A 55,266-nucleotide genomic window follows, 5' to 3' on the forward strand; every position below is an offset into this window, starting at 1 on the left:
CGCCGCCGCCCCGTCTGGCGCCCCAACCGCGCCTCAGCGCCGCCGGTGAAGCGCTATCTACGGATACCTCTCCAAACCCGCAAGAAGAAAATTCGGATTTTGTCAGATTTTTTTCATACAGCCTGCCAAGTGGCTGTTTTTTCGGCTAAATCGATAGTGCCCAAAAGCCTGCTCACCTGCTTGCTCGCACCGAGACCGGCCAAGCCTCGCTCCGACAGGTCGGCTGAATCGCCTGACAAGCGCGGGAAACACTCCAAGGCGCGGATTCTGTCGTCGATATGGGAGAAGGGATGGCAGCCCGTAGGGGAATCGAACCCCTCTTTCCAGGTTGAAAACCTGGCGTCCTAACCGATAGACGAACGGGCCATCCTGTATCGGGCCTAGAGCAAGGCCCGCGCCGAGGCAAGTGCCCTTCTTCCCGCCGCATCGTCGCTCGATCCTGAGAGGGTCGATCCATCCGCTGCGTATGGGAGAAAAGGTGGCAGCCCGTAGGGGAATCGAACCCCTCTTTCCAGGTTGAAAACCTGGCGTCCTAACCGATAGACGAACGGGCCATGCCGTGGCGTGGGCGGTGTTTAGAAAAAGCCGCGCGGCGCTGCAAGAGGGATTTTCAGGAAATTTCACGCCCCAGGGAGCGCGGCGTCCTCGAGCCGGAGCTGCACGCTGCGCCGACCACGATATTCGTTGATCTCAAGCCGGCCGGCCAGATGTACGCGCTGGCCGCGATGCTCCGACAGGGCCTTGCCCATAGGACCGTCGAACGCACCGAAGGCGATGGCGTCGATGCGCGCGCCAAGCCCATCTCCGAAGGTCAGCTTCAGATGGCCCTCGCCCACCTGCTTGGCATGGAGAATCTGCACATCGGGGAAGGCATAACGCGGCGCGGGCGCCCCAGCGCCGAAAGGCCCGGCGCGATCAACGGCCTCGATGAGGTCCACATTGGCCGCACCGCACATCAGAACCCCGTCGAGCGTGAGGTCCGCAGCCCCGCCCTGCCCCGCGCCTTGCTTTGCCAGCAATTCGGACAGGCGCGCCATCGCTTCTTCGAGCCGATCCTGGGCAACCGTCAGCCCGGCGGCCATCTTGTGACCGCCGCCTTTTATCAAGAGACCTTCGCTCGCAAGCCGCTGGATCGACGCGCCGAGATCAACGCCGGCGACCGACCGGCCCGATCCCTTGCCTTCGCCGCCGTCGAATCCGATGACGATGGCGGGGCGATTGGTCATCTCCTTGAGGCGCGAGGCCACGATGCCGACCACCCCCGGATGCCAGCCCTCCCCGGCCGCCCAGACAAGCGGCGCATCGAGCCCGCGTGCCTCGGCCTGGGAAAGGGCCTGCGCGCGGACCACCGCCTCCACCTCCCGGCGCTCCGTGTTCAGCCGGTCGAGTTCCTCGGCCATCGCCGCGGCCTCGTGAGGATTGTCGGTCGCAAGAAGCCGCGCGCCGAGATCGGCCTTGCCGATGCGCCCGCCCGCATTCACCCGAGGGCCGAGAACATAGCCGAGGTGATAGGAACTTGGCGCCGTCTCGAGCCGGGCGACATCCGACAATGCGACAAGGCCGGGACGCGCGCGACGGGCCATCACCGCGAGCCCCTGCCGGACAAGCGCGCGATTGACGCCGCGCAACGGCGCGACATCGGCCACTGTCGCCAAAGCGACGAGGTCGAGCATCGCCATGAGATCCGGCCCCGTCTGACCTGCCTCGCGCATCTGCCGGCCGCATTCGACGAGCATCAGAAAGACGACCGCCGCAGCACCGAGATGCGCGAGCGCGCCGTCCTCGTCCTGCCGGTTCGGGTTCACGACCGCATGGGCCTCCGGCAGGGTCTCGCCCGCGAGGTGGTGATCGAGCACGACCACATCCGCGTCCGCCGCCGCCGCAATCGGGCCGTGGCTGAGGGTGCCGCAATCGACGCAGATGATAAGGTCGTGCCTGGCGGCCAGATCCGCCATAGCCGTATCGTTCGGACCATAGCCCTCATCGATCCGGTCGGGGATATAGAGCGTTGCAGCGCGTCCTTGCTGGCGGAGCCAATCGATCAGCAACGCGGCGGACGCGCCACCATCCACATCGTAATCGGCGAAGATCGCAATCCGCTCCTTCCCGGAGACGGCCTTGAGAACGCGGCTCGCGGCGCGCTCCATATCGCGCAGGCTGCGCGGATCGGGGAGGAGGTCGCGAAGACGCGGCTCGAGAAAGCCTTCCACCATTTCCGGTGTGACACCAAGGCGCGCGAGCGTTCCGCACAGCGCCGGAGCAAGGCCGGTTTCCTGCTGCGTCGCCTCAGCGAGCCGCTGCACCTCGGCGCTCGGGCCGACCCAGCGCCGGCCGGTCAGGGATTGCGACACACCGAGATACGCGGGCGATTCCTGACCCGCCGCTCTCACTGCCGTTATTGCGTTGCCGTCACCCGCCAAGACCAGCGCCAGGGCTCAGCGCGTCGGGTTGCGGTAAACCATGCGGCGCACCGACCCGGTCTTGGACCGCATGAGAATCGTCTCGGTCGTCAGGTAGCCGACCTCGCGCTTGATGCCCGGCAATAGCGAGCCACTTGTCACGCCGGTCGCGGCGAAGATCACGTGGTCGGTGACCATGTCGTCGCGCGCATAGATCTTGTCGAGATCGGTGATACCGGCCTTTTCGGCCCGGCCGCGTTCGTCGTCATTGCGGAAAAGCAGACGACCGTAGATTTGACCGCCCATGCATTTGAGCGCCGACGCGGCAAGAACGCCTTCGGGTGCGCCGCCCTGCCCCATATACATGTCGATCCCGGTCATTGCCGGTTCGGCGGTGTGCATGACGCCGGCCACGTCGCCGTCGGTGATCAGCCGGATCGCAGCGCCGGTGGAGCGGACCTCGCCGATCATCTCTTCGTGGCGGGGACGCTCGAGGATGCAGACAGTGATCTCGTCGAGCTGGCAGCCTTTCGCTTTCGCCAGGGCCTCGACACGCTCGCGCGGGCTCATGTCGAGGGTGACGACACCCTCGGGATAGCCGGGTCCGATCGCGAGCTTGTCCATGTAGACGTCCGGCGCGTGCAGCATCGTGCCGCGCGGGCCCATCGCGATCACCGTCAGCGCGTTCGGCATATCCTTGGCGGTAAGCGTCGTGCCTTCGAGCGGATCGAGCGCGATGTCGACACCCGGCCCCGTGCCGTTGCCCACTTCCTCCCCGATGTAAAGCATCGGTGCTTCGTCCCGTTCGCCCTCACCAATGACGACGACGCCCTTGATGTCGAGCCGGTTGAGTTGGTCGCGCATCGCGTTGACGGCAGCTTGATCGGCGGCCTTCTCGTCGCCGCGCCCGATGAAATCGGCAGAGGCGATGGCGGCCTGTTCAGCGACACGGGCAAGCCCGAGAGACAGCATACGGTCGTTGAAATCCTGGGGCGCGCTCATCAATACTCTCCGATATGAATGCAATATGTCGAGCTCACTCCTAGCGCGGGCCGTCACGGGGGCGCAAGGCAGTGTGCGCTAACGGCCAGCCATGGTCAGGTGGTAGACCGCGCGAAGGGTCAGTCGGTCGACATCCCGGCTCATCAGCAGCTTGCCCGCGACGACGCCCTGAACGTCGAACCAGCGCGCCTCTTCCGCATCATCGGCGGCCTGAGCGTCGCCCTTTGCATCGATGCAAAGCCACGCATCGAGTTCATAGAGCAGACCTGCACGGGACAGGGTGAGCGTGCCGAGAGGCGTTCCTGCCGTCGCCTGAAGACCGGTTTCCTCGAAGAGCTCGCGGATCGCGCAATCGAGCGCAGTCTCTCCGGGCTCGCGTTTGCCGCCCGGAAACCCCCAGAGGCCCGCATCGGGACGGTGCGAGCGGCGCACCAGGAGCGCCGCCCCCTCCCGGATCACCACCGCGAGGGAGGCGCGGATCACCTCAGACCTGCTCGATCCTGAGCGCGACAGGATCGCTCGCCAGAACGCCCGTGCGGCTCATCGCGCCGAGCGCGCGGTCGAGCGCATCGCGCGTGGTCTTGTGTGTCACGATCAGAACCGGCGCGCTGTCAGAGGAATGATCGTATTGCCGCATCCGGTTGATCGAGATGCCCGCCTCGCCAAGCGCGGTCGCGACTTTCGCCAGCGCGCCGGGTTTGTCGAGAAGGCGCATCCGCAGGTAATAGGGCGCGGGCGTTGCGACCGTGGCGGGCTGGGCTTTCGTCAGGGCGCTGGCGGGCTTGCCGAAGGTCGGGATCCTGAGGCCCCGCGCGATATCCATCACGTCGCCCATCACGGCAGACGCGGTCGGCCCCTCGCCCGCACCCGCGCCGCGCAGCACGATCTGCCCGACCATGTCGCCTTCGATCACCACCATGTTGGTGCCGCCGTCGAGCTGGCCGAGCGGCGAGGTCTGCGGCACGAGACACGGAGCCATTCGCTGCTCGAGCCCCCGGCCCGTCATGCGCGCAACGCCCAGAAGCTTGATCTTGTAGCCCATATCGGCGGCCTGCCGGATATCGTCGATCGAGACCTTGCCGATTCCCTCGAGATCGACGCCGCTGAAGGCGACCTCGGTGCCGAAGGCGATGGAGGCGAGAAGCGCGAGCTTGTGCCCGGCATCGATGCCGCCCACGTCCAGCTCCGGATCGGCTTCGAGGTAGCCCAGATCGTCCGCCTCCTCGAAGGCCTCGCGATAGCTGAGCCCGGCGCTTTCCATACGGGTCAGGATGTAATTGCAGGTACCGTTCATCACGCCCATCACGCGCGTGACCTCGTTGCCGGCAAGCCCTTCGGTGAGCGCCTTGATAACCGGAATTCCGCCTGCGACCGCCGCTTCGAACCGGAGCGCCGCGCCGTTCTCCTCGGCGAGCGTTGCAAGCTTCTGGCCATGATGGGCCAGCATCGCCTTGTTCGCGGTCACGACATCCTTGCCAGAGGCAAGCGCGGCTTCGGTCGCGGCCTTGGCCGGTCCGTCCGAGCCGCCCATCAGCTCGACGAGCACGTCGATATCGTCGCGCCGCGCCAGCGCTACCGGATCGTCGACCCATTCGTAGGCCGAAAGGCTGACGCCGCGATCCTTGTCGCGATTGCGGGCGGAGACGGCGACGATCTCGACGGGGCGTCCGGTCCGTGTCGCCAGGAGATTGGCTTTCTGCCGAACGATCTTCACGACGCCCGCACCTACGGTGCCGAGACCTGCAATCCCCAGTCGCAGCGGGTCAGACATGAAGGAAGCTCCCTGGTTCTTTGTGCTCGTCGCCCCTCTAGCCGGTCGGCGGGCAGGCTGCAACGTGGGTTAGCGCGTCGCAACGCCCCCGGCCATCCGGCGACGCGTGGCGGCATCTATGACCGGCCCCTGAAGAGCCGCCGCGCGCCCGCGCAGCGCCGCCGCACGCGCTTCGACACCGGCGCGAACCTCGGGCGTCGCGCGCGCTGCGGAGCCGCGAAGAAGCTGGTCGATGGGCAGAAGATCGGGATAAGGCGCATCCGCGACACCGGGCGTTGCGGTGGCGTCGAGCTCGGGGAACTGCGTGCAGGCCGTGGCAAGCCCGGTCATCAGCAGGAAGAGAGCAAGGCGCATCCGGTCTCCAACAAGCGTATCCCCATGCCAAGACGTCTTGCCCGACACCCCGTCGCTTGGCAAGGATGAAGCCGCTTGATCTGAACGGGTGTTCATATCATCCTTTCGCGCATGGCGCGTACCCGAGGCTCACATTCCGATATCACCGGCCCCCGCGTCGAACGCGCGGCGCTGCGGTTGTTCGCAAAACACGGCTACGCCGCCGTCTCCATGCGCCAGATCGCGACAGAAGTCGGCGTGCAGGCGGGCGCGCTCTATAACTACACGCCCGACAAGCAGATGCTGCTCGTCTCGCTGATGAAGACTCACATGCAGGATCTGTTGGCCGCCTACGAGGCGTGGCCTAAGCCGGTCGATCCGCTCGGGCGTCTCGAGGCGTTCACGCGGTTTCACCTCAGCTTCAACTCAGAGCGTCCGGAAGCGGTCTTTATTTCATACATGGAGCTGCGGAATCTGACGCCCGAGCATTTCAACGAAATCGCCGCCTTGCGTAGCCGCTACGAAAGAGCCCTCGTCGAGATCCTCGAGGATGGCGTGCAAGACGGCATCTTCCAGCTCGAGGACGCCCGTGTGACCGCGTTCGCGATCATCGGCATGCTGACGCAGGTCAACACCTGGTTCCGCGAGGACGGACGTCTCTCGCGCGCCGATGTCGAAGCGCTCTACTGGACGATGGTACAGCGGCTCGTATCCGCCTGACGCTACCGCGCCGCCTGGATCGAGCGCAGATATTCCGTGATCGCCACAAGCTTGCGCGGTGTCGGGGTCAGGACGCCATCGCCGCTGTCGTAAGGAACCAGCTCACCCGACAGCAGCTCACCGAATTCCGGCATGGCCGGCCCGTCAATATCCGATCTCGCGTAGCCGTCGATCGTCGAGAGGACCCGTGCCGTCGGGAAGGTGTCGCCCGAGCGCACGCTGAGTAGCGTGAGATTCTTCGGCGGCACGCGCATCGCGCGCGCCATGCGTCCGTCGCCTTTCGCGTCCGCTCCATGACAGGCCGCGCAATACTCCATGAAGAGTTGCTCGCCCTCGGCAGCGCTCGGCATGCCGGCGCTCGCCGCCGTGGTCGTCTGCATTCCGGTCTCGTCGCACGCCGCAAGCGTTGCGACTGCCAGCCCCAAAGCCATCAAACCTGTCGTTTTCATCTGTCCTGCCCTTTTGTCTCGTGCCCTTTCATTTTCTCGCGCCTCGGGGCCGGTGGCGCAAGCCCCGGATGACGGAGCGACATCTTTCGGCGTGACTTGACCGCCAAGGCGCGCCAGGGTCCACGCGGCTCAGCGGAGAGGAATTGGAATGCTGCACTATGCCTCGATCATGCTTCTCGCCGGGATTGGCATTCCGTTGCTCGCGGCTTTGAATGCCGCGCTTGGCGTCAGGATCGGATCGCCCGCAGGCGCAGCGGCGATCCTGTTCACGGTCGCGTTCATCGCGGCGGGGCTCGTGGCGCTGCTGACGGGCCCGCAGGCGATCCTGAGAGCTGCCGATGCGCCAAGGCATCTGTTCCTCGCAGGGCTGCTCGTTGCCTTCTACGTGCTGTCGATCACCTATGTCGCGCCGCATTTCGGCATCGGGAACGCGGTGTTCTTCGTGCTTTTGGGGCAGCTTATCTCAGCGGCGATCATCGACCAGTTCGGCCTTTTCGGAGCGCGCCCGTCCCCGCTGACGATGACGCGGGCGACGGGGATCGCGGTGATGGCGCTCGGTGTCTGGATCACGCAGAAAGCGTGATCACTCGACAACAAAGTTGCTGACGCTCGCGTCGATCGAGGTCTCCGTATCGTCACTGTCGCCCGAGATTGCGACGCCGACCAGCGCGCCCGGCTGAGTGCCGAACGCTGCCTCGTGATCCGCCGCGAGATCGACGCTCTCCTCATGCGCGCCGGTGCCCGACGGGCGCAGAACAACGGTCTTGCCGCGCTCTCCAAGATAGGGGCTGTCGAGCATCTCCCCGCGTTCGTGATCGCCGCCCCAGACGTAGACGAGTGCGCGAATGTCGTCCTCGTTCAGAAGGCTGGTGATCGCGACGCCCTGCATCTCCTCCGCGCGGTCTTCGGGCAGGAAAACGAAATAGACGGCGAGATTGCGGTCATCTCCGCCCTTTTGCGAAAGGTCGGTCGGCGGCACGCCTTCATCGACGCCCCAGGACCAGCTGGCCGACCTCGCGCTCCAGTTTTCTTCGGCCAAGGGACGATAGGCGATCGACACAGTCCCGTCCGATCCGACCGCGAGCGTGTCGCCGTTGAAATCATAGTCGTTGCCCGAGAAGAGCGAGAAGCGCTGGACTTTCCACGCGTCGTCGAAGGGCACGCTGGCGGCGAACGCGGCGCCAGCGGCGGCAAGGGTCAAGGCTCCGGCGGCGAGGGTCGATATGATACGCATAAGGGACGTCCTTTCGTTTCGCACACACACGAGGCTAGCCCGCATGGCTGTTTCAACGAAAAACGTCTGCGTGACGGATGTCAGAGCGTCGAAGGGCCGATGAAGGCAATCCGATCCTCGGGAATGGCTTCGGTCAGCCCATCCAGCGAGATCACCGTGCCATCCGACAGAGTGACGATCACGCCCGTCGCTGTGACGGTCTGGCTCTCGATTTCCGGGGCAGGCTCGGCATCGTAGCGCACGATGATCTGGTCGTCCTCGGCGTTGAAATCGGTGATCGCCGCAGTCCCGCCAACCGAGAAGACATCCGCGCCCGCCCCGCCGGTCCCCTGGTCACCGGCACCGAGCTCGAGAAAGTCGTCGCCGTCGCCGCCGTCGAGCTCATCGGCCTCGTCGTCATCGCTCGTCTCGTCAGCGCCATAGAGGATGTCATCACCCGCCCCGCCTGCCAGCGTGTCGGCACCGGCACCGCCGAAGAGCGCGTCATCACCGTCCTCGCCGAAGAGCCCATCATCGCCGTCCTCGCCGAGCAGCGTGTCGTTGTCGTCGCCGCCGAAGATGTCGTCATCTCCCTCGCGGCCAAAGACGACATCGTCCCCATCTCCGGTCTCGACCGTATCGTCACCGCTAAGCGCATCGACGACATCGTCCTCGTCCGTTCCAAGCAGCGCATCGGCGAGCGGGCCGCCTTCGACGCTAATCTCGAGCTCCTCGATATCCGGTGCGTCGGTTTCGTCTGGCTCATCGTCGCCATCGCCGAGACCCAGAAGGCCCGCGCCAACGGCCAGAGGCGTGAGTGCAACTAGCGCGAACAACAATTCCAAAGACATAAAATGCATCCATCAACGAAACCCGGAGCAAAGATGCCGCGCGATACAGGCTGAATTAGGACCCGTTTGAGACAATTTGCGACAATAGTCCGGCGCCCGTCAAAGCGCCCGCAGCTGCCCCTGGTCGAGCTGCACCTGCCGATCCATCCGCGAGGCAAGCTCGTGATTGTGCGTTGCGATTACGGCCGAAAGGCCCGTTTCGCGCACCAGCGCCATGAGCGCGGCAAATACCCTGTCCGATGTTTCGGGGTCGAGATTGCCCGTGGGCTCGTCTGCGAGAAGCAGCCGCGGCTTGTTCGCCATCGCGCGGCAGAAAGCAACGCGCTGCTGCTCGCCGCCCGACAGGGCAGCAGGCCGATGCCGCGCGCGGTCCGCGATGCCGACGCTGTCGAGCAGCGTCATTGCCCGCGCCTCCGCCTCGCGAGAGCCCGCCCCATTCGCGAGCTGCGGCAGGACCACGTTCTCGAGCGCGGTGAACTCGGGAAGAAGGTGGTGGAACTGGTAGACGAAGCCCACGCTGTCGCGGCGTACCGCGGTGCGTTTGCGATCGTTCTCGCCGCTCATCTCCTCGCCGCCGATCACGACGCGGCCGTCGTCGGGCGTATCGAGAAGGCCCGCAATGTGAAGAAGCGTTGACTTGCCCGCGCCCGATGGCGCGACGAGGGCCACCACCTCGCCCTCGCCGACGCTGAGATCGACCTCGCGCAGAACGCGAATTTCGTTCCGCAAGCCCTTGTTATATATCTTGGTAATGCGTTCGAGGCGGAGCACCGTGTCATTCATAGCGCAGCGCCTCCACCGGGTTCATCCGCGCCGCGCGGCGGGCGGGAAAGATCGTGACGAGGAAGGACAGACCCAGCGACAGGCCCACCGCCGACATCACATCGCCGAACTCGAGCTTGGCGGGCAGCTGGTAGAGGCCGCGCACCGAAGGATCCCAGACCCCGCCTCCCGCGACGAAGTTCACCGCCGAGAAGATCGGGTCGATATAGATCGCGAAAAGGCACCCCAGGATGACGCCCGCCACGGTGCCGATGATCCCGGTGAAGGCCCCGCAGATGAAGAAGACCCGAAGCACCGCGCCTTCCGTCAGTCCCATCGTCCGAAGGATTCCGATATCCCGTCCCTTGTTCTTCACAAGCATGATGAGCCCCGAGGTGATGTTCATCGCCGCGATCAGAACGAGGATCGACAGGATGACGAACATCACGTTGTCTTCGACCTCGAGGGCGGAAAGAAAGCCGCCAGAGGCGTCCTGCCATGTCCAGAGATAGGCGCCCTCGCCCGCCGCAGCCGCGATCGCCGCTCGGTACTGACCGATATTTTCGGGATTCTCGACCATGACCTCGATCTCGTCGGCCTGCCCTTCGCGATTGAAGTAGAGCTGCGCCTCTTCGAACGGCATGTAGATGCGCGTGCGGTCGATGTCGTAGCGCCCGGCCGAGAAGACGTAGATCACGTCATAGGACTTCACGCGCGGGCTCTGGCCGAAGGCGGTCTTCACCCCGTCAGGCGAGATCAGCTTGACCTGATCGCCAAGCCCCACGCCCAGCTCGCGCGCAACGCCGGAGCCGATCGCGATGCCGCTGTCGTACTCGTCGATATTTCCGATGCCGGTCTCGGGATCAACGATGCGCGGCAGGGTCTGGAGATCCTCGGCGCGCGTGCCGAACACCTCGACGCCGGAATTGCGCCCATTGGCATTGGCCATGACCTGGCCACGCACGATGGCTGCGGCATGGGTCACGCCCTCGACCTCGGCGATGCTCGCCGCGCGTTCCTCGAAATCCTGGAAGGTGCGGATGGAATTGCCCGCCGCGTCCTGCGTGCCGCCCGAATAGACCGAAGCATGGGCGTTCGCGCCGAGGATCGTGTCGACGAATTCCGCCCGAAAACCCGAGCGGACCGCCAGCGTCGCAATCAGGGCGAAAACCGCGAGGGTGATGCCGACAAGGCTGATCCAGGTCATCACGCTGACGCCCCCCTCGGCGCGTTTCGCGCGAAGGTATCGCCAGGCGATCATCCATTCGAACCCCGCGAAGGGGGCGGTGCGTCGGGCCATGAGGCTGCCTTTCTGTAGCTCGCGCCTAGGTGATCGCTTGCCGCGTGCGGGTCAAGCGTGGGGCGTCTTTTCTTCGGCGCGCGCACGCTTAGGTGATAGCCAAAGGAGAACCACCATGACCCGTATCCTCGTAATCGGCGCGTCCAAGGGCATCGGCCTTGAGGTCGTCAAACAGGCATTGAGCCGCAACCACGAGGTCCGCGCCTTCGCCCGGAGCGCGGACAAGATCGAACTCGACGCGGCTGGACTCGAACGCTGGCCCGGCGACGCCACCTCGGCGGGCGATCTTGCCCCGGCCCTCGACGGCGTGGACGCGGTCGTCTCCTGCCTCGGCATCGAGGAAAGCGTCTCGATGATCTGGAAGCCGGTCTCACTGTTCTCGAAATCGACCGAAGCGCTTTTGCCGCTGATGGAAGAGAAAGGCCCCAAACGCCTCCTGATCGTTACCGGGATCGGTGCGGGCGAGTCGATCGAGGCGCTCAGCTGGATCGAGCGGCAGGGCCATTCCTTCCTTCTGGGCGAGCCTTACAAGGACAAGACCCGGCAGGAAGAGATGGTCAAGGCAAGCTCGCTCGACTGGACCATCGCGCGCCCGACGATCCTTCGAAACCGCAAGGGAACGGGACGTTACAAGGTGCTGACAGACCCAAAGAGCTGGCGGATGGGCCTTATCCCGCGCGGCGATGTCGCGCATTTCCTGGTCCAGGCGATCGAGGACGGCGCACATATCCGCGAGGCACCGGTCCTCACCTCTTGAGCAATTCAGCGCACGCGGCATAGACTTTTGTCATGTCGCTCTTTGCCCAGATCGCCGAACAGAAGATGCAGGAAGCGCTCAAGGACGGCGTCTTCGACAATCTGCCGGGTGCGGGCAAGCCGCTAAGCGATCTCAGCACCTCTGACGGGCTCGATCCGATCACACGGGCAGGCTACCGGATCATGTCCGAAGCGGGCGCCATTCCGCAGGAGCTGGAGCTGCGGAACCTGCTGCGCGAGGCGCAGGCGGAACTCGCGCAGGAGGCAGATCCCGAACGGCGCGCGATGCTGATGCGCCGCGTCACCGATCTTGGCCTGCGCCATGCGCTCGCCAAGGAAGCGCGGCTCCGCGGACGCTGACCCCTTGCCGCCGGGGCCGCGGATTGCATACTCGCGCCCATGACCGGACCCAGATTGACCCGACTCGCCCAGACGCTTCCCTCCGACGTGCCGTTCATCGGCCCCGAAGAGCAGGAGCGGACGATGGGCCGCCCCTTCCGCGCCCGGATCGGCGCGAACGAATCCGTCTTCGGCCCCTCTCCGCGCGCCGTCGAAGCGCTGAGCGCCGCTGCGCCGGAGGCCTGGATGTATTCCGATGCCTCGAACCACGAGCTCATCGCCGCGCTTGCTGAACATATGGACGCGCGGCCCGAGAACATCGTCGTCGGCGCAGGCATCGACGGGCTTCTGGGCGTGCTCGTCCGCGTTCTGGTGGAACCAGGCGACGCGGTCGTGACCACGAACGGCGCGTATCCGACCTTCAACTACCATGTGACCGGCTTCGGCGGCGTGCTCCACAAGGTGCCGTTCCGCGAGGACCGCGAAGATCTGCCGGCGCTCTTCGCCAAGGCGGCCGAGGTCGACGCGAAGATCGTCTACATGTCGAACCCGGACAACCCGATGGGCTCCTGGTGGACTGGCCGCGAGATCGAAGAGGCGCTGGATCTCATTCCCGACGGCACGCTCTTCCTTCTCGACGAGGCGTATATCGAGTTCGCCCCCGAGGGCACCGCGCCGAGAATCGATCCCGAAGATCCGCGCGTCATCCGCACCCGGACCTTCTCCAAAGCGCATGGGCTCGCCGCGATGCGCGTCGGTTACGCCTGTGCCGCCGCGCCGCTCATCAAGGCGTTCGACAAGGTGCGAGACCATTTCGGCATGACGCGACCTGGCCAGGAAGCTGCACTCGCCTCCCTGAACGACAAGGTCTGGCTGGAGGAAGTGCGCGCCGAAGCGGCGAAATCCAAGGCGCGGATCGCCAAGATCGCCGAAGCGAACGGTCTGACACCCCTGCCCTCGGCGACAAACTTCGTAGCCATCGATTGCGGGCGCGACGGGGCCTTTGCAAAGGCGATTCTCGATGCGCTGGTGGCGCGGGGCGTTTTCGTACGGATGCCGTTCGCCGAGCCGCAGAACCGCTGTATCCGGGTCAGTTGCGGCAGCCCGCAAGACCTCGATGTCTTCGCCGAGGTTCTTCCCCACGCGATAGAGGACGCGAAAGCCGCGCAAGCAGGCTAGGGCTTTCCTTAACGTCAATCTGTATTATCGTCTCCGCTATCGACGGAGGCGAAGCCATGCGCGATCACACCCCAAGCCGGGCCCCGGATTTCACCAATGCCGCGCTGATCATGGGCGGGGTGAATCTCGTCTGGATATTCGGCGTGGTCTGGGCGCTCTACGGGCTCCTGCCCGTCCTGCTGATCGGCTGGGGGCTCAATCGCTGGATCGACCGGCTCGCGGCACGGCGCGGCTAACCTTCTGCAATCACCCGTGCCGCCGCCGAGACGCCGCCGGCCCCATGAGGCACCGCAAGCGCCGCGAGTCCGGCTTCGACGGTCCCGAGAAGCCCTAGGATCATGTGCGCGTTCACATGGCCCATATGGCCGAACCGGAAGAACCCCTCGCCCTTGGGATCGCCCTCTTCGGACATGCCGAGCCCGATTCCGAGCGTTACGCCCGCCTGCTCCGCCGTCCAGGCACGCAGACGCGCCCCGTGTGGCGCGCCGAGGCGGAGCGCGGTGACTGCGTGGCTGCGATGCGCCGGATCGGCGACGTTGAGGCGCAACGGCCCGTCCTCTCCCCAGGTCTCGGCCGCGGCCCAGATCGCGCGAGCAAGAACGGCGTGCCGCGCCCAGACCGCCTCCATCCCCTCGGCATGGATAAGATCGAGCGCTGCGCGCAACCCGTAGAGGTGGTGCGTGGGAGCTGTGCCTCCGAAATACTGGTAGAACATCTCGGGCGCGGCCCGCTCGCTCCAGTCCCAGTAGCGCGAAACGCGGGGCATCTTCGCCCTGACCGCCGCCGCGCGATCGTTGAAGAACACAAAGCCCAGCCCCGGCGGCACCATCAGGCCCTTCTGCGACGCGGTGATCATCAGATCGGCGCCCCAGAGATCCATCTCGAACCGGTCACAGCCAAGCGAGGCGATGCAATCGACCGCGAGCAGCGCGGGATGCCCCGCTTCCTCGAGCGCGCGGCGGCATTCGGCGATATCGGAGCGAATCGAGCTCGATGTATCGACATGCACCGTCAGCACGGCCTTGATCTTCTGGCCCTTGTCCTCGAGGAGCCGCGCCTTCAGAGCCTCTGGATCGACCGGCGCTTGCTTGCCGAACTCCAGGAGATCGACCTCGATCCCCATCGCGCGCGCCATCTCCGCCCAGCCATGCCCGAACCGGCCGGTCGCGCAGACAAGCACACTCTCGCCCGGCATGACGATGTTGGAGAGAGCCGCTTCCCACGTCCCGTGCCCGTTGGCGATGTAGATCGCCACATGCCCGTCCGTCCGCGCGACGCGCTTCAGATCCGGGATCAGCCCGTCCACCATCGTCGGCAGTTCGCCCTCGTAGATGTTCGGCGAGGCGCGGTGCATCGCCTGGAGGACAGCGTCGGGCATGACCGATGGGCCCGGAATGGCAAGATACGGACGGCCATGAGCAAGGGACATTGAGCAGCCTTTCGATGGATGACGGCGCATCTTGCAGATGCAGCCGCGCGACCCTACCTCGACGCGGCGCGAGGTCAATGTAGGGCGACAATCCGGCCGGCACCGTGGCTAAGGCCTTTTCCCATCGCGCCCGAGACGATAGACCCGCCTCGCAAGGTAATGTCGGACGTTATGAGCAAGACTTTCTGGACCCGGATCGGTGACGCCGAAAGGCAGATCATGCGCTCTTTTGGCAAGGACATCACCTCGCCGAAGCAGAGATTCCTGAGTCATCTGCATTTTTCGTTCTTCGATCACGCGATCCTGCGCGGCTTCTGGACGAACTTCTTCGAGATCGCGCCTGGCGTGTACCGCTCGAACCATCCAACGCATCGCCGCTTCCGCCGCTACAAGAAGATGGGCATCAAGTCCGTCATCAATCTGCGCGGCGAGGACAAGTTTTCCTTCTATCTCTTCGAGAAGGAGATCTGCGAGGAGCTCGGCCTGACGCTGATCGACACCAAGATGTGGGCGCGCAACGCCACCAAGAGCACGCGGCTCCTCGCCGTGGTCGACGCGATGCGGACCGCCGAGAAGCCCTTGGTCTTTCACTGCAAATCCGGCGCGGATCGCACCGGCATCGCCGCCGCGATGTATCTTCTGATCTTCGAGGGAGCGAGCATCGCCGAGGCCCGCAAGCAGCTCGGCCTAAGATACGTCCATCTCAAATTCACCAAGACCGGTGTGCAGGATTACATCCTCGACGTCTACGAGGCCCGGCAGGAGAGCGGAGAGATCGGCTTTGAGGACTGGCTGCGCGACGAATATGACGCAAGCCGCATTCAGGCGGCCTTCGATGCGAACCGCCCGGCCAAAGACGTGGCCCTTCCGGCATGAGCGCGAGGGGCCCCTTAAAGACCACCGAGGATTACGAGGCCGGTGAGGACAACACCTTCGGCGAGCGTATGGGCCTGATCGCCTGGATCAGCCGCGATTATCTCGCCAAGCACTGGATCTGGTTCATCGCCGCCTTCATCTTCATGTCCATCGAGGGCGCGATGTTCGGCGCACTCTCGTACATGATGAAGCCGATGTTCGACCGGGTCTTCGTTGGCGGCGAAGCCGACATGATCGGACTTGTTGGCCTCATCTTCTTCGGGATCTTCTTTATCCGCGCGGTCGCGGGAATCGCGCAGAAGACGATCCTCGGACGTGTCAGCCAGATCAGCATCAACGAGCTGCGCGAGGATCTCTTGCGCCACGTGATGCGGCTCGACGGCTCGTTCCACCAAAGCTACGGGCCGGGCTACCTGATGCAGCGTCTCAACGGCGATGTTGCCACGATCAATTCGGTCTGGAAGGCGCTCATCACCGGCGCGGGGCGCGATGTGGTGGCGCTGTTCTCGCTCTTCGGGGTGGCCTTCTTCATCGATTGGCGCTGGACGCTGGTCGCGCTCGTGGGGGCGCCGCTGCTCATCATGCCCGCCTTCGCGATCCAGCGCTTTCTGCGCGGCACGTCTCGGCGCGCGAGGGACATGCAGGCCGGGCTCTCCACTCGCCTCAACGAAATTTTCACCGGTATCGTCCCGATCAAGCTCAATACGCTTGAGACTTACCAGGCCGGGCGGTTCGCGTCGCTGGCAGACCGGCTCCTGGCGGTGCGTATCCGCGCGGCCGCAGCGTCCGCCGCCGTGCCGGGGCTGATCGATATCATGTCGGGCATGGGCTTCGCTGCCGTTCTCTATTTCGGTGGCTCCGAGATCATGTCGGGCGAAAAGACCGTCGGCGATTTCGTCGCCTTCTTCACCGCGATCGGCCTCGCCTTCGAGCCTCTGCGGCGCCTCGGCAGCCTGTCGGGCACGTTGCAACCCGCGATCGCGGGGCTCGAGCGGTTGCGCGAGCTTTTCGATCTCGAACCCGACGTGCGCGATCCGGCCGATCCCAAGCCCGCCCCGAGCGGCGTGCCCGAGATCCGGCTCGACAATGTCCATGCCAGCTATGGCGACCAGGCAGTCTTGCGCGGCGCGCATTTCACCGCCGAGGCAGGCCAGGTCACCGCTCTGGTCGGCCCGTCCGGCGCGGGCAAGTCCACGATCTTCAACCTGCTCACTCGGATGATCGACCCCAGCTCGGGCGCGGTGATGCTGGACGGGGTGCCGACGACAGAGATGCGCCTCGAGGAGCTGCGCGCGCTGTTCTCGGTCGTCAGCCAGGACGCGCTTCTTTTCGACGAGTCGCTCCGCGACAACATCCTGCTAGGCCGCGACGACATTCCCGAAGAGAAGTTGCAGGCGGCGCTTGATGCGGCCCATGTCACCGCCTTCCTGCCAGATATCGACGGCGGGCTCGACGCCTCTGTCGGCCCGCGCGGCTCCAAGCTCTCGGGCGGCCAGCGACAGCGCGTCGCCATCGCCCGCGCGATCCTGCGCGACACGCCGGTCCTGCTTCTCGACGAGGCGACATCGGCGCTCGACGCCAAGGTCGAGGCGCATGTGCAGGAGGCGCTGGAGACGCTGTCGAAGGGCCGCACGACGCTCGTGATCGCGCACCGGCTGTCGACGATCCGCAACGCCGACAAGATCGTCGTGATGCAGGATGGCGCGGTCGTGCAGCAAGGCGTGCATGAAAGCCTCATCGAAAAGGGCGGCCTTTATGCCGATCTCCACAGGCTTCAATTCGACGGCAGCGAATAGCCGCTCCGGTTGCAGCCCGCCCTGCCAAGGCATAGGGTCTGGTCCAAAGATATGAGGCGACCATGAGCGAGACCGACCGCACGGTTCTGCGCGTCTCTGGGCCCGAGGCTCACCGATTCCTGCAGAACCTCGTTACCAACGACCTCGACCGTCTGGACAAGGGCCCGGTCTACACCGCCCTTCTGACACCGCAGGGCAAGTATCGCGCGGATTTCTTCGCGATTGCCGACGACGACGCGATCCTGCTCGATGTGGCGTCACACCAATCCGGCGATCTTCTGAAGGCGCTCACGCTCTACAAGCTGCGCTCCAAGGTCGAGATCGAAGAAACCGATATCGTCGTCGCGCGGGGCCTCGGGGCGGCTCCGGACGACGCGCTCACCGATCCGCGCGATCCGCGCATGGGCTGGCGCGCCTATGACGGACGCGCGTCCGAGGAAGGTGTCGATTGGGATGCGGCGCGCGTTGCCGCCGGCGTGCCGCTTGCCGGTGTCGAACTCGATCCGGACAGCTATATCCTCGAAATGGGATTCGAGCGATTGAACGGCGTCGATTTCCGTAAAGGCTGCTTCATCGGCCAAGAGGTCACCGCGCGCATGAAACACAAGACCGAGTTGAAGAAGGGTCTCGCTGTCGTGGAAGTGGAGGGCTCCGCCCCCATCGGCACCGAGATCACCGCAGACGGCAAACCCGCCGGCACGCTCTTCACACAATCGGGCGGCGCGGGCCTTGCCTATTTGCGCTTCGCGCGCGCCGTTGGCGAGATGCAGGCGGGCGACGCATCCGTGAAGGTGCAGGGATGAGCCTGCCGCAAGCCCTTCTCGACACCTATGACAGCCACGTGGTCTCGCACGAGCCGCTACATGGCGGAGATCTGTCCGAAGTCGCGCTCGTGACGCTTGGCAACGGGGATCGGCTTGTCGCCAAGCGCGGCCCCCTTGTCGACGCCGAGGGCCGGATGCTGTCGGCCATGCGGATGCTCTATGCGCCGGTGCCCGAGGTCATTCACGTCGAGCACGGTCTTCTCTGCATGGAATATCTCGAAGAGGCGACGCCAGGTCCGCGTCGTTGGCGAGAATTCGGCACAGCGCTTGCGCGGATGCATTCCTGGGCCGGTCAGGGCTATGGCTGGAACGAGGATTACGCTTTCGGCTCTTTGCGTATCGAGAACGAGACGCTGCCGACCTGGCCGGAATTCTGGGCGGAGCGCCGGCTCCTCCCCTTCCTGCCGAACCTGCCGGCCGAACTTGGTCAACGAATCGAAGCGCTCGCGGCCCGCGTCGGAGAGCGGCTTCCGCGCGATCCGAACCCTGCGCTCCTTCACGGCGATCTCTGGACCGGCAACCTTCTTTTCACGAAGGATCAGGCGGTGATGATCGACCCGGCCTGTTATTACGGGCATTCGGAAGTTGACCTGGCGATGCTGACGCTCTTCGGAGAGCCCGATACGGCGTTCTGGCGCGGCTACGGCAAACTGGAGCCCGGCTATTCCGAACGTGAAGCGATCTACAAGCTCTGGCCGGCCCTCGTCCACTTGACGCTCTTCGGGGACAGCTATCGTCCGATGGTCGAGCGCTTCCTGGCGGATGCGGAGATGTGATCCCGGTTCTTGGGTTGGCGGAAATACCTCGGGGGTGAATTGGCGGCTCCGCCGCCAAGAGGGGGCAGCGCCCCTTCCCCTCAAACGAAAATGCCCCGCGCCATTGGCCGGGGCATTTGGACTCAAACCCGAAACGCCGAATTCAGGCGCGTTCGGAGTATTCCATGGTCTCGGTATTGACGACGATCTCCTCGTCCGGCCCGACGAAGGGCGGCACCGTGATCTTCACGCCATTGTCGAGCACCGCCGGCTTGAACGAGTTGGCGGCGGTCTGACCCTTCACCACCGGCTCGGTCTCCGCGACACGACAGGTCACTTTCTGCGGCAGCGTCGCGTTGAGCGCCTCGCTGTCGTAGAACTCCACGACGATGGTCATGCCGTCCTGAAGGAAGGGCCGGCGCTCGCCGAGAATCTCGGCATCGAGCGTAACCTGGTCGAAGGTCTCGGTATCCATGAAGGTCAGCTGTCCCTCGCTCTCGAAGAGGAACTGCATGTCCCGCTGCTCAAGGCGGACGCGCTCCACCTTGTCGGCAGAGCGGAAGCGTTCGTTCAGCTTCGAGCCGTTGCGAAGGTTGCGCATCTCTACCTGCGCGAAGGCGCCGCCCTTGCCGGGTTTGACGTGGTCGACCTTCACGGCGGCCCAGAGCCCTCCGTTATGCTCGAGCACGTTTCCCGGGCGGATTTCGTTACCGTTGATCTTGGCCATGGCAAAACCTTGTCGGAAGGTTGATCGGAATTCGGCTGACCCTATATCTGCCCCTACGTGCCCCTGCAACCTTACCATATCTCGTGGGGAAAACAGGCGCCGCTATGACCATGACGCAAGGGAGCCATGCAATTTCGCTGTATCCGAATCGCAGCAAATAGGCCATAAGGCCCCTTACGCCCGGAACACAAGACCAATAATCCAAAGGACGATCCATGCGAGATTTCGTAGACGCAACGGCTTTCAACGCTGAGCAGGGAAACCGCGCTCGCAAGCTTTTTGCGGCCGTTGTGCTCGCTGCGCTCGACGATGCTATCGCCGATGACAAGAAATACGGCAACGGCCCCGAGCAGATCGCTCGTTGGGCACGTTCGCGCGACGGCCGCGAGGTTCTGACCTGCGCGGGTATCGACCCGAACGAACGTGTCGTGGAAGGCCTGATGGAGTTCGTCGGCAAAGGCGTGCGCACCTCCGTGGCCCTGTCGCGCGAGGAAAGCGAGCGTCGCAACGCAGCGCTTCAGGCGGAAGCCGCCTGATTCCATCTATCCAAGACCGGATCTGAATTTGGGCGCGTTCTTTGGAACGCGCCCTTTTTTATTTGCCGCTCACGTTAAAGACCGGGCTACTCGAAATCCTGGCTCGCAAGCGCGCGCTGGATCTCGCGGCGGACGAGCTTGCGTACGTTCCGCGTGATCCGCTCCCCGAGCGTGCCCTGCAGTTCCTGGCGCACGATGCCTGCGACGAGGCTACGAAGCGCCTCCTCGTCGAGCGCGGGAACCGAACCGGTCCGATCGTCCCTGTCCTCGAGGTCATCGGCCATGCTGGCGAGATGTCCGGCGCGGCGGGATTGGAAAAGCGCGCCGGACATCGGCGTGTCCTCCCAATCGAGAGACGCTTCCGGCCCATGCGCGAAGGCTGCATTCTCGCCATCCCCGGGCATGTCGCTATCCCATTCCTCGGACGCGCCACCGATCATGGATTCGAGCTCCGCGATCTTCTCTTCGAGGCTCATTCCGCTGCGGACCGAGCGGGGCTCCGCTATCGCCTCCACGGGCTCGGGCGTTTGCACCGCCTCTTCCGGCAGCTCATCCGGCTCGGCGTTGTCCGCCGAGTCCAACGCCTGGCTGGCGTCCTCCTCCGAAGCGGACATATCCTCTGTGCCGCCGCCCGCTTGATATTCTGCGGCGTCGCTTTCCGCCTCGTCCTCTTTCGCGCTTTCGCTGGCAAAGAGCGCGGCGAGTTCATCCTGCACGACCTTCGCGAGAACGTCTGCGTCGGCCCCGTTCACCGGCGCGGCCCTGTCCGGGGCGGCCGCATCTGCCATCTGCGCGCTCTCGGTCTCGGGCTGCGCTGGCACGTTCTTCGGATCGGTGAGGAGGATGGGTGCCTCCCCTGCCCCTTCGGACGGGCGTCCCTGCGGCTCGGGATCGCTGACCGCGACTCGCTGCGCGGGGGTCAGGACAAGCCGTTCAACGGATTGAGGCGCCGACGCGCGGACGGCGGACTCAGCCTGTTTCGCAGGCTCCGCAGCGCCCGACCGCCCGTCATCAGAGACGAGACGCCGGATCGACGCTAGGACATCCTCGATTTCTACGTTCGAGACTGGTTTCGACATTCACTTCACCGCTCTGCCTCAAGCGAGAAGTCTAGCCTCGCCTCCGATTCCGCACAACAGATCGGAACAACCTTAGTTTTTTCCGATCGCACGAAGGACACGGTCGAGGTCTTCGCCCTGCTGAGACAGGGCCGGTGCGTCCTTGACAAGATTGTAATAGGCTGACGGATCATATTGCTGCACCGGCAGGCTCAGTTCCTCGACGGTCAGGCGGCCCATCGAATTGATGACATTGTATGCAGCGACATAGCGGTCGACGCGTGCCGAGATCACCAGCGTCCGGGCGTCGAGCAGATCCTGCTCGGCGTTGAGGACGTCGAGCGTTGTGCGTGCACCGAGTTGGGCTTCCTCGCGGATGCCGTTGAAGGCAACCTGTGCGGCCTCGACCTGCCGCTGGCTCGCTTGGATCGCCGCGCTTGCGACTTCCACGTTTACATAGGCATTCGCGACATTCTGGCGGATCTGCTCGGAGACCACATGCAAATTCGCGCGGCGCTGATCCCGGTTCGCCTTGGCCTGACGCAAGGCGGACGTCAGCGCGCCGCCTCGATAGATCGGCCCTGAGGCACCGAGAGAGATCGAGCCGCTGCGTGTGAAGTTGTCCGTGTTCTCCAGATCCTTGGTATAGCCGTAACGTCCGCTCAGGTTGACGCTGGGCTTCAGCGTCGCTTCGGCGATCGCGATGTTCAGCTCGGAGAGCGTGACCTGGCGTTGTGCGGCGATGAGGTCGGGATGCGTCCGCAATGCGATCGCGGTCGCGGTTTCCAGCGAGCCGGGAATCGGCGGGATCGAGGCCGGCACATCGGTCGTGCCGGGCTGGCGTCCCGTCGCACGCAGGTATTCCTGCTGTGCGCGGGCGACATCACCCTGGGCGACCGCAAGCTGGCTGCGCGCTTCGGCGAGCCGCGCTTCGGCGAGCGCCACGTCCGTGCGCGTCACCTCACCCACTTCGAACCGGTCCCGCGCGGCACGCAGCTCGCGGTTGATGACGTTGAGGTTGCTCTGGCGCAGGCGCAGGGTCTGCTGCGCGCGCTCGAGCTCGAAGAAGGCCTGGGTCGCGCGGAAGAGAACCTGCTGCTCGATCGAGACGAGCTGGGCGCGGGTCGCTAGCACAGCCTCCTTCGCCGCGTCGATGCCGAGGCGCGTGCGCCCGAAATCATAGACGAGGAGCGATGCGTTGAGGCCGATCGAGGCCTCCTCGCTGATGAATCCGCCCGTGCTTCGCTGACCTGCCGGACCGAGGCTCGATTGCGTGCCGAAATTGCGCGTGACCTCGGCGGACCAGTCAAGCACCGGCCGGAGCTGGGCAACGGCCTGCGCGACGTCTTCATCGGCGGCCCGGAGCACAGCGCGGTTCTGTTCCAGAAGACCGCTCGAATTATAGGCACCCACAAGTGCATCGGCGAGTGTATCGGCTTTGGCAACGCCTGCCGAAAGCACGGATGCCATCACGCACGCCGCCTTGAGAAAGTTCGATGTCTTCATCTGTCCCTGCCCTGCTTCCCTGCTGCGCGTGCCCCGTTCTACAAAGCGAATGCGCGTTTTTCCTCAAATCCCGGAAGAACCGGTGCGCTCGCATTGAACGCGTAGCGCCAGTTCAGGTGGCCGTCGATCTTGTAGCCGACCCGCACCGTGCCGAGGCGTCCCTCGACGAACAGGCAGACGATCCGTCCGCCTTCCTTCAGTTGATCATCCAGCGTATCCGGCAATGTCTCCACGCCGCCTTCCACGATGATCGCATCGTAAGGTCCGTGCTCGGCCGCGCCCTCGCTCAGGGGCCCGGTATGAAGGACGACGTTATCGGCACCGGTCTCCGACAGAAGGCCCGGCACTTCATCCACAATGTCCTCAAGATCCTCGACCGCGACGACCGCCTCGGCCACATGCGCCAGAACCGCGGCGGAATACCCGTAACCGCAACCGATATCGAGAACGAGCATGTCCGGCGTCACATCGAGCGCGTCGAGCATCTTGGCAAAGGTACGCGGCGCAAGCACGGTCCGGTTCTCAGCGAGCGTCACGCTTTCGGAGGCATAGGCCACCTCCGCCTTGTCGTTCGGCAGAAATCGTTCACGCGGAACCGTCAGCATCGCCTGAATGATGGGAAATTTCGTGACGTCAGAGGGACGCACCTGCGTGTCCACCATCACCCGGCGCAGGGTCGCGAAGTCTGGCATAAGCTAAACTCATCCGTTCAGAAGCTATCTCTTCACTAGTGACACAGCTTACCTGAAGCGGCAACAAACAGAAGGTGTGAAACCCAGATTGTCGCGGCCTTGCGATCACAGGCGCGTCATGCCGATCACAGTGACCTCATGCCCCGGTGTCCCGAGTGCCTCCCGCGTCCGAGCGTTCGTTCTTGCGCGCATGCTGTCCGAGCACACGCTCGTCCACCATCGCGATACCGATGACGAGGCAGGGGATCGCGACGACACCGCCAATCGGTCCCCAGAACCACAGGCCGAAGACAAGGGAGACGAAGACCAGAAGCGGATTGAGACGAACATGTCGGCCGACCATCGCAGGGGTCACGAACTGCGCCTCGATCATGTTCAGCGTCAGGAAAGCCGCGGCCGGCGCGGCAGACATAAGTCCCTCGAAGTTCACCAGCCCGCCGATCAGGAACAGGAACGCCATCAGGGCCGGCCCGAGATAGAGCACGTAGTTGAGGATCGCGACGGCAAAGCCCCAGACATAAGGCAGCGGCATCCCGAGCGCGGTCATCACGGCTGTCGTCGCGAAACCGAGAGTGAAGTTCACGATGGTGATCGCGATGAAATATCGAGAGACGAGGAATTCGGCGACCCGGAACCTTTCGCGCAAAGCCTGCCCTTCCCCGGCGCGGCTGAGACGCGCAGCGAGGAAGGAATAGACGCTGAGACGATGCACCAGGAAAAAATAGAATGTGCCGGCGAAGATCAGAAACTGGGCGAGGAACGCGGGCGCCGCGAAGATCGCATCGGTCATCGAAGGCACCGCCGCCGCCTCGCCGTCTCCGCCATCATCGCCGGCGCCGCCAAACGCTTCCTTCATCTCTTCGTTGACATTGCCGAGGCTGTTCAACGTGTCCCGGAACTGCCAAACGATCTCCTGCATCTCCATGCGGATCGATGGAATCGCATCCACGAACCGCCAGAAAACCGGCTCAAGACCGACGGCGGCGGTGCTGAGAAGCGCGACGGTGAGTAGAAGAATCAACGCTCCACCAAGACCGGGCGGCAAACCGATCCGACAGAGAAACTCCATGATCGGCGCGACGATGATGCCGAACACGATCGCCAGCGCGATGGGCGCAGCGACATCCTGCGCGACGTAAAGCGCCCCGGCGACCAGAAGCGACGCGATGATGATCAGCGCGGCGCTGGCGCCATCAGTTTTCTGTCTCACCTTTTTCTCCCCTGAGCGGCGATGGCGGTCCGTGCAAAACCGTTATCGCCGTTTGGACTTCCGTCCCGCGTCAAGTCCGATCAGAAAGCCCTCGATGAGCTGAACCATCGGCAAGGTCGTGGTCTGTGGTGCAGCACTGTGGCCGGCGACGACGACTGGTCGCCGGGATATGAACTTGCCGATCCCGAGAATGATGAACCCGATCGCGAAAAGCCCGAACCCGATCACCTGAGCCGCGAAGAGAGCGCCTCGAAGTTCCACCAGAACGATCCAGAGGGCCGCGCAGAGAAACCCGACACCGAGGAGAATGAACACCGTGCCGACAACGGAATAGGCGGCCCCACGGACTTTGCGCCGTGCGACCGCCTCTGCATGGGCGAGAAGTGCCATGTTACTTCCGGCTTGTAATCAAGCCAGCAAGGAACCCGGCCGCGACCGCGATGCCGATGGCGGTCGCCGGTTGGCGGCGGATCGCTTCAAGCGCCTGGTCCTGCGCGTCGTTCGCGCGGTGGCGCGCATCCTCGTAGAGACGCTCCCCGTCACGCTTGGCGGATTCATACCGGGCACGGGCCGCGTCGACGGTTTCGTCCTTGCGGCGCGCGCCAATCTCGCCGAGCAGGTCGGTGATCGATGCGAGATCTGCCTTCAGCGTCTCGATCTGCGCCTTCAACGCAGCGTTGTCATTGCCCGCGGCCTGCTGCGCCTGCGATTCCACGTCCTTGATATGTGCTGTTGTCTGGCTCTGGGCCATGGTCCAACTCCTTGCTTCCCATTCCCGGATCAACGCCCCGTGACTGGAACGGTTCCATCAGGCCAGCCGCTCTTATCCGCTTGACGCTGCCGCGACAGCCACCTAGAGACAAGCCCACTCTGGCGAGTTGGCGGAGTGGTTACGCAGCGGATTGCAAATCCGTGTACACCGGTTCGATTCCGGTACTCGCCTCCATTTATTTTCAATGACTTAAGCGAAAAGCGGCCCGAGTAGGTTGGTCCGGTTTACACATCGGTTTACAATTCTTGCGCGTAGCATTGCCCGTATGAGTTGGCTTCGGCTTATTTACCCCTAGCCGCAATCGTCCGAACGAGCGCGAGAACGATCAGCGCGCCGACGGCTCCGACGGCAAGCAGGAACAGGATACCACCGACGGCCAGAACGCTGATCCCGACAGCTGCCAGAATGAACGGCGTCGCGATCGCAGCAATGACCCCGACCGCGAGGTAGAGCGCCATGTTTCGGCCGGCGATTCGACCGGCGAGATAGCCGGCCAGAAGGCCAACGCCTGCGAGCAGGATGAGCGAGATCAATCCCAGGGCTTCGAAAAAGGTTTCCATGTCTCTGCTCCGATTGTGTGACGCTTTGAGAGAACTCTAGGCCGATGCCAAAGGGCGGTCGAGCCGTTCCCATATTGAACGAAGCCTACGCCTGTCTGTGTTTGGTCACCGACCCGCTCCATCGAGACGCGCTTCCATGAAGCGCAGAAAGCGCTCTGCGGGGCGCGACATGGTAGCGCCTGCGAGGCGTAGAACGCTGATCTGCACCGCACCTATGTCGATGGCGATCCGCTGCAGAACCTCAGCTTCAACACCCGCAAATACAGTCTCCGGAAAGATGCAAACGCACCCTGCCCCGCGCATAAGCTGCGCGAGATATGGTGCGGCGACGCTCGTGACCGGGCCTTCCGCAAGCGCGTGGCGGCGGATCGCGTGGGCAATCGCGGCGCGGGCGCCAGTGCCTTCGGGCGGCAAGACGAGCCGGTCATCGAGAAGATCCCATAGGCCCGGGCGCGCCCCTCGGGCCGTCCAATCCGCCGAGGCGCAAACGACCAACGGCACCTGTCCTGCGGCCAGCACCTCGACCGAGCGGTCGGTTTCAGGGTTCGTCACGACAGCCAGGTCAATGTCCCGATTACGCAAGCGGCGCATCTCGCGACCTGAGCTCACCTCGACCGAAATCCCAGGCATGTCCGCTTCGAGATCGGCAAGCGCCTGAAGCGGCAGACCTGCGGCGATATCTGCGCCGAGACCCACCCGAAGCGCGCCAATCTCTCCATCGCGCAGGTGTCCGAATTGGCGCTGCAGCTCCGAAAACTCGACAAGGTGACGGTCGACCACGTCGAGTAGCAGCTCGCCGGCGGAGGTCAGGCGTACACCGCTCGGGATTCGCTCGAAGATCTCGGCACCGATCGATTCCTCGAAGTTCTGGATCGACCTGTTGAGGGCGGAGGGTGAGACAGCGAGCATGTCCGCCGCCTTCCGGATCGAGCCCTGACGCTGGATCAGCCGGATCGCCGTGTAGATCCTGAGGTGTTTCACATAACGCTCCGCCGCGTGGTGCAATTATTGCACCACCCCGACGCAAATTTACCGGCAGACAACACCGGGTCAATGCGGAATGGATGATGCTGCACATGCAAAATGATTGATGTCGACAGGGGGACATATTCATGAAGAAATTGCTGCTTGCCAGTGCCGTAGCCGCGCTCACCGCCCAGGCTGCCCATGCAGAAATCAAGGTTGGAATTCTGCATTCGACCACCGGGACCATGGCGATTTCCGAAACGACGCTGCGCGATGTCATGATGATGATGATCGAACAGCAAAACGCCGCCGGCGGCCTTCTGGGCGAAGAGCTGGTGCCCGTCGTGGTCGATGGCGCGTCGGATTGGCCGACCTATGCCGAGCGGATGCGCGAACTTCTTACGGTCGATGAAGTCGACGTCGTCTTCTGCTGCTGGACCTCGGCGAGCCGCAAGGCGATCCTTCCGGTCGTGGAAGAACTGAACGGGCTCGTGTTCTACCCGGTGCAGTACGAGGGCGAGGAAAGTTCCTACAACGTCTTCTATACCGGCGCCGCGCCGAACCAGCAGGCGATCCCGGCGGTCGACTATTTCCTCGAGGAGCTCGGCCTCGAGACATTTGCACTGCTCGGCACCGATTACGTCTATCCGCGCACGACGAACAGGATCCTCGAGCAATACTTGCTCGATGCGGGCATCCCGGAAGAGAATATCTTCGTCAATTACACGCCTTTCGGCCACTCGGACTGGTCCTCGATCGTCAGCGACGTCGTGGCACTCGGTGAAGGCGGCCAGCAGGTCGGCGTGATCTCCACTATCAACGGCGATGCCAATGTCGGCTTCTATACAGAGCTTGCCGCTCAGGGCGTTACTGCCGACGACATCCCCGTCGTCGCCTTCTCGGTCGGTGAGGAAGAGCTGGCCGGTCTCGATACCGAGCCACTGGTCGGGCATCTCGCGGCGTGGAACTACTTCATGTCCGCCGATACAGAGGCCAATGAGGAATTCATCGCGAACTGGCACGAGTTCACCGGCGACGATAGCCGCGTGACGAATGATCCGATGGAAGCGCACTACATCGGCTTCAACATGTGGGTGCAGGCCGTCGAGCAAGCCGGCACGACCGATCCCGACCCGGTGATCGAGGCGATGGTCGGTCAGACCTTCCCGAACCTCACGGGCGGCACCGCCGAAATGCTGCCGAACCATCACCTCACCAAGCCGGTGCTGATCGGTGAGATCACCGCCGACGGTCAGTTCGACATCATCAGCCAGACCGAGCCAGTGCCGGGCGATGCCTGGACGGACTTCCTGCCGGACTCCGCGGTCCTGACCTCAGATTGGCCGGGCCTCCAATGCGGGATGTACAACACCGAGACGGAAAGCTGCGTCCAACTCCAGTCGAATTACTGATCTCGAACCTTGAGGCGGCGGGCGGATCTGATCCGCCCGTCACCCGATCCGGGCAGTCACAACCATGATCCGATCCTTCGTTGCCGCGATTGCCGGTGCGCTCTTCCTCGCCGTTGCGGCTCACAAGTCCGAGGCGCAGGGACCTGAGACCGGCGCGCTGCAAACCATCCTACAGGAGAACGCCGATCTCGTCGCGAATGCCTCGCGCCAAACTGTGCAAGAGGTGCTCGACGTCCTCGTCGCGAGCGATCTGCCGGAAGTGCCGGACTTCCTCGCGACCTGGAACACGCGCGAACTTTACCAACGGCAGAGCGACGGGCTGTTCGTCTATGTGGAAGATCCCGATGCGGACCCTTTGACGCTTCTCGACATCTCCACCGGTGAGGTAGTCGGCACTGCCACCAGCCGGGAAGTCGACCAGTTGCGCCCGAACCGAGGCGTGCAGGGCGTTATCGCCGCAACACTCGTGCAGTTTCGGCTGACATCGGATGATCCCGAAGACAGGCTTGCTGCGCTCGCATCCATCGAAAGCGACCCCGAAGAAAGCCATCTCGCGCTTCTGCGCGATCTCGTCGAGACGGAGGAAGATGGCCGTGTGCGCCGCCGCGCCGAGGCGCTGCTCCCTGCCCTTGTCATTGCGTTCGCCGACGCGGACGAGCCTCGCGTTGAGGCGATCCGCAGCCTTGCGGGCAATGTGAGTCTGTCGGCCCGCGCCACGCTGAACCCGCTTCTGTCGACGCAGGTGCGGATTTCAGAGGCTCTGCCTGAGGGCGAGAACATCGCCCGCGAGCTGCGCCCCGGCACCGACGCGCTGAGCCGCGAAGACGCTTACGCGATGCTGGTGGAAGACGGTCTCGCAACGCCGCTGATCCCGCGTCGAACACGCGCTGATACGCTCGCAGCAAATATAGTCGACGGCGCAGCCGGTGGCGTGCCGGTCGAGACGCTGAACACCGAAGAAGCGCGCGACCGGGCTTATGCCACGCTCGTTGAGGCTGGTCAGGCCGATCCCGCCCCAACCGAAGCGGAGATCGACGCGGCGCTCGATGCCCATGTCTTCTACGAGGTGTATCGCGAAGACAGCGCCGCCGTGACCGATGCGGCCCGCGCAACGCTCGACGGGATCGAGACGCGCGTCGCCTTCTACCGTTTTCTCGATCTCTCGCTCGACGGATTGTCCCTGGCCTCGATCTATTTTCTCGCGGCCATCGGCCTTGCCATCACCTTCGGCGTGATGGGCGTCATCAACATGGCGCATGGCGAGTTCATCATGCTCGGCGCATACACTGGGTACGTTGTGCAATCGGTCGTGGCGAACGAGACCCTATCCATCGCCATCGCGATCCCCCTCGCCTTCGCGGTAACCTTCGCCGCGGGCGTCGCGATGGAGCGGCTCGTGATCCGCTGGCTCTATCATCGACCGCTCGAAACGCTGCTCGCAACCTTCGGCATTTCCATCGCGCTGCAGCAGATCATCCGCCTCATCTTCGGCGCACTGACGCAGCCGCTCTCCCCGCCCGATTGGCTGGCAGGTTCGGTCTCGCTCAACGATGTCGTATCGATCAGCTCGATCCGCATCGCGATCTTCCTGCTGGGTGCGGTGTTCTTCGTCCTCCTATGGCTGATCCTGAACCGCACGCGCCTCGGGCTCGAGGTCCGTGCCGTCACGCAGAACCCAAAGATGGCCGCGTCGATGGGCATCAATCCGGACAGGATCAACATGCTGACCTTTGGCCTCGGCTCCGGCATCGCCGGGATCGCGGGCGTTGCCATCGGGCTTTTCGCGCAGGTCGTTCCTGATCTCGGACAGAACTACATCGTGCAGAGCTTTATGACCGTGGTCGTCGGAGGCGTCGGCAACATCTTCGGCACGCTGGTCGGCGCCTTCATGATCGGCTCGCTCCAGAAGGCGATCGAGTTTATGAACCCGTCCAACACGCTGGCGGCGCAGACCTACATGATCCTGTTCGTGATCCTCTTCATCCAGTTCCGTCCCCGCGGCATCATCGCGCTGCGCGGGCGCGCGGCGGGCGATTGAGCGATGGGCGAGACAATCTTCACTCGCAACCGCTCCGTTCCGATTTTCATCGGAGCGCTGGCTCTACTGGCCATCGGCGTCACGATCCTGTCGGAAGCCTACGGCACCGGCGCGCTGTCGGTCTCGTTCACCAAGGTTCTGGGCATGACGCTCTGCCTTTGCCTCGCGGCCCTGGCGATGGATCTGGTCTGGGGCTATTGCGGAATCCTGTCGCTCGGACATTTCGCCTTCTTCGGCCTCGGCGGATACGTGATCGGCATGTGGCTGATGACGGCGCGAACCGAAGCAGTGATCCGCGCCAACCTCGAAGGTCGCCCCCTGCCCCCGACCGAAGTCGAGGTCAGCGAGGCAACCGCGCTGCAGATCTTCTCGGTCGTGGGCGCGGAGGATTGGCCTTGGATGTGGGCGGCTTCGGACAACCTCGCCTTGAGCCTTGTCCTCATCCTCCTCGTGCCCGGCGCGCTTGCTTTGGTCTTCGGCTGGCTCGCCTTCCGCAGTCGCGTCACGGGCGTGTATCTCTCGATCCTCACGCAAGCGATGACCCTCGCCCTGTCGCTCTACCTCTTTCAGAACGACACGGGGCTGCGCGGAAATAACGGTCTCTCGGGCCTGCAGAACATCCCCGGCGCCGAAGGCATCGGGCAGGACCGCATCTCGATCTGGTTCTTCTGGGCCTCTGCCCTCGCGCTCGGCCTCGCCTATCTCGGTGCGGCCTGGCTCGTCTCCGGGAAGTTCGGCAACATCGTCAGAGGCGTGCGCGACGACGAACTTCGCGTGCGGTTCCTCGGCTACCCGGTCGAGGTCTACAAACTCGTGATCTTCACGCTCTCGGCCATGATCTGCGGCGTCGCGGGCGCGCTATATTACCCGCAGGCCGGTATCATCAATCCCGACGAGATCGCGCCTATCGCCTCGATTTATCTCGCCGTCTGGGTCGCCATAGGCGGACGCGGTCGGCTATACGGAGCTGTCCTCGGCGCCGCACTTGTGTCGCTTCTATCGACCTATTTCACCAGCGGCCGCGCCCCTGACGTGGAGCTCGGATTCTACCGCATAGAATGGGTCGATTGGTGGCCGGTTCTCCTGGGCCTCGGCTTCGTGCTCGTCACGCTCTTCGCGCCTAAAGGTCTCGCGGGGCTCGTCGATTTCGTCGTGCGAAAGGACCGGACATGAGCACGCTTCTCGAGGTCAACGGCGTTTCCGTCTCCTTCGACGGGTTCCGCGCGATCAACAATCTCAGCTTTGCTATCGGCCTGCCTGAACTTCGCGCCGTGATCGGCCCGAATGGCGCGGGCAAGACCACCTTTATGGACATCGTGACCGGCAAAACGAAGCCCGACGAAGGCATCGTCCGATGGGCCGAAAGCGCGCAATCGCTCCTTTCCATGACCGAGGCGAAGATCGCCCGCGCCGGGATAGGCCGCAAGTTCCAGCGCCCCACGGTCTTCGAAGATCAGACGGTCTGGGACAACCTCCGCGTCGCTTTGAGCAAACCGCGCGGGCCTTTCGCTGCCATGTTTGACCGGGTCACGCCAGAGGACCGCAAGCGGATCGACGAGATCGCAGGCGAGATCGGTTTGTCTGGTCATCTCAGCCGCATGGCCGGCATCCTGAGCCATGGGCAGAAGCAATGGCTCGAGATCGGGATGCTTCTGGCGCAGGATCCGAAGCTCCTTCTCGTAGACGAGCCTGCCGCTGGCATGACCACCGAGGAGCGCAACCATACCGCTGACCTTCTCAAGCGCCTCGCGAAAAGCCACGCGGTCGTGGTGGTCGAACACGACATGGACTTTGTCCGCCGCCTCGATTGCCGCGTGACGGTGCTGCACGAAGGCTCCGTCCTGTCCGAAGGCTCGCTCGACCACGTGATGGCGGATGAGCGCGTGATCGAAGTCTATCTGGGGCGCTGAGATGCTGGAGACGAAAGACCTCACCCTGCACTACGGCGGCAGCCAGATCCTGAACGGCGTCGATCTTGAGGCCCCGAAAGGCGAAGTCACCTGCGTGATGGGCACGAACGGGGTCGGGAAAACTTCGCTGATGAAGGCGATCTCCGGCACGCATTCGCGATCCGGCGGCAACGTTGTGTTCGACGGTGAGCCCCTGCCCGTCCTGCCCGCGCACCGGCTCGCGCAGATGGGAATCGCCTACGTGCCTCAAGGACGGATGATTTTTCCCCTTTTGACCGTGCGCGAGAACCTTGAGACCGGTTTCGCCTGCCTGCCGAAATCCGAACGTGCCGTCCCCGACCGCATCTACCAGCTCTTCCCGGTCCTGAAAGAGATGGAGAACCGCCGTGGCGGAGATCTGTCCGGCGGCCAGCAACAACAACTCGCCATCGGTCGCGCTCTTATTAGCCGCCCGCGCGTACTGCTTATGGACGAGCCCACGGAGGGCATTCAACCGAACATCATCCAGCTCATCGGCAAGGTGATCCGGCAACTCCGGGAAGAAGGCGAAATGGCGATCGTTCTGGTCGAGCAGTATTTCGACTTCGCGTTTGACCTTGCAGACCGGTTCTACGTGCTGAGTCGGGGATCGGTGGTTCTGGCGAAGGAGAAGCGGAACACAGGTCGGGACGAGGTGCAGAAGGCGTTCGATCTGAACAACTAGACAGCCCCAGACCGCGCCGCGACGAGCTTCCGCAAAACCTCGTCTGACACTTCGGGCACGAGCGCCGCGTAGCTCTCGATCACATTTCCCGCGTGGCGAAGCCCCCACCCCATCGTCACCGCGATCTCATTGAGGCTGCACCCGGCACGGAGCAGCGCGGTGGCTGCGGTCCCGCGCAAATCGTAAGGATGCAGCTCATTGCGAATGGGCATGAGCGAAGGGTCGTCCTCGGCCTTAGCGTTGTGGCGCTCTTTCACAACACGAATGATCTGGCTCGCCCGAAGCGCTGTTAGCGGACGCCCGGTAAGAGAGGTGACGATATGCGCCTGACCTTCCGGAACCGTATCAATCAACTCACCCAAAGCCTCCGTGACCGGAATGCTTACCGGGTTCTTAGTCTTGCCACGCTGCAAGAACAGTCGTCGACCGCGCGGTGTGGTCTGGACATGCGTCAAGCGGAGCGCCCCGATATCCTGCGGCGCGAGACCTCCCTCAGAGGCAGCAACAATGACACGCGCTTCTGCGGGGCGCGCGGCCGCGAGGAGCGCCCGCACTTCTTCCGGCTTCCAGATCAGCGACGTTCGCTCCGATTTATAAAGCTTTTTCTGACCGGTGTGATGATGCGTGCGAAGACTGGTGTCGCTCGCGGAGGCCCAGTTAAGGAAGCGTGTCACAACAGTTCCCGCATAGTCATAGCGTTTCGGCGAGTGCGCCCATTTCGTCCGCCACTGCCGAATTTCGCCGACAGATTCGACTTCCTCAAACATCGCGATGGGATCAGGTCCGAATTCGGACTCGAAGTCGTTCAGAAAAGAAATGTAGTCCGTTTGCGTACGCGGCTTCAGCTTCACGAATTCTGCGGAACTACGGTAGCGTTCAAGAACTGCGCGCACAGATTTCGGATCAACCGTGCGGCGCAGTCGAGTCCCTTTCTCTGCCTGCTGATATGCAGACACGTAGCGGGGATCGCCCTCTCCGAACTCCATATCATTTGACCAGAATTTCGGCCCACCCCGGTAGACGTAGTGGTATTCACGACGCGTCCCATCACTAAGGCGTTTCGTAACGCGGTGTACCCCGCGGATATATGTCTTGTTACGTGCGTGCATTTCGGCGAATCCTGCTTTGCTCTGTGAAACTCAGTTCGTGGTCGTTCTTCGGCTCGTTCCGGGAGGTGGGCGAATGATCAATTCCATGCGCGGCGTCGATCCGCGCGCGGACATGTACTGGATCGTAAACGTTCTTTCGGCCGGGTACGGTTTTGATGCCAAGTTGCCGGCACCAAGCGCGAAATCCGCTGGTGACTCCGTCATAACACATCAACTTTGCCAGCTCTTCGCCGGTCAAAAGGCGGAGCTGAACGCCGTTGACATGCGGGAGCCCGGAACGATCGCTGCGCACGTCCTCATACTGTCCGGAGAGGCGCGATGTGCGCTCCGGGAAGTTAGAAAGTGAGGTTTTTGCGTGCGTTTCGTTCATGGTTCCGGCTTGTTTGTTCCGCCCTTTCGGACGGTTCGTCTTCTCGATTTTTGCGAAGACTATGCGCCGGTTTTTGCCCCGCAAGGGCAGCCGGGGGAAATCGCCCCCGGGCCGGCTCTCTCAAGAGCCTGTTATGAAATATTTTTTCCTAAGAACTTCCTGCCGGAACAGGCAGATAGGTCCGATCCTGGCGGTCGCGATGATGCGAATAAATTTTCTCAAAATCATCTCCGAAAGCAGGCATCTGGGTGGGTAGAACTGCGTGAATGGGGCCGGAGAGGCCCGCGATTGGCTGGCCGATCGCGGCGCCCCTTCTATCCATTCAGGTACAGTGTTGATGCGCCATCCGCGTTTCAAGAGCATTCACGATTCCCACTCCCCCACCCTTTGGCTCGTATGTGAGATCTGACTGAATCCGGATTATCTAATTCTGAAAATTTTATTCCCCCGGCGTTGAAACGCCGCGCCCGCGCTGCCAGTTTACATCGCATGAAGATTTTTGCGCCGACCCTGCAGATACTCTGAGACCTCCGCGTCGGCGGAGCGGTCGGGCTGCCGGCAGATGATAATCGCCGCGCCCGATCATGACAGACGCCTTTTCCAGTCTCTGCAGGTCGGATCTCATGCATCGCTATCGCCAACTTACGACGCTGAAGCAGCGTCTCCGCACTCTTTCTTCCGCCTACGGCGTTTATGAAGCCCTGAGCTGGCTCGCCGCCCTGATCTCGAGCACGGCCGCAGCGCTTGCGGAGCTCTTCGCATGAGTGCCCGCGACATGAAGCGCTACGGCACCTACTGGCTGCTTGGATGGCCCGATGATGTGCATCGCTCCTCCGATCTCGCGCAAGTTGACATCGCGCGCCGCGTCCGCCGTGGCTTGGAGCTGACACCGCAAATGCTGCGTCTCGCCTGGCGGCATCGTCGGGACGTGCATCTGCGCGCAAAGCACGAGGCAGCGCAGCGGCTTGCGCTCTATTTTTGCGGAGGCAACTGCGAGACGTATGCGTCGTACCTGTTGACCGCGACACAGCGCTGGTCGTTAGAGAAATGCGTGCTGGCGATGCGCCAAGCGCGTCGGCAAGCGACGAATGCTCATTATGACGGACAACGCTTCGCGCCGACGATCGCGCGCCACCGCGCGATGATCCTCGAGCCCCAAGAAGAAGATGAGTCCCGGACAGCCGAGCTCCTGGCTCGCTGTATCGATACGAGCGTAGACCGCGTGCGCATTCACACCTATCGCTCGCTCGATCGATCTTCCCGCAGCGATGCGAAAGCACGGGACCGTGACGCGCTGCGCACCGCGCTCTGCGAGCCTATAACGCTTGCGGGCCCGAAGGATCGACACAAATGCGATGAGGTCTTTGCACAGCTATATCTTGAAAGCCCGTGGCTTGCCGAAGCACTCACCTACCTCTGGCGTGCCGCGCGCGTTAATGTCGAGAAGTCCGGCACGTTTGTTCTCCCGCCGCTCGTCCTCGCGGGCCCGCCCGGATGTGGCAAGACACACCTTGCAGAGCGCCTCGGCGAAGTCTCAGGCTGCGCACCGCTGCGGCTCGACATGAGCAGCATCACGGCGAGTTTTATTGTGACGGGCGCGGAATACACGTGGGCGAGCGCGAGCGCGGGACGACCGATCGAGCATATCGCGGAGACACAGATCGCGAACCCGATCGTGATCCTCGACGAGATCGACAAGCGCGCGCATGGTGCGAATGGCGGCGATGCAGCCACCGCGCTGTTACCGCTGCTCGAGCGCTCGACCGCGGCCGCGTATCAATCGCCGTACCTCGAAGCGCCCGTGGATCTCAGCCACGTGTCTTGGATCCTCTGCGTCAACGATGTCGCGTGCCTGCCTCGCCCTCTGCGAGACCGGGTCCGTGTCGTGCAGTGCCCGATGCCGGAAGGCGCACATTTGCGCGACCTCGTCGCGCGCATCCTCGGCGAGGATGTCGATCCGGCGATCCTCGAGACAGCAACCGACGCGGTCGCAGGCGGTCGTTCGCTGCGCTGGCTGTCCCGCCTTGCCGATCAGCTCCGCGCGATCGCTGACGCGCCCGTCCTGCACTGACCAGGGCTGCCGCGAATGCGGGGCTTGTGAGGGATCTAGTCCCGCCGTTCCCGGTGTTCCCGGCGCTCCAGCGCAGCAGCCCCCAAAGACACCACCTCTCACAGTTTGTGAAAAAGATTAGGAAAAGCAGCCGCATGGACTGCTTTCTTGAAATTTTGGAGCGGGAACGTGGGAACAGATATTTGGGGTTTGGGGCCGTTTTTAAGGTTATCCACACAAAGCCGGCCTGAACCGAAGGCCGACCCCTTGGCGCTTTCAGATTTTGCGATTCTATTGAGAGGACACGCAGCTGAAAGAGCGGCCGGGTCGCTGACGCCACATCAAACCGACCCGGCCACATGCCTTCTTTTAGCAAACTCTCACAGCCAATCGCCGCAGGCAAGCCTGTCGGCGCACCAAGGAGATTTGCCATGACGCAGTCTTGCGCGTCCACCCTCACCCGGTCCCTTTTGGGGCCTGACATCTTTGGGGCGGTCAATGCTGCCGCCCTGCCCCGCCTCGAGACCCTTTGCCGGACCTGGGCGCCCGGCGGCGTGACGCGCGGTGCGGAATACCTCGCGCTCAACCCTACTCGCAACGACCGCTCGATCGGCTCGTTCTGCGTTAATCTGCGGACGGGACGCTGGGCGGATTTTGCGACCGGTGATGCCGGCGGCGACCCGATCGCGCTTTATGCCTACCTGCATGGGCTCAAGCAGATCGACGCGGCGCGTCGGCTTGCCCTCGAGCTGGGGGTGGCGACATGATCGATACGACCGTCCGTGCCCCGATCCCTCTCATTCATGAGCTCTCGCCTGACGCAACCCGTGTTGTGCCGATGCCGACCGACACCGCGCTGCCCGATCTCTCGCGCGACGCGTCTTGCGTGGCAACCTACACTTACCGTGATGCAACCGGCGGCATTGTCGGGCTTGTGGCGCGCTATGAGCGGAGCGACCCCAAGACGACCAAGGGCATGAGCAAGTTTTATCGTCAGGTCACGCTCTGGCGTGATCCCGAGCGCGGGCTTGTGTTCGCGTGGCGCGGCATGGGCCCCAACCGGCCGCTCTATCGCCTGACCGACCTCCTCGCGCGGCCGGAAGCGTCTGTGATCATCAGCGAGGGCGAGGCCTGCGCTGACGCAGTCGCTGCAGCGTTCTCGCAGAATGTGAGCGTCTCCTGGTCCGGTGGGAGCAACGCTGTCTCCAAGACGGATTGGTCGCCGCTTGCGGGCCGCGATGTCATCCTTGTGCCCGATCATGATGACGCTGGCAAAAAGGCCATCGATGCGATCGAAGATATCCTCCGCAATGCGCGCGGCACTCGGATCCGGAGGCTCGACATCGCACGGATCGGCTCGGCCGTGTCCGGCGATACGCCGCCCGGCTATGATATCGCGGACGCCATCGCGGACGGGCTCGATGGGAGGGCGCTGCGCGCGATGATCGAAGAACAGCGCGACCTCCTGACCGAGGTGGATCTTCCCGCCGAAACGCCGGCCGGCCCGGACGCAGCTGCGGACGAGGCGGCCGCCGACGGGACCAACCCGATCGAGACGTATTTGCAGGATACCTGGCAGACGGGCCTCACCCTGCCCGACGGCTTCTCCATCGACAAGACCGGAATCTACAAGCTCATCATCTCCGCGAAAGGAGAGCTCCAAAAGGAGTTTGCGGGATCGCCGATGCTCGTCGTCGGCCGCACGCGGACCGGCCGGGCCGGCGCGGGCTGGGGCTATCTCGTCGTCGTGATGACGCCGCTTGGCGACTGGGAGATTCTCGTCGTACCTGGACGTCTCCTTGCGGGGGACGGCCGCGAATTCCGCGAGCTTTTGGCCGAACTGGGCTGCGTCTGTCCTCAGAGTCGCGCCGGCCGGCAGGCACTGGCGGAATATGTCGGCCATGCGCAGACCTCGGAGATTGTCGAGGTGGTTACGCAGCCCGGCTGGCACGGCGACAGCTATTGCTTCCCGGACAGGGTCATCCAGCCGTCGGGCTCGACGCGGCGCTTGATCCTCGATCTCGGCGAGATGGATCACAAGATGAGCTGCCACGGCGATCCCGAGGCCTGGCAGCGCCTCGCGGCCCTGGCGGTCGGCAATTCGCGGCTCGCCTTCGCGCTCTCCGTCGCCTTCTCCGGCTATCTGCTCGAGCTGCTCGGCGAAGAAAACGCCGTCATCCACATCTACGGCCTCTCGTCGCGGGGCAAGACGACCATCATTTACGTCGCCGGTAGCGTGGCAGGCGGCGGCGGCCAGAGTGGCAACACGCATACGTGGCACGCTACCACGAATGGCCTCGAAGGGATCGCGGCGCTCCACAACGACAACGTGCTCGTCCTCGACGAGATCAAGCAGGTCGCGCCGGACGAGCTGGGCGACGTGATCTACATGCTCGGCAACGGCAGCGGAAAGGCTCGCGCGGACAAGACTGGCAAAGCGAGGCCCGCGCACGGGTGGCGCGTCCTCGCCCTCTCCTCGGGAGAGGTCAAGATCGGGCAGCACATGGCCTCCGGCAAGCTCGGAGCGCGCGGACGGCTGCTCGGCGGCGTCACCGCCCGCGCGCTCGACGTGCCGATCGAGACGATGCCCGGATCGGGCCGCACCTACGAAAATCTCCATGGGTTCGAGAGCGAAGCCGCTCTTTCGGATCATCTCGCTCGTGAGGCGGCGCGCAGCTACGGTCATGCCGGGCCGGCATTTGTGGAGCACCTGGTGGAAGACCGCGATGCGGCCGTCGCGATCGCAAGGCAAATGGTCGACCGGTTTGTCGCGCAGGTCCGCCGCGAAGATGACGATGCGCAGGTCAGCCGTGTCGCCCGCCGGTTCGGGACGGTTGCTGCGGCCGGGAGCCTCGCGACGAGCTATGGCGTCGTGCCCTGGCAGAGGGACACGGCCTACGAAGCCGCGCTCGCATGTTACGAGGCGTGGCGGCGCGAACGGGGCACGAATGCATCTGAGGACGAGACCGATGCGATTCGCCTCCTGCAGCGGTACTTCGAGAGCCATGGCGGGAGCCGGTTCGAGACGATCAGCTCTCCTCGTGGCAGCACGAAGGCAAGCGAGGACGAGATTCCCACTCGGCTCGAGGATCGCCCGGTCCATGCGCGCTGCGGTTACCGCGCGTTCCTCCCCGGCCCGGACGGCAATGCGCACACCACGTATTACGTCACGCCCGAGGCCTGGCGGACGGAGATCTGTGATGGCCGGGATGCGGAATTCGTCGCACGGGTCGCCCGCAAGTATGGCGCGCTCATCCCTGGCGAGTCAGGCCGGCTGCAGAAGAAGCAGCGTTTGCCGGACTACCCGGGCGGCACCCGCGTCTACGCGATCCAGCCCGACAAGCTGCCCTGAACACCCAAACCGGCGGGCCGGATCATCCGGCCCGCCGGTACACCTGCCGCATTCGCGGCGTTATCATCTGAAAGGAAACACGATGTACTGCATCATTGCCGCGCGGCACGCGCTCCCGAACCTCGCCACCAACCCTGCCGACGAGTATGACCGCGCCGTCGTCATCCCGGTGACGGAAGGCCCGACCGAGAACACCCCGTCTATTGGCGAATGCCTGTACACCCTGGATGGCTACGAGTTCGTTCTGCTCGGGTGCTTCCCTGACGTTGATGAGGCTTGTTTGGAGATGGACGCCGCATTCTCCGCTTGCTCGACGCGCATCGCGCCGGATGATTGGTTCATGCCGGTTTTGCCTGCCACCCGGATCCTTGCGGCACGCCGCGCACTGCCCCTGACCGAGCTGAGCCACCGGGACACCGCCGTTTACACGCGGAGCGCCGCTGAAAACCTTCACCTTGCTCCCCTGTCCGATGCCGAGCTCGAACAGGTCGCCAGCCACGTCCACGCCGTGGCAGAGCATGATGGCTTGAGCCTCCACCTCGGGGCCACGATGGAGACGCTGGAGGACTTGCGGCGGCTGTAGTTTGAGGCACCGCGATCACGAATGTGCCGGCCCGGCGCTCTACGGGCCGGCAATTGCGCTGTTCTTCGGCTTTAATCTAGCTGCACCTAGGGCCTCGCGGTGAGATCGACCCTGATGGTGACGGCCGCGACGCTTTGAGGGCATGGCTCACCGCTTTGTCTAGGGACCGAACCGGACAATCAGCGATCCGCGCTGCCTCAACGCCTAGTCATATGCCCGCAAGTCGGTGGTCTGGCAGGTCGGCTTCGGCGTTCCGCTCATTCTGCTTAGCCCGCCTTTTGGGTTCGCGAGATGCATTTTTTCTGGAAAGAGCAACAACAACGATGCATGCGGAAAAACTGGCCTCCCGGCCGGCAGATAGATAAGGCTGGCCGCGCAACCATCAGCAGAACAATCAACGCGAGTTTCCATGGCCCCACAGTCGAGCGCCGAAGCACAGCCTCTTCACGTCATGCTGACCGTGAATGCTGCCTGGAACATCTGGAACTTCCGACAGCCGATTCTCAAGGCGCTGCTCTCTAAGGGCCATCGCGTCACCGTGCTGGCGCCGGCGGATGACAGTGTGCCAAAGCTCCAGGAGATGGGCTGCAGGGTCCTGCCGCTGGAGATGTCGGCTAAGGGGCTGAACCCGCTCGAAGGGCTGCGCTTGCGCCGCACCTGTGTTCGCGCCTTCCGGCAGGAGCGTCCCGACATCGTGTTCAGCTACACGATCAAGAACAACCTGTTCGGTGCCATGGCGGCGCGGACATGCAGTTTGCCCTTCCTGCCTAATGTCACCGGGCTGGGCACAGCGTTCCTCTCTGGAGGGGCGCTCCAGCGGGTGGCGGAGGGCCTCTATCGCCATGCCTTCCGGTCGCTGCCGACGGTCTTCTTTCAGAACGAGGATGACAGGGCGCTGTTCCTTTCCCGCCGGCTGGTGCGCGAAGAGCAGACAGAGGTGCTGCCTGGCTCCGGCATCGACCTTGAGCGTTTCGCCGCCGCGCCTTTCCCCGAGGGGCCGGAGACGCGCTTCTTGATGGTCGCCCGGCTGCTGCGCGACAAAGGCGTGCGCGAATACGTTGAGGCGGCGCGGATGCTCAAGGCCGAGGGCGCGCAGGCGCGCTTTCAGATCCTCGGCGCGACCGATTCCGAGAACCGCACCGCCATCTCCCGCGAGGAGCTGGCGGAGTGGGAAGCAGAGGGCGTGATCGAACACCTCGGCACCGCGCCGGACGTGCGCCCCCACATCGCCTCGGCTCATTGCATCGTGCTACCGTCCTACCGCGAGGGCGCGCCGCGCACGCTGATCGAGGCGGCGGCCATGGCGCGCCCCCTGATCGCGACGGATGTGCCCGGTTGCAAGTCGGTGGTCGACCATGCAGCGAACGGCCTTCTTTGCAAGGTGCGCAGCGGAGCGAGCCTGGCCGACGCATTCCGTCGCTTTCTGGCGATGGACACAGGCGAACGGCGCGAGATGGGCCAAACGGGCCGGGCCAAGATGGCCGCCGAATACGACGAGGGGCTGATCGTGGCCGCCTACGAGCGCGCTATGGTGCAGATGATCGGCCGCGGAGTCTGATAGACACGGGCTTCTTTATCCTGTCGAAGCTGGCCGGCGCGCTGCTGCGGCCCGACACCTGGATCGTGATCGCCTTCGCGGTCATCCTACTGTCCCTCGCCACGAACAGGCGCCAGCTCGGCCTGTGGGTCTCGGGGCTGGCCTTCACCGGGGTGTTGCTGCTGGCTGTACTGCCCCTTGGCGATCTCTTGCTGCGCCCGATCGAGACACGCCACGCAGCAGAGCCGCGGCTGGATGACGTGCAGGGCATCATCCTACTCGGTGGCGGCGAGGATGCGCGGGCCAGTGCCTTCTGGGGCCAGTTGCAGCGCAACGAGGGCGGCGAGCGCTATACGGCAGCATTGGCCCTTGCACGGTTGTATCCAGAGGCCCGGCTGCTCTTCACCGGTGGCAGCGGCGCGCTGCGCGATGCTGGCGGCACCGATGTAACCGAGGCTGCGATGGCCGAATGGTTCTTCCTGCGCCAGGGCCTCGCGGCGGAGCGCATGCTGTTCGAGAGCCGCTCGCGCAACACAGCCGAGAACGCCCGCCTCGGCCTAGCCCTCGCGGAACCTGCCCCCGGCGAAAGCTGGGTGCTCGTCACCAGGGCCTTTCACATGCCGCGCGCCATGCGCAGCTTCGAGCAGGCAGGCTGGGCCGGGCTTGTCGCCTGGCCGGTCGATTATCGCACCGGCAACTTCAGAGATCGCATCGGCTGGAACCTGACACGCAACCTCGATGTGCTCGCCATCGCCGTGCGGGAGCGCGTCGGGCAGATCGCCTACGGGATGACAGGCCGATAGGTTGACCAAGCCCTTCGCGGATCGTCTCGCGCACGAGCTGCAGAAAACAGGCTGACAATGGGTCAAATTTCTTGCAATGCGGCAACGCAGCATTTACCGTTCAAAATTGAACGATATGTCTCTGACCTGTCATAACTTGAAATCGCGCTCTGCAGGAGATGGCCCGGCCAGCTCTTGTGCGGTAGCCGTTCCCTGCCCTGCCTCGGTGACGCTCGCATGACAGATCGACGTGAATTCATGAAGGAAGACATGCGGTTCCGCATCCTCAAAATACTCGATAACAGCCCCGAGATGAGCCAGCGCGACCTTGCCCGCGCGGTCGGCATCAGCCTCGGAAGCGTAAATTTTCAGCTTAAGGCGTTGGTCGACAAGGGTTTGGTCAAATTAGGCAATTTCTCGGCTAATCCCGACAAACGCCGGTACTCATACATTCTGACCCCGCGCGGAATTGCCACCAAGACCTCCCTCACCCGCCGGTTTCTTGCGAGGAAGCGGGCGGAATACGAGGCGCTGCGGGCGGAGATCGAGGCGCTTCAAAGCGAAGTCGACGGCGAGCCCACCCCATCAGAATGAGCACCCAGACCGACATGCGAAAAGTCCTCATCACCGGCACCGCCGGCTTCATCGGCTTCCACCTGGCGAAGCTTCTTCTGGCCGAGGGCTTTCGCGTTAAGGGCTACGACGGGATGACCGATTACTACGATGTCACCCTCAAGCAGCGCCGGCATTCCATGCTGCTGCAGAACCCGAATTTCTCGGCCAAGGAGGGTATGCTGGAAGATCAGGCAAGCTTCGATGCGTTGGCAGACGAGTTCCAGCCCGATGTGATCGTCCACCTCGCCGCCCAGGCCGGGGTGCGCTACAGCCTAGAAAATCCGCGCGCCTATATCGACGCCAATGTCATTGGCACCTTCAACGTGATGGAAGCCGCCCGCCGGCTTGATGTGAAGCACTTGCTGATGGCTTCTACCTCCTCAGTCTATGGCGCCAACGAGGAGATGCCCTTCACCGAGACCGAGAAGGCCGACACGCAGCTGACCATCTATGCCGCGACCAAGAAGGCGAACGAGTCGATGGGCCATTCCTACGCGCACCTGTGGGACCTGCCGACGACGATGTTCCGCTTCTTCACGGTCTACGGCACGTGGGGGCGGCCAGACCTGGCGCTCTACAAGTTCGTCGATGCGATCCTCGATGATCGGCCGATCAACATCTACAACCAAGGCGACATGTATCGCGATTTCACCTATGTCGACGACCTGGTGCGCGGCATCCGCCTGCTGATCGACGCGGTGCCCGAGCGGCCCGCCACGCGCGACGACATTCCCAAGTGGGACTCGCTATCACCGGCCGCGCCATTCCGGGTCGTAAACATAGGCAACTCCGAAAAGGTCCGCCTGCTTGACTTTGTGGACGCCATCGAAGAGGCGCTCGGGAAGAAAGCGGTACGCAATTACATGGAGATGCAAATGGGCGACGTGCCGGCCACCTGGGCCGATGCGACTTTGCTGCAGGAATTGACCAGCTACCGGCCTCGGACTGATTACAAAGACGGAATTGCGAAGTTCGTGGCGTGGTTTCGGGAGTATTACGGTAAATGAGTGGGTTGAGCGGCTCGGAGCGACTGCGACTGCGGCTCAAGCAGCTCGAGCATTTGCGAGCACTGCGCAAGGCCAATGCCTTTTACGTTAGACGCTTCCTGCCGAACCCGTTCGAACAGGTTCTTAGTCCAGCCGGCATGGCGAACCGCGAGTTTATCTTCATCCACGTGCCCAAGACAGCCGGGACGTCGATTACAAAGGCTTTCGAGAAGAAAGCGCTCCACATTCCGCTGGCGCGCTACTACGCGGTCGACCCGGAAAGGGCCGATGCGACCCTCAAGGTGGCCGTTTGCCGTGATCCGGCCGAGCGTCTCCACTCGGCCTTCAACTACCATCATTCGTCGATTGGCGTGAACGCTTCGGCAGACGTCCGTTGGGCCGAGGAGACGCTTGGGCAGTATGCGGGGTTCAAAGAGTTTCTCGAGGACCTCCAAGACGCAAAGCGGCGGCGCAAGTTTATGATGTGGCCGCACTACAGACCCCAAATCGACTGGCTTGTGAGCGAGCCCGGCGGACCGGTCTCGATCGATCTTCTGGGTAGGTTCGAGGAGCTTCCCGATTTCCTGTCAACCTTGTCACACAATGTCGGCCAACCGATTTCAATCGGCCACGACCGCAAGCCGCGCATGGAACGGAAAAGCTTGCAGCTCGATGCGGGTCAGAAAGCGCTGATTGCCGACATGTACGGGGCAGACTACGAGTACTTCGGATACCGGGCCTACTGAGAGACTGTGGGTCATCACGCCTGAACACCAAGAGATAGCAGAATGCCAGAGACCTCATCCCAGTCGCCGATCGCGGTTATCGGCCTCGGCTATGTCGGGCTGCCCCTTGCGGTAGAGTTCGGCAAGATCCGCCCCACCGTGGGGTTCGACATCAACCAGGCGCGGATCGCCGAGCTGAAAAACGGCCACGACCGCACGCGAGAGACCTCGGCCGAGGAGCTGGCGTCCGCCACGCAACTCTCCTTCGCCGCCGACATCTCCGACATCGCCGATTGCACGATCTACATCGTCACCGTCCCCACCCCGATCGACTCGCACAAGCGGCCCGATCTGACGCCGCTCATCAAGGCCTCCGAAACCGTCGGCAGCGTCCTGAAGAAGGGCGACATCGTGATTTACGAGAGCACGGTCTACCCCGGCGCCACCGAGGAGGATTGCGTGCCCGTGCTCGAGCGCGTCTCTGGCCTGACGTTCAACGAGGATTTCTTCTGCGGCTACAGCCCCGAGCGCATCAACCCGGGCGACAAGGAGCACCGGCTGCCGAACATCAAGAAGGTGACCTCCGGCTCCACGCCCGAGATCGCCGAGACGGTCGATGCGCTCTACGCCGAGATCATCACCGCGGGCACCTACAAGGCCGCGAGCATCAAGGTGGCCGAGGCCGCCAAGGTGATCGAGAACACCCAGCGGGATCTGAACATTGCGCTGGTGAACGAGCTGGCGATCATCTTCAACAAGATGGATATCGACACCGAGGCTGTGCTCGAGGCGGCGGGGACGAAGTGGAACTTCCTGCACTTCCGGCCGGGGCTCGTCGGCGGGCACTGCATTGGCGTAGACCCATATTACTTGACCCACAAGGCCGAGGCGATGGGCTACCACCCTCAGGTGATCTTGGCGGGGCGACGGATCAACGACGGGATGGGGGCTTATGTCGCAGGGCAGATGGTCAAGGCGATGATCCGTAAGAGCATCACCATTAGGAGCGCACGCGTTCTGGTCATGGGGCTGACCTTCAAGGAAAACTGCCCTGACCTGCGCAACACCCGCGTTGTCGATGTTGTGTCCGAACTGCAAGACTACGGCATCACGGTGGATGTTTACGACCCGTGGGTCGATGCCGACGAGGCGATGCACGAATACGGAATTAGGCTCTGCGAAAATCCGGAGGAGGCGACATATGACGGGGTGATCCTTGCAGTCGCCCATAAGGCGTTTCGCGACAGTGGAATTGCCTTTTTGCGCAGCCTCGCGCGTAGTGCGTCCGTCTTTTGTGATTTGAAAAGCGTGTATCCCCGTAACGAGAGCGACCTAAGGCTGTGAAGTCGATGGCAGGTGATCCGCCAGTGGATGGTCGCCCTGGTCGCGGACCGAAAAATGGGCTAAGGGCGCAGTTGATGCGGGGCGGTATCGCGGGCCTTGCGGTCCGCTCGGGATCGATCATTGCCGGCTTGATCGCATCGGTCACGCTTGCGCGGCTTCTAGGGCCTGAGACTTACGGGGTTTACGCCTTCGTCTTTTCCCTGATCACGTTGATTGGACTGCCGGTCAAGATGGGGTTGCCCACCTTGATCCTGCGCGAGACCGCCCGGGCGGACCAGGCTGATGATGGCGCCCTGATGCGGGGTATCTGGCGCTGGTCGGATCGTGCCATGGCGCTGATGGCCGCGGTGGTGCTGGGTTTGACCGGCCTCTATCTCTGGTTAATTTCGGGTATCGAAACGCCGCACATGGCGGCATTGCTCTGGGCCTTGCCACTGGTGCCGTTGATCGGCTGGGCCCAGGCCCGCAGCGCGGCGATCCGCGGGCTGCGACGTGTGGCGCTTGGCGCCGCTCCTGATAAGGTCGTCCGCCCGTTGCTGCTCGCCGCCGCAGTCGTCCTGGCGGCCTGGACCCTGAGCGCGCCGCTCAGCGCGGCGCAAGTCTTCGCGATCCATGCAGGGGTCGCGGCCATCGCCCTGCTGTTCGCGAGCGTGATCCTGAAACGGGTCGCGCCGCGCCACGTGGCGGCCGAGACGCCCCGCACCCAACCGAGGGCATGGATCGCGGCGATCCTACCTTTAGCGGCCATCGCCGGTCTTCAGGAGATCAGCCACAACACTGATATACTCATGTTAGGCGCGCTGGCATCGGACGCTGATGTCGGCCTTTACCGCGTCGCGCTCTCGGGGGCGAACATCGCGCTCTTCGGCCTGACGACGGCCAATCTCGTGCTGCAGCCCTACTTCGCGCGCGCCTGGGGCGCCGGGGACCATCGCGCGCTGCAGCGGCTGGCCACCGTTGGAGCGCGGATTTCTGTGCTCTCGACGCTGCCGATCCTCGGGCTGTTCTGGTTTGGAGGCATCTGGCTTCTGGGGCTTATCTTCGGCGATGCGTATGCAGGTGCGTTCTGGGCCTTGATCCTGCTGTGCATCGGGCAAAGCTTCAGCGCCTTTTTCGGCTCGGTCGGCAGTCTTCTGACGATGTCCGGCCGGGAATGGGTCGCCCTAAGCGGGCTCGGGGTTTCGACTTTGGTCAATGTCGGGCTGAACTGGCTCCTCATCCCGATATACGGCATCGAAGGCGCCGCCTTTGCCACCGGGCTCTCGATGATTGCGTGGAATGTCGGACTTTGGGGAGCGACCTGGATCCTGCTCCGCATCGACAGCTCTGCGCTTGGTCTGCGGCGCACACCGCCTGCATCCCTTGGACCGAGGGCGGGCTCATGACGGTAAACGACACATCGACGGCACGGCAGAGCGAAAGCGCGACGCTGGTGCCGGGCGGATCGCCGGCGCCCAACCTCTATATTCTTGGCGCACCGAAATGTGGCACGACGGCGTTGGCACAGTGGCTGGGCGAGCATCGCATGATTCATGCGCCCACAGTCAAGGAGCCGCATCATTTCTCGAGCGAGTATTGCCTGACCCCCGATCGCGACGCGTATGGGCGCAACTACCGCAACTGGTCCGACGAGACCTGGGCAATTGATGCCTCGGTCTGGCAGTTGTATTCGCCAAACGCTGTTCCCAACATCCTGCGCGAGCGCGCTGATGCCCGCTTTGTCGTGATGCTGCGGAATCCGATGCAGATGATCCCGTCTATGCACCGGCAACAGATCTACAACGGCAATGAACTTGAGCCAGATCTTCGCAAGGCGCTGGCGCTGAGCGACAGCCGGCGCGCGGGCGAGGGAGCGCGGGTTCTGCCAGGCTACCCGCCCGATCATCTTGCCTATTACCATTCCTGCGCCCTTGGATGGCAGATCGCGCGCTTCATGGCGACCGTCGATGAACGTCAGCGGCATATCATTCTCTATGACGACTTCGCGGCATCGCCGGATCGCGTGCTCAGACAGGTCTATGACTTCATCGGGCTGGAGCCAACGATGCCGTCCGGGTTTGAGCGCGTGAACGCAGCGAAGGTTCGCCGTCTTCCGGAGCTCGACCGGTTCGTCAAATCGGTCGGGCAATGGAAACACCGTCAGGGAATCTCGGTCCGGTTCGGTTTCCTGTCTTGGTTGCGCAAGGTCAACCGTGCGGAAAAGGCCGTCGATCCGCTCGATTTCGACATCCGGGCTTCGATCCGGGCGAGGCTGGCGGACGACGTCACGCAACTTGGCGATTGCCTCGGAAGAGACCTGTCGCACTGGCTCGACGCGCCCGGCGGACCGACGTGACTGTGCCCGGGCAGCGCATATCCATCCTTTTGCCCGACCTTCGGGGCGGGGGAGCCGAGCGGATCAGTATCGTGCTCGCCCACGAATTTGCCCGCGCAGGGCATCAGGTCGAGTTTGTTCTGCGGCAAGCGAGGGGCGAGTTGCTCGACGAAGCGCGGCAGAGCTTTTCGGTCGTGGACCTCGACACCGCGCGCGTGCGCAGTGTTCTGCGAAAGCTCGTCACCTATCTCAGACAGCGGCAGCCCGACGTCCTGCTCGCCGCCATGTGGCCCTTGACCTGCATCGCGCCGGTCGCCTCGCGTCTGGCCGGGCTGCGCTGCAAGGTGCTGGTGTCCGAGCACGGTATCCTCTCCGCGCAGTACAAGGACTGGGGCGCGGCGCATAGGATTGCGCTGAGGGCGACCACCGGTCTTGGCTACCGCCTTGCCCATCGCCGCATCGGTGTGTCTGACGGGGTGGCGCGGGATATGGCCGGACTTTCGTCGATGGCGCCGGACCGGTTCGACACGATCTACAATCCCGTGCCCCCGCGCGCCGAGCCTTCCGAAGCGGCGATCGCCGCGGCCGAGGCGCTTTGGAATGCCCCTCCGGGCCAGCGGCTGGTGACAGTCGGCACGATGAAGGCGGTCAAAAACCATCCGCTTCTGCTGAGGGCCTTCGCGCAGCTGCCGCGGCCCGGGGCGCGCTTGATGTTCGTGGGCGACGGCAGCGAGCGCGACGCGCTGGTGTCGCTCGCGCAAGAGCTCGGCGTGGCCGACAGGGTGATCTTCGCCGGGTTTCACCCCGACCCCAGCCCGTTCTACCGGACCGCCGATCTCTTCGCGTTGTCCTCGAACTACGAGGGATTCGGCAACGTCATCGTCGAAGCACTGTCCTGCGGGACCCCCGTAGTTTCAACCGATTGCCCGTCTGGGCCGAACGAAATCCTTGAGGGAGGCCGCTACGGTCGGCTGGTCCCGGTCGGTGATGAACAGGCACTGGCACAGGCGATGTCAGACGCACTCGCCGCACCTGTCGACCGCGACGCCTTGATACAAAGAGCCGCGGATTTCGCGCCGGCAATTGCAGCCCAGGGATATCTCGCATTATTGGACCTGACATGATCCAATCCTCTTACGCTGCCCTGTCGTGCAGGGGCGCACCAGATGCAGCGCCCTTCGATGCCGAGGCCCCATGACCCAAAGCGTTCTCTACATTTCCTATACCGGGCTGATGGACCCCCTGGGTCAAAGCCAGGTGCTGCAATATGTTCTTGCGCTCGGGCGTTGGGGCCATCGCATGACGGTGCTGAGTTTCGAGAAGCCCGACGCGCTGAACGACCGGGATCGGGTGGCGGCGATGCGCGCCCTGTGCGACGCGGCCGGCGTCGACTGGCGACCGCGTGTCTGGCACAACAAGCCCGTCGGGATCCTGGCCACGCTGTACGATCTGGCCGCAGGCCGACGGCAGGCCATCCGCATCGCCCGCGAGGTGGGCGCCGAGGTCGTGCATTGCCGCAGCTACATCGCCAGCCTCATGGGCCTCGCGGTCAAGCGCGCGACGGGGGCGAAGTTTGTCTTCGACATGCGCGGCTTCTGGCCCGACGAACGCGTCGACGGCAGCATCTGGTCGAAATCGGGCGCGCCCTACCGCGTCTTCAAGCGCGTCGAACGCAGCCTTTTTCTGAATGCCGATCACGTCGTGTCGCTGACCAAGGCGGGTGTGCGGGAATACGAGGCGTTTGACTATCTGAAGGGCAGGGCGCCGAATTCCACGGTGATCCCCACCTGCACCAACCTGGAAATGTTCAGGCCAGAGGACACCCCGCGCGAGGGGTTCACGCTGGGCTATGTTGGCTCTGTCGGAAGCTGGTACCTCTTTGACGAGGTCGCAAAAGCGGTCGCGCGGGCCTTTGTCCTACGCTCCGATGCACGCTTTCTGGTGGTGACCAAGGGCAACCACGATCTGGTGCGCAAGGCGCTGGACGCGGCCGGCGCCGATCCCGCGCGGGTCGAGATGCGCAGCGCGGACTTCTCGGAGGTGGCCCACCAGATCGGCCGGATGGATGCCGGCCTCTTTTTCATCCGCCCGGCTTGGTCGAAACGGGCGTCCTGTCCGACCCGCATGGGCGAATTCCTTGCCTGCGGCAAGCCTTGCCTTGCGAATGGCGGTGTCGGCGACGTGGCCGAGGATATCCGCGAAACCGGCACGGGGATCGCGCTGCCGCCGATTGGCACCGAAACGGTCGACCTGACCGATCTTGACGCGGCGCTGCACCGCCTTTTCGCCATGGCCGAGGATCCCGGGATGGCGGCCCGCTCCCGCGCCGTGGCAGAAGAGCGCTTCTCGCTCGAGACGGGGGTGGCGGCCTATTCCGGGATCTACGCCCGCCTCGCCGGAGCCGCGGCATGACGCGCGTGCTGTTTCTGACCCGCTACCCGGTGGAAGGCGCCTCAAGCCGCTATCGCGTGCTCCAGTACCTGCCGCACCTGAAGGCGCAGGGCGTGCAGGCGGATGTCCAGAGCTTCATGGACACGCCCATGTACCGCCTGTCGCTTGCCCCGGGCCGGACCGGGAACAAGATCGCGGCGACGCTGAAGGCCACCGTCAGGCGCCTGTGGGCGCTGCGCCGCTGGCGGGACTACGATGCGCTTTACCTGCAGCGCGAATTGCTGCCCTTCGGCCCGCCGCTGATCGAGGCGGCGCTGAAGAAACGCGGCGCGGTGCTGTTCTTCGACTATGACGACGCGCTCTTCATCAAGAAGGCGTCGCGCTACAACCGGATCGCCACCGCGCTGCGCTCTGCCGATAAGACGCGCGACCTCTTTCGTCTGGTGCATTGCGTGGTCGCCGGAAACAACTGGCTGCGCGATGCCGCCCGCGAGGCCGGCGCCGCACGGGCCGTCACGCTCGAGGTGGCCGAGGACACGGGCCGTATCCCGATGCACGCTCCGCACGACAACGACACGCCGGTGACCATCGGCTGGCTGGGCTCGCCCTCGACCGTCAAGTACCTGCGCTTCATCGAACCGGTCCTGCAGCGGGTGGCGCAACGCTATCCGCAGGTCCGCTGGGAAATCATGGGCGGCAACGATTTCCGGATGGACGGGGTCGACTGGCAGCTCAGCGACTGGTCGCTCGACGGCGAGGTGGCGGCGCTTGGCCGGTTCGACATCGGGCTGATGCCGCTGCCGGCCGAGGATTGGGCAAAGGGCAAATCCGGCGGCAAGGCGCGCACCTACATGGCCGCGGGCATCGTTCCGGTCGTGTCGGCCATCGGATACAACACCGAACTGATCCACCATGGCGAAACCGGGTTTCTGTGCGAAACGCCCGAGGACTGGGAAACACACCTGGTGCGGGCCATCGAGGATGCGGATCTGCGCCAGCGTGTCGCCCTGGCGGCGCGGGCAGAGGTCGAGGACCGGTTCGATCCCGCCCTGATCGCGGCAAACATGGCAGCCTTGCTGAGGGATGTGGTGGACGATGTCGAAAAGCGCTGACGTCATCGTGCTGGGCCTGTCTCCGACGGGCCTTTACGCCGTACGCGAGGCGGCGCGGGCCGGGTATTCCGTGCTGGGCGTCGGCGCGCCCGGGGCGCCGGGGCTGTGGTCGCGGTACCTGTCGGATCGCATCGCCGCGGACACGGCCGAGGCCCGCGTGACCGCCATCCTGGACCGCGTTTCCGTTGGTGGCCCGAAGCCCGTGCTGATCGTCACGTCCGACCAGGATCTAGAGGCGGTCGTCGAAAGGGCAGAGGCGTTGTCCGGGCATGTCCATCTGCAAGGATCCTACACCGATGGCCTTGCCGGGCGGATCATGGACAAGGACAGTTTCTACCGGCTCTGCGACGCGCAGGGCGTCGCCTACCCGTCGCTCTGGCCGGCCCCCGTCACGGACGCGGCGGCGTATCGCGACCGCATCGCCTATCCCGCGATGATCAAGCCGGCCCGAATCCAAAGCGTGAAGCACCTGATGGCCGGGCAGAAGGGCTGGATCGTGCGCAGCGCGGCCGAGTTCGACGCCGTGCTGCCCCGGATCCCGCACGAGGCCGGCACGCTTCTGATGCAGGAAATCGTTCCCGGCCCCGAAAGCGACATCACCCTCTGGTGCGGCTACCTGGACCGGGACGGGCAGGTGCGCCAACGCTTTACCGCACGCAAGCTGCGCCAGTACCCCGCCGGCTTCGGGTCGGCCTCGCTGGTGCAGAGCGAACCCTGTCCCGAGACCGCCGAGATCGCCGAAGGACTGCTTTCGGCGCTTGGCTACCGGGGCATCGCGGCGGCCGAGTTCAAGCGTCATCCGGAAACCGGGGCGTTGAAGATCATCGAGGTGAACCCGCGCCCCTCGCTGTGGTTTTCGGTCTCGACCAGGGCGGGCGTGCCGCTGATCGAGACCGCCATCGCCGAGGCGCGTGGCGCGGCCCTGCCAGCGGCCGCCGCGCAGAAGAACGGCGTGCTCTGGCGCTACACCACCAAGGATCTCACCTCGCGGCTGTTTTACGCCCTGAACCGGGATTTCGTGCTGCCCGCCCCGGACACGGCGCGCAAGGCGCCGGTTACGGGCCGGGCGGATGTCACCGGCGCCTGGGACGATCCCGCGCCCGGTTTCGGAGAGCTGGCCACCTTCGCCGGCAAGCTGGCCGGACGCGTCACCGCCCGGGTCAGGGGCCGATCATGACCGGTTCGTTCGTCATCTCGCTGGATTTCGAGCTCATGTGGGGCGTGCGCGACCACCGGTCGGTGCAGGACTACGGCGACGCGGTGCTGGGCGGGCGCGAGGCCATCCCGCACATGCTGGCCCGCTTCGAGGCGGCTGGCGTAAGGGCGACTTGGGCCACTGTCGGGCTCCTGTTCGCGCGAAACCGTGATGAAATGCTGTCATTCGCGCCCAGAGACCGCCCGGCCTATGAAGACCCTGGCCTCTCCCCTTATGCGGATATCGAGAACCGCCTGATCGGAGAAAACGAACAAGCCGACCCGATGCATTTCGGTGCATCCCTGATCGACCGGATCGCAGAGACGCCCGGACAGGAACTCGCGACGCATACCTACAGCCACTACTACTGCTTGGAACCCGGCGCGGATGCGGACTCGTTCGAGGCAGACCTAGCCGCGGCCGCGGCGATCGCGGGACACTCAGGGCACAAGCTTCAGAGCATCGTCTACCCGCGCAACCAGATGTCCGAGGCGTTTATCGAACGGGGCGCAGGACAGGGAATTACCGCGTATCGGGGTGATGCCCGGGGCTGGCTCTACCGGCCCCGAGCCGACGCGGAGACGACCAGGCTTTTTCGGCTGGCGCGTTTCATTGACGGTGCCTTGCCACTTGGCCCCAAGCAAGTCGTGCAGCCCGACCACGACGGCCAGGCATGGAACGTACCGGCGTCACGCTTCTTCAGACCGTGGTCGAAGAAACTGGCTTTCTACCATGCTTTGCATATCCGCCGGATTGAAACCGAAATGGAGTTGGCCGCGCGGCAAGGAAGGTGTTATCACTTGTGGTGGCACCCCCACAACTTCGGCCGCAACACGACAGAGAACTTTGTCGGGCTCGACCGTGTGATCGAGTGCTTTAGAAGATGCAGCGACGAATTCGGCATGGTGAGCAGAACCATGCATGATTTCACCGTTTCGTAGTCGAACACAGGCCCTGCCCATCCATGTTTGTTTATCTTGGAATATACAGTGGTCTTGCGCTATCCGCGGTTGGAAACTACCGTCGGCGGAACACTGTCTTTTTCGTTTTGACGGCCGCCCTTCTCGTATGGTTCATGGGGTTCCGCTACGAGACTGGGTGTGACTATCTGGGATATCGGCACAGGTGGGTCCACTATTTTCCGCCAACCAGCCTGGCTCAGCTCTTTCAAGGCCAAGAAGCCGGCTTTGCTCTTCTGATGGGGTCAGTGAAGGCGTTAGGACTGGACTACACGTGGTTGAACGTGGCGGCGTCCGCGATCTTGGTGGCATGCTATACTCGTTTTGCCACTGCACATTCTTTCGCGCCCCTGATATTGGCGCTGCTTTTCCCTGTGATCATTATCCAGCTCGGCATGTCGGGAATACGTCAGGCGCTTGCTGGCGGTTTCTTGATGCTGTCCTTCAATGCTTTTTCCAGAAAAGAAAGACTTTGGACCGCTATCTGGATACTGATCGGGATGCAATTCCACGCCAGTGTCGTCATGTTCCTCCCCATCGCGCTGATCGCAGGCAGGCAGATCAACACACTAAGGTTGGCTGCAAGTCTTGCGATCTTGGGCCCGGTCGCAGGTTTACTTCTCGCAGATCGGTTTGAAACATACGAAAGTCGGTACATTGAGGGGGCGGTCACGTCGGGTGGGGCTATCATCAGATACGCGTTGATTCTTTTGCCGGTGCCGTTCTTTGTAACTTACCGTGCAAGCGTCAGAAGGCAGTTCCCTGACGTGTACCCGTTGCTCAAGATGGCTGCTTTGATTATCTTGGCATTGGCACCGCTGGCCGTCTTGTCCTCAATTGCGCTCCACCGGCTAAATTATTACGTCATGCCATTGTCAATTCTACTTCTTGTATATGTTGGAGCCATAGCATTCAGAAGAGCAAGGCAGGGCCATATACTCGCTGCGGGTGCCTATGGCGCTTACTCGCTCTTCTGGTTCATGGGGTCCAGTCATGCT

General features: G+C 63.7%; 57 protein-coding genes and 3 tRNA genes (1 of these 60 only partly in view). 36 read left to right on the plus strand and 24 right to left on the minus strand.

The features are described 5' to 3' along the window. Positions 1 to 291: 291 nt before the first annotated feature. The 7 genes from BM171_RS15675 to BM171_RS15705 all read right to left on the minus strand — a co-directional run bounded on the left by BM171_RS15675 (position 292) and on the right by BM171_RS15705 (position 5,526). Positions 292 to 366 (minus strand) — tRNA-Glu (locus BM171_RS15675). A gap of 113 nt (positions 367 to 479) precedes the next feature. Continuing rightward, a tRNA-Glu gene (locus BM171_RS15680) sits at positions 480 to 554 on the minus strand. A 66-nt stretch (positions 555 to 620) separates the two neighbouring features. After that, positions 621 to 2,390, minus strand: a complete 1,770-nt coding sequence (recJ, locus tag BM171_RS15685; protein WP_093014604.1) for a single-stranded-DNA-specific exonuclease RecJ — start codon at positions 2,388 to 2,390, stop codon at positions 621 to 623. 45 nt (positions 2,391 to 2,435) lie between these two features. Beyond that, entirely contained in the window at positions 2,436 to 3,401 is a 966-nt protein-coding gene (glpX, locus tag BM171_RS15690; protein ID WP_093014607.1) for a class II fructose-bisphosphatase, read from the minus strand. A 78-nt stretch (positions 3,402 to 3,479) separates the two neighbouring features. Beyond that, positions 3,480 to 3,884, minus strand: a complete 405-nt coding sequence (locus BM171_RS15695; RefSeq protein WP_093014610.1) for an NUDIX domain-containing protein — start codon at positions 3,882 to 3,884, stop codon at positions 3,480 to 3,482. 1 nt (position 3,885) lies between these two features. Next, positions 3,886 to 5,172 carry a homoserine dehydrogenase gene (locus tag BM171_RS15700; RefSeq protein ID WP_093014613.1) on the minus strand — a complete coding sequence of 429 codons (1,287 nt, stop codon included), beginning with the start codon at positions 5,170 to 5,172 and terminating at the stop codon, positions 3,886 to 3,888. Between the two features lie 69 nt (positions 5,173 to 5,241). Continuing rightward, positions 5,242 to 5,526 carry a hypothetical protein gene (locus tag BM171_RS15705; RefSeq protein ID WP_093014828.1) on the minus strand — a complete coding sequence of 95 codons (285 nt, stop codon included), beginning with the start codon at positions 5,524 to 5,526 and terminating at the stop codon, positions 5,242 to 5,244. Positions 5,527 to 5,637: 111 nt separating this feature from the next. Between BM171_RS15705 and BM171_RS15710 the strand changes: the two genes are divergently transcribed. After that, positions 5,638 to 6,225 carry a TetR/AcrR family transcriptional regulator gene (locus BM171_RS15710; RefSeq protein ID WP_093014616.1) on the plus strand — a complete coding sequence of 196 codons (588 nt, stop codon included), beginning with the start codon at positions 5,638 to 5,640 and terminating at the stop codon, positions 6,223 to 6,225. Positions 6,226 to 6,227: 2 nt separating this feature from the next. On the opposite strand, the gene BM171_RS15715 is transcribed toward BM171_RS15710, so the two are convergent. Beyond that, positions 6,228 to 6,674 carry a cytochrome c gene (locus BM171_RS15715; RefSeq protein WP_245760295.1) on the minus strand — a complete coding sequence of 149 codons (447 nt, stop codon included), beginning with the start codon at positions 6,672 to 6,674 and terminating at the stop codon, positions 6,228 to 6,230. Positions 6,675 to 6,822: 148 nt separating this feature from the next. Here BM171_RS15715 and BM171_RS15720 point away from each other — a divergent pair, with 148 nt between their 5' ends. Then, positions 6,823 to 7,257, plus strand: a complete 435-nt coding sequence (locus tag BM171_RS15720) for a DMT family transporter (RefSeq protein WP_093014622.1) — start codon at positions 6,823 to 6,825, stop codon at positions 7,255 to 7,257. On the opposite strand, the gene BM171_RS15725 is transcribed toward BM171_RS15720, so the two are convergent. From BM171_RS15725 to BM171_RS15740, 4 genes are all read right to left on the minus strand, one after another. Further along, positions 7,258 to 7,908, minus strand: a complete 651-nt coding sequence (locus BM171_RS15725; protein WP_093014625.1) for a DUF3047 domain-containing protein — start codon at positions 7,906 to 7,908, stop codon at positions 7,258 to 7,260. An 80-nt stretch (positions 7,909 to 7,988) separates the two neighbouring features. Then, positions 7,989 to 8,738: a calcium-binding protein gene (locus tag BM171_RS15730; protein WP_093014628.1), complete on the minus strand. Its 750-nt coding sequence runs from the start codon at positions 8,736 to 8,738 to the stop codon at positions 7,989 to 7,991. Between the two features lie 99 nt (positions 8,739 to 8,837). Next, a complete protein-coding gene (locus BM171_RS15735; RefSeq protein ID WP_093014631.1) occupies positions 8,838 to 9,521 on the minus strand; it encodes an ABC transporter ATP-binding protein in 684 nt (227 codons plus the stop codon). Further along, positions 9,514 to 10,800, minus strand: a complete 1,287-nt coding sequence (locus BM171_RS15740; RefSeq protein WP_093014634.1) for a lipoprotein-releasing ABC transporter permease subunit — start codon at positions 10,798 to 10,800, stop codon at positions 9,514 to 9,516. The genes BM171_RS15735 and BM171_RS15740 overlap by 8 nt, the downstream gene beginning before the upstream one ends. A 115-nt stretch (positions 10,801 to 10,915) precedes the next feature. Here BM171_RS15740 and BM171_RS15745 point away from each other — a divergent pair, with 115 nt between their 5' ends. The 4 genes from BM171_RS15745 to BM171_RS15760 are packed head-to-tail and all read left to right on the plus strand — an operon-like array spanning position 10,916 to position 13,310. Beyond that, a complete protein-coding gene (locus BM171_RS15745; protein WP_093014637.1) occupies positions 10,916 to 11,557 on the plus strand; it encodes an NAD(P)-dependent oxidoreductase in 642 nt (213 codons plus the stop codon). Between the two features lie 32 nt (positions 11,558 to 11,589). Further along, entirely contained in the window at positions 11,590 to 11,916 is a 327-nt protein-coding gene (locus BM171_RS15750; protein WP_093014640.1) for a DnaJ family domain-containing protein, read from the plus strand. A gap of 39 nt (positions 11,917 to 11,955) precedes the next feature. Next, positions 11,956 to 13,074 carry a pyridoxal phosphate-dependent aminotransferase gene (locus tag BM171_RS15755; protein WP_093014643.1) on the plus strand — a complete coding sequence of 373 codons (1,119 nt, stop codon included), beginning with the start codon at positions 11,956 to 11,958 and terminating at the stop codon, positions 13,072 to 13,074. 56 nt (positions 13,075 to 13,130) lie between these two features. Next, entirely contained in the window at positions 13,131 to 13,310 is a 180-nt protein-coding gene (locus tag BM171_RS15760; protein WP_093014645.1) for a hypothetical protein, read from the plus strand. Here BM171_RS15760 and BM171_RS15765 read toward each other — a convergent pair. Next, a complete protein-coding gene (locus BM171_RS15765; protein ID WP_093014648.1) occupies positions 13,307 to 14,503 on the minus strand; it encodes a pyridoxal-phosphate-dependent aminotransferase family protein in 1,197 nt (398 codons plus the stop codon). The two genes, BM171_RS15760 and BM171_RS15765, sit on opposite strands and share 4 nt — an antisense overlap. Positions 14,504 to 14,674: 171 nt before the next feature. Here BM171_RS15765 and BM171_RS15770 point away from each other — a divergent pair, with 171 nt between their 5' ends. The 4 genes from BM171_RS15770 to BM171_RS15785 all read left to right on the plus strand — a co-directional run bounded on the left by BM171_RS15770 (position 14,675) and on the right by BM171_RS15785 (position 18,775). After that, positions 14,675 to 15,379 carry a tyrosine-protein phosphatase gene (locus BM171_RS15770; protein ID WP_093014831.1) on the plus strand — a complete coding sequence of 235 codons (705 nt, stop codon included), beginning with the start codon at positions 14,675 to 14,677 and terminating at the stop codon, positions 15,377 to 15,379. Beyond that, positions 15,376 to 17,175 carry an ABC transporter ATP-binding protein gene (locus tag BM171_RS15775; protein ID WP_342741999.1) on the plus strand — a complete coding sequence of 600 codons (1,800 nt, stop codon included), beginning with the start codon at positions 15,376 to 15,378 and terminating at the stop codon, positions 17,173 to 17,175. Before BM171_RS15770 ends, BM171_RS15775 begins: the two co-directional genes overlap by 4 nt. Positions 17,176 to 17,237: 62 nt before the next feature. Next, the gene (ygfZ, locus tag BM171_RS15780; RefSeq protein WP_093014651.1) at positions 17,238 to 17,978 is read left to right on the plus strand and encodes a CAF17-like 4Fe-4S cluster assembly/insertion protein YgfZ; all 741 of its coding nucleotides are present in this window, start codon (positions 17,238 to 17,240) and stop codon (positions 17,976 to 17,978) included. After that, a complete protein-coding gene (locus tag BM171_RS15785) occupies positions 17,975 to 18,775 on the plus strand; it encodes a fructosamine kinase family protein (protein WP_093014654.1) in 801 nt (266 codons plus the stop codon). The genes ygfZ and BM171_RS15785 overlap by 4 nt, the downstream gene beginning before the upstream one ends. A 142-nt stretch (positions 18,776 to 18,917) precedes the next feature. Here the strand turns inward: BM171_RS15785 and efp are convergent, their stop codons facing one another. Continuing rightward, positions 18,918 to 19,481, minus strand: a complete 564-nt coding sequence (gene efp / locus BM171_RS15790; RefSeq protein ID WP_093014657.1) for an elongation factor P — start codon at positions 19,479 to 19,481, stop codon at positions 18,918 to 18,920. Between the two features lie 215 nt (positions 19,482 to 19,696). Here efp and BM171_RS15795 point away from each other — a divergent pair, with 215 nt between their 5' ends. After that, on the plus strand, positions 19,697 to 20,017 hold the full coding sequence (locus BM171_RS15795) for a DUF6280 family protein (RefSeq protein ID WP_093014660.1): 321 nt from the start codon (positions 19,697 to 19,699) through the stop codon (positions 20,015 to 20,017). 86 nt (positions 20,018 to 20,103) lie between these two features. On the opposite strand, the gene BM171_RS15800 is transcribed toward BM171_RS15795, so the two are convergent. From BM171_RS15800 to BM171_RS15825, 6 genes are all read right to left on the minus strand, one after another. Continuing rightward, positions 20,104 to 21,096 carry a hypothetical protein gene (locus tag BM171_RS15800; protein ID WP_093014664.1) on the minus strand — a complete coding sequence of 331 codons (993 nt, stop codon included), beginning with the start codon at positions 21,094 to 21,096 and terminating at the stop codon, positions 20,104 to 20,106. 72 nt (positions 21,097 to 21,168) lie between these two features. Further along, entirely contained in the window at positions 21,169 to 22,545 is a 1,377-nt protein-coding gene (locus tag BM171_RS15805) for a TolC family outer membrane protein (protein WP_245760296.1), read from the minus strand. A 74-nt stretch (positions 22,546 to 22,619) separates the two neighbouring features. After that, on the minus strand, positions 22,620 to 23,273 hold the full coding sequence (locus tag BM171_RS15810) for a protein-L-isoaspartate O-methyltransferase family protein (RefSeq protein WP_093014669.1): 654 nt from the start codon (positions 23,271 to 23,273) through the stop codon (positions 22,620 to 22,622). Between the two features lie 136 nt (positions 23,274 to 23,409). Further along, the gene (locus BM171_RS15815) at positions 23,410 to 24,483 is read right to left on the minus strand and encodes an AI-2E family transporter (RefSeq protein ID WP_093014672.1); all 1,074 of its coding nucleotides are present in this window, start codon (positions 24,481 to 24,483) and stop codon (positions 23,410 to 23,412) included. 42 nt (positions 24,484 to 24,525) lie between these two features. Further along, a complete protein-coding gene (locus BM171_RS15820) occupies positions 24,526 to 24,873 on the minus strand; it encodes a hypothetical protein (RefSeq protein ID WP_093014675.1) in 348 nt (115 codons plus the stop codon). Position 24,874: 1 nt separating this feature from the next. Then, positions 24,875 to 25,234, minus strand: coding sequence for an ElaB/YgaM/YqjD family protein (locus BM171_RS15825; protein WP_093014677.1), 360 nt, complete (start codon positions 25,232 to 25,234; stop codon positions 24,875 to 24,877). Between the two features lie 121 nt (positions 25,235 to 25,355). Between BM171_RS15825 and BM171_RS15830 the strand changes: the two genes are divergently transcribed. Beyond that, positions 25,356 to 25,429: transfer RNA gene (locus BM171_RS15830), tRNA-Cys, on the plus strand. Positions 25,430 to 25,536: 107 nt separating this feature from the next. Here the strand turns inward: BM171_RS15830 and BM171_RS15835 are convergent. Together BM171_RS15835 and BM171_RS15840 are read right to left on the minus strand one after the other, a co-directional pair. Further along, positions 25,537 to 25,815, minus strand: a complete 279-nt coding sequence (locus BM171_RS15835) for a GlsB/YeaQ/YmgE family stress response membrane protein (protein ID WP_093014680.1) — start codon at positions 25,813 to 25,815, stop codon at positions 25,537 to 25,539. A gap of 105 nt (positions 25,816 to 25,920) precedes the next feature. Then, positions 25,921 to 26,796: a LysR family transcriptional regulator gene (locus tag BM171_RS15840; protein WP_093014683.1), complete on the minus strand. Its 876-nt coding sequence runs from the start codon at positions 26,794 to 26,796 to the stop codon at positions 25,921 to 25,923. Between the two features lie 131 nt (positions 26,797 to 26,927). Between BM171_RS15840 and urtA the strand changes: the two genes are divergently transcribed. The 5 genes from urtA to urtE all read left to right on the plus strand — a co-directional run bounded on the left by urtA (position 26,928) and on the right by urtE (position 32,844). Beyond that, positions 26,928 to 28,193 carry an urea ABC transporter substrate-binding protein gene (gene urtA / locus BM171_RS15845; RefSeq protein ID WP_093014686.1) on the plus strand — a complete coding sequence of 422 codons (1,266 nt, stop codon included), beginning with the start codon at positions 26,928 to 26,930 and terminating at the stop codon, positions 28,191 to 28,193. A gap of 64 nt (positions 28,194 to 28,257) precedes the next feature. After that, positions 28,258 to 30,231, plus strand: a complete 1,974-nt coding sequence (gene urtB, locus BM171_RS15850; RefSeq protein WP_093014689.1) for an urea ABC transporter permease subunit UrtB — start codon at positions 28,258 to 28,260, stop codon at positions 30,229 to 30,231. A gap of 3 nt (positions 30,232 to 30,234) precedes the next feature. Then, positions 30,235 to 31,404 carry an urea ABC transporter permease subunit UrtC gene (gene urtC / locus BM171_RS15855; RefSeq protein WP_093014692.1) on the plus strand — a complete coding sequence of 390 codons (1,170 nt, stop codon included), beginning with the start codon at positions 30,235 to 30,237 and terminating at the stop codon, positions 31,402 to 31,404. Continuing rightward, entirely contained in the window at positions 31,401 to 32,141 is a 741-nt protein-coding gene (gene urtD / locus BM171_RS15860; protein ID WP_093014695.1) for an urea ABC transporter ATP-binding protein UrtD, read from the plus strand. The genes urtC and urtD overlap by 4 nt, the downstream gene beginning before the upstream one ends. A gap of 1 nt (position 32,142) precedes the next feature. Beyond that, positions 32,143 to 32,844 (plus strand): urea ABC transporter ATP-binding subunit UrtE, encoded by a 702-nt coding sequence (gene urtE / locus BM171_RS15865; protein ID WP_093014698.1) that lies wholly within the window; start codon positions 32,143 to 32,145, stop codon positions 32,842 to 32,844. Here urtE and BM171_RS15870 read toward each other — a convergent pair. Further along, positions 32,841 to 33,953, minus strand: coding sequence for a tyrosine-type recombinase/integrase (locus BM171_RS15870; protein ID WP_093014701.1), 1,113 nt, complete (start codon positions 33,951 to 33,953; stop codon positions 32,841 to 32,843). The two genes, urtE and BM171_RS15870, sit on opposite strands and share 4 nt — an antisense overlap. Beyond that, the gene (locus BM171_RS18740; protein ID WP_139218722.1) at positions 33,940 to 34,323 is read right to left on the minus strand and encodes a hypothetical protein; all 384 of its coding nucleotides are present in this window, start codon (positions 34,321 to 34,323) and stop codon (positions 33,940 to 33,942) included. The genes BM171_RS15870 and BM171_RS18740 overlap by 14 nt, the downstream gene beginning before the upstream one ends. A 623-nt stretch (positions 34,324 to 34,946) precedes the next feature. On the opposite strand from BM171_RS18740, the gene BM171_RS19015 reads away from it, so the two are divergent. The 19 genes from BM171_RS19015 to BM171_RS15965 all read left to right on the plus strand — a co-directional run. Beyond that, positions 34,947 to 35,087 carry a hypothetical protein gene (locus BM171_RS19015; protein ID WP_175497589.1) on the plus strand — a complete coding sequence of 47 codons (141 nt, stop codon included), beginning with the start codon at positions 34,947 to 34,949 and terminating at the stop codon, positions 35,085 to 35,087. After that, positions 35,084 to 36,394 (plus strand): AAA family ATPase, encoded by a 1,311-nt coding sequence (locus BM171_RS15880; protein ID WP_093014707.1) that lies wholly within the window; start codon positions 35,084 to 35,086, stop codon positions 36,392 to 36,394. Before BM171_RS19015 ends, BM171_RS15880 begins: the two co-directional genes overlap by 4 nt. 410 nt (positions 36,395 to 36,804) lie before the next feature. After that, on the plus strand, positions 36,805 to 37,140 hold the full coding sequence (locus BM171_RS15885; RefSeq protein ID WP_093014710.1) for a hypothetical protein: 336 nt from the start codon (positions 36,805 to 36,807) through the stop codon (positions 37,138 to 37,140). Beyond that, positions 37,137 to 39,725 (plus strand): DUF927 domain-containing protein, encoded by a 2,589-nt coding sequence (locus BM171_RS15890; protein WP_093014713.1) that lies wholly within the window; start codon positions 37,137 to 37,139, stop codon positions 39,723 to 39,725. The genes BM171_RS15885 and BM171_RS15890 overlap by 4 nt, the downstream gene beginning before the upstream one ends. An 82-nt stretch (positions 39,726 to 39,807) precedes the next feature. Then, positions 39,808 to 40,308: a hypothetical protein gene (locus BM171_RS15895; protein ID WP_093014716.1), complete on the plus strand. Its 501-nt coding sequence runs from the start codon at positions 39,808 to 39,810 to the stop codon at positions 40,306 to 40,308. Between the two features lie 451 nt (positions 40,309 to 40,759). Next, positions 40,760 to 41,866: a glycosyltransferase family 4 protein gene (locus BM171_RS15900; protein WP_093014717.1), complete on the plus strand. Its 1,107-nt coding sequence runs from the start codon at positions 40,760 to 40,762 to the stop codon at positions 41,864 to 41,866. Positions 41,867 to 41,931: 65 nt separating this feature from the next. Then, positions 41,932 to 42,648 carry a YdcF family protein gene (locus BM171_RS15905; protein WP_245760297.1) on the plus strand — a complete coding sequence of 239 codons (717 nt, stop codon included), beginning with the start codon at positions 41,932 to 41,934 and terminating at the stop codon, positions 42,646 to 42,648. A gap of 237 nt (positions 42,649 to 42,885) precedes the next feature. Beyond that, the gene (locus BM171_RS15910) at positions 42,886 to 43,221 is read left to right on the plus strand and encodes a MarR family EPS-associated transcriptional regulator (protein WP_245760298.1); all 336 of its coding nucleotides are present in this window, start codon (positions 42,886 to 42,888) and stop codon (positions 43,219 to 43,221) included. Positions 43,222 to 43,235: 14 nt separating this feature from the next. Next, positions 43,236 to 44,249, plus strand: coding sequence for an NAD-dependent epimerase/dehydratase family protein (locus tag BM171_RS15915; RefSeq protein ID WP_093014840.1), 1,014 nt, complete (start codon positions 43,236 to 43,238; stop codon positions 44,247 to 44,249). Further along, the gene (locus BM171_RS15920; protein ID WP_093014723.1) at positions 44,246 to 44,974 is read left to right on the plus strand and encodes a sulfotransferase family 2 domain-containing protein; all 729 of its coding nucleotides are present in this window, start codon (positions 44,246 to 44,248) and stop codon (positions 44,972 to 44,974) included. Before BM171_RS15915 ends, BM171_RS15920 begins: the two co-directional genes overlap by 4 nt. A 42-nt stretch (positions 44,975 to 45,016) precedes the next feature. Continuing rightward, positions 45,017 to 46,297 (plus strand): Vi polysaccharide biosynthesis UDP-N-acetylglucosamine C-6 dehydrogenase TviB, encoded by a 1,281-nt coding sequence (gene tviB, locus BM171_RS15925; protein WP_093014726.1) that lies wholly within the window; start codon positions 45,017 to 45,019, stop codon positions 46,295 to 46,297. A gap of 74 nt (positions 46,298 to 46,371) precedes the next feature. Beyond that, positions 46,372 to 47,682, plus strand: a complete 1,311-nt coding sequence (locus BM171_RS15930) for an oligosaccharide flippase family protein (protein WP_175497590.1) — start codon at positions 46,372 to 46,374, stop codon at positions 47,680 to 47,682. Then, on the plus strand, positions 47,679 to 48,632 hold the full coding sequence (locus tag BM171_RS19115; RefSeq protein ID WP_093014732.1) for a sulfotransferase family protein: 954 nt from the start codon (positions 47,679 to 47,681) through the stop codon (positions 48,630 to 48,632). The genes BM171_RS15930 and BM171_RS19115 overlap by 4 nt, the downstream gene beginning before the upstream one ends. Continuing rightward, on the plus strand, positions 48,629 to 49,735 hold the full coding sequence (locus tag BM171_RS15940; RefSeq protein ID WP_217646736.1) for a glycosyltransferase: 1,107 nt from the start codon (positions 48,629 to 48,631) through the stop codon (positions 49,733 to 49,735). The genes BM171_RS19115 and BM171_RS15940 overlap by 4 nt, the downstream gene beginning before the upstream one ends. Before the next feature lie 70 nt (positions 49,736 to 49,805). Then, complete coding sequence (locus tag BM171_RS15945) at positions 49,806 to 51,023, plus strand: glycosyltransferase (protein WP_093014738.1); 1,218 nt, start codon at positions 49,806 to 49,808, stop codon at positions 51,021 to 51,023. Beyond that, positions 51,020 to 52,114 carry a glycosyltransferase gene (locus tag BM171_RS15950; RefSeq protein ID WP_093014741.1) on the plus strand — a complete coding sequence of 365 codons (1,095 nt, stop codon included), beginning with the start codon at positions 51,020 to 51,022 and terminating at the stop codon, positions 52,112 to 52,114. The genes BM171_RS15945 and BM171_RS15950 overlap by 4 nt, the downstream gene beginning before the upstream one ends. Next, positions 52,098 to 53,291 (plus strand): carboxylate--amine ligase, encoded by a 1,194-nt coding sequence (locus tag BM171_RS15955; RefSeq protein WP_093014744.1) that lies wholly within the window; start codon positions 52,098 to 52,100, stop codon positions 53,289 to 53,291. The genes BM171_RS15950 and BM171_RS15955 overlap by 17 nt, the downstream gene beginning before the upstream one ends. Continuing rightward, positions 53,288 to 54,250 carry a polysaccharide deacetylase family protein gene (locus BM171_RS15960; RefSeq protein ID WP_093014747.1) on the plus strand — a complete coding sequence of 321 codons (963 nt, stop codon included), beginning with the start codon at positions 53,288 to 53,290 and terminating at the stop codon, positions 54,248 to 54,250. The genes BM171_RS15955 and BM171_RS15960 overlap by 4 nt, the downstream gene beginning before the upstream one ends. 23 nt (positions 54,251 to 54,273) lie before the next feature. After that, positions 54,274 to 55,266, plus strand: partial view of an EpsG family protein gene (locus BM171_RS15965; RefSeq protein WP_093014750.1) — the 5' portion only. Its footprint extends 42 nt past the window's final position; only the first 993 of its 1,035 coding nucleotides appear in the window; its start codon is at positions 54,274 to 54,276; the stop codon falls past the right edge of the window.

Source organism: Roseivivax halotolerans (assembly GCF_900115815.1).
Lineage (GTDB): Bacteria > Pseudomonadota > Alphaproteobacteria > Rhodobacterales > Rhodobacteraceae > Roseivivax > Roseivivax halotolerans.

Excerpts from the sequence above, each read along its gene's own strand:
- BM171_RS15705 (WP_093014828.1), bottom strand. The coding sequence starts at position 5,526 with ATGCGCCTTGCTCTCTTCCTGCTGATGACCGGGCTTGCCACGGCCTGC.
- BM171_RS15810 (WP_093014669.1), bottom strand. The coding sequence starts at position 23,273 with ATGCCAGACTTCGCGACCCTGCGCCGGGTGATGGTGGACACGCAGGTG.
- BM171_RS15955 (WP_093014744.1), top strand. The coding sequence starts at position 52,098 with ATGTCGAAAAGCGCTGACGTCATCGTGCTGGGCCTGTCTCCGACGGGC.
- BM171_RS15910 (WP_245760298.1), top strand. The coding sequence starts at position 42,886 with ATGAAGGAAGACATGCGGTTCCGCATCCTCAAAATACTCGATAACAGC.
- BM171_RS15760 (WP_093014645.1), top strand. The coding sequence starts at position 13,131 with ATGCGCGATCACACCCCAAGCCGGGCCCCGGATTTCACCAATGCCGCG.
- BM171_RS15820 (WP_093014675.1), bottom strand. The coding sequence starts at position 24,873 with ATGGCACTTCTCGCCCATGCAGAGGCGGTCGCACGGCGCAAAGTCCGT.
- BM171_RS15740 (WP_093014634.1), bottom strand. The coding sequence starts at position 10,800 with ATGGCCCGACGCACCGCCCCCTTCGCGGGGTTCGAATGGATGATCGCC.
- tviB (WP_093014726.1), top strand. The coding sequence starts at position 45,017 with ATGCCAGAGACCTCATCCCAGTCGCCGATCGCGGTTATCGGCCTCGGC.
- BM171_RS15720 (WP_093014622.1), top strand. The coding sequence starts at position 6,823 with ATGCTGCACTATGCCTCGATCATGCTTCTCGCCGGGATTGGCATTCCG.
- BM171_RS15890 (WP_093014713.1), top strand. The coding sequence starts at position 37,137 with ATGATCGATACGACCGTCCGTGCCCCGATCCCTCTCATTCATGAGCTC.
- BM171_RS15920 (WP_093014723.1), top strand. The coding sequence starts at position 44,246 with ATGAGTGGGTTGAGCGGCTCGGAGCGACTGCGACTGCGGCTCAAGCAG.
- BM171_RS15795 (WP_093014660.1), top strand. The coding sequence starts at position 19,697 with ATGCGAGATTTCGTAGACGCAACGGCTTTCAACGCTGAGCAGGGAAAC.
- BM171_RS15730 (WP_093014628.1), bottom strand. The coding sequence starts at position 8,738 with ATGTCTTTGGAATTGTTGTTCGCGCTAGTTGCACTCACGCCTCTGGCC.
- BM171_RS15900 (WP_093014717.1), top strand. The coding sequence starts at position 40,760 with ATGCTGACCGTGAATGCTGCCTGGAACATCTGGAACTTCCGACAGCCG.
- urtE (WP_093014698.1), top strand. The coding sequence starts at position 32,143 with ATGCTGGAGACGAAAGACCTCACCCTGCACTACGGCGGCAGCCAGATC.
- ygfZ (WP_093014651.1), top strand. The coding sequence starts at position 17,238 with ATGAGCGAGACCGACCGCACGGTTCTGCGCGTCTCTGGGCCCGAGGCT.
- BM171_RS15800 (WP_093014664.1), bottom strand. The coding sequence starts at position 21,096 with ATGTCGAAACCAGTCTCGAACGTAGAAATCGAGGATGTCCTAGCGTCG.
- BM171_RS15950 (WP_093014741.1), top strand. The coding sequence starts at position 51,020 with ATGACGCGCGTGCTGTTTCTGACCCGCTACCCGGTGGAAGGCGCCTCA.
- BM171_RS15770 (WP_093014831.1), top strand. The coding sequence starts at position 14,675 with ATGAGCAAGACTTTCTGGACCCGGATCGGTGACGCCGAAAGGCAGATC.
- efp (WP_093014657.1), bottom strand. The coding sequence starts at position 19,481 with ATGGCCAAGATCAACGGTAACGAAATCCGCCCGGGAAACGTGCTCGAG.
- BM171_RS19115 (WP_093014732.1), top strand. The coding sequence starts at position 47,679 with ATGACGGTAAACGACACATCGACGGCACGGCAGAGCGAAAGCGCGACG.
- BM171_RS15930 (WP_175497590.1), top strand. The coding sequence starts at position 46,372 with ATGCGGGGCGGTATCGCGGGCCTTGCGGTCCGCTCGGGATCGATCATT.
- BM171_RS15915 (WP_093014840.1), top strand. The coding sequence starts at position 43,236 with ATGCGAAAAGTCCTCATCACCGGCACCGCCGGCTTCATCGGCTTCCAC.
- urtC (WP_093014692.1), top strand. The coding sequence starts at position 30,235 with ATGGGCGAGACAATCTTCACTCGCAACCGCTCCGTTCCGATTTTCATC.
- BM171_RS15885 (WP_093014710.1), top strand. The coding sequence starts at position 36,805 with ATGACGCAGTCTTGCGCGTCCACCCTCACCCGGTCCCTTTTGGGGCCT.
- BM171_RS19015 (WP_175497589.1), top strand. The coding sequence starts at position 34,947 with ATGCATCGCTATCGCCAACTTACGACGCTGAAGCAGCGTCTCCGCACT.
- BM171_RS15735 (WP_093014631.1), bottom strand. The coding sequence starts at position 9,521 with ATGAATGACACGGTGCTCCGCCTCGAACGCATTACCAAGATATATAAC.
- urtD (WP_093014695.1), top strand. The coding sequence starts at position 31,401 with ATGAGCACGCTTCTCGAGGTCAACGGCGTTTCCGTCTCCTTCGACGGG.
- BM171_RS18740 (WP_139218722.1), bottom strand. The coding sequence starts at position 34,323 with ATGAACGAAACGCACGCAAAAACCTCACTTTCTAACTTCCCGGAGCGC.
- BM171_RS15825 (WP_093014677.1), bottom strand. The coding sequence starts at position 25,234 with ATGGCCCAGAGCCAGACAACAGCACATATCAAGGACGTGGAATCGCAG.
- BM171_RS15755 (WP_093014643.1), top strand. The coding sequence starts at position 11,956 with ATGACCGGACCCAGATTGACCCGACTCGCCCAGACGCTTCCCTCCGAC.
- BM171_RS15895 (WP_093014716.1), top strand. The coding sequence starts at position 39,808 with ATGTACTGCATCATTGCCGCGCGGCACGCGCTCCCGAACCTCGCCACC.
- BM171_RS15700 (WP_093014613.1), bottom strand. The coding sequence starts at position 5,172 with ATGTCTGACCCGCTGCGACTGGGGATTGCAGGTCTCGGCACCGTAGGT.
- BM171_RS15785 (WP_093014654.1), top strand. The coding sequence starts at position 17,975 with ATGAGCCTGCCGCAAGCCCTTCTCGACACCTATGACAGCCACGTGGTC.
- BM171_RS15945 (WP_093014738.1), top strand. The coding sequence starts at position 49,806 with ATGACCCAAAGCGTTCTCTACATTTCCTATACCGGGCTGATGGACCCC.
- BM171_RS15765 (WP_093014648.1), bottom strand. The coding sequence starts at position 14,503 with ATGTCCCTTGCTCATGGCCGTCCGTATCTTGCCATTCCGGGCCCATCG.
- BM171_RS15725 (WP_093014625.1), bottom strand. The coding sequence starts at position 7,908 with ATGCGTATCATATCGACCCTCGCCGCCGGAGCCTTGACCCTTGCCGCC.
- BM171_RS15835 (WP_093014680.1), bottom strand. The coding sequence starts at position 25,815 with ATGGAAACCTTTTTCGAAGCCCTGGGATTGATCTCGCTCATCCTGCTC.
- BM171_RS15750 (WP_093014640.1), top strand. The coding sequence starts at position 11,590 with ATGTCGCTCTTTGCCCAGATCGCCGAACAGAAGATGCAGGAAGCGCTC.
- BM171_RS15775 (WP_342741999.1), top strand. The coding sequence starts at position 15,376 with ATGAGCGCGAGGGGCCCCTTAAAGACCACCGAGGATTACGAGGCCGGT.
- BM171_RS15870 (WP_093014701.1), bottom strand. The coding sequence starts at position 33,953 with ATGCACGCACGTAACAAGACATATATCCGCGGGGTACACCGCGTTACG.
- urtA (WP_093014686.1), top strand. The coding sequence starts at position 26,928 with ATGAAGAAATTGCTGCTTGCCAGTGCCGTAGCCGCGCTCACCGCCCAG.
- BM171_RS15745 (WP_093014637.1), top strand. The coding sequence starts at position 10,916 with ATGACCCGTATCCTCGTAATCGGCGCGTCCAAGGGCATCGGCCTTGAG.
- urtB (WP_093014689.1), top strand. The coding sequence starts at position 28,258 with ATGATCCGATCCTTCGTTGCCGCGATTGCCGGTGCGCTCTTCCTCGCC.
- BM171_RS15710 (WP_093014616.1), top strand. The coding sequence starts at position 5,638 with ATGGCGCGTACCCGAGGCTCACATTCCGATATCACCGGCCCCCGCGTC.
- BM171_RS15805 (WP_245760296.1), bottom strand. The coding sequence starts at position 22,545 with ATGGCATCCGTGCTTTCGGCAGGCGTTGCCAAAGCCGATACACTCGCC.
- BM171_RS15880 (WP_093014707.1), top strand. The coding sequence starts at position 35,084 with ATGAGTGCCCGCGACATGAAGCGCTACGGCACCTACTGGCTGCTTGGA.
- BM171_RS15960 (WP_093014747.1), top strand. The coding sequence starts at position 53,288 with ATGACCGGTTCGTTCGTCATCTCGCTGGATTTCGAGCTCATGTGGGGC.
- glpX (WP_093014607.1), bottom strand. The coding sequence starts at position 3,401 with ATGAGCGCGCCCCAGGATTTCAACGACCGTATGCTGTCTCTCGGGCTT.
- BM171_RS15715 (WP_245760295.1), bottom strand. The coding sequence starts at position 6,674 with ATGAAAACGACAGGTTTGATGGCTTTGGGGCTGGCAGTCGCAACGCTT.